This window comes from Nocardia jinanensis, from assembly GCF_014645735.1.
In the GTDB taxonomy this organism is placed as follows: domain Bacteria; phylum Actinomycetota; class Actinomycetes; order Mycobacteriales; family Mycobacteriaceae; genus Nocardia; species Nocardia jinanensis.
Genome location: NZ_BMMH01000001.1, coordinates 518,045 through 575,715, shown reverse-complemented (window position 1 = coordinate 575,715; position 57,671 = coordinate 518,045). Strand labels below are relative to the sequence as shown.

Annotated in this window: 52 protein-coding genes (1 of these 52 cut by a window edge); 40 read left to right on the top strand and 12 right to left on the bottom strand. The window is 68.0% G+C overall.

Annotated features, from left to right (window positions below; translation table 11 throughout):
• A protein-coding gene (locus tag IEY68_RS02620; protein WP_062995884.1) for an alpha/beta fold hydrolase crosses the window boundary here: on the top strand, positions 1–875 show its 3' portion. 4 nt of this gene lie to the left of the window's left edge; the window shows 875 of its 879 coding nt (coding positions 5–879); the start codon falls outside the window, past its left edge; the stop codon is at positions 873–875.
• A 100-nt stretch (positions 876–975) separates the two neighbouring features.
• Here the strand turns inward: IEY68_RS02620 and IEY68_RS02615 are convergent, their stop codons facing one another.
• On the bottom strand, positions 976–1,146 hold the full coding sequence (locus tag IEY68_RS02615; RefSeq protein WP_189093982.1) for a hypothetical protein: 171 nt from the start codon (positions 1,144–1,146) through the stop codon (positions 976–978).
• A gap of 111 nt (positions 1,147–1,257) precedes the next feature.
• Here IEY68_RS02615 and pyrR point away from each other — a divergent pair, with 111 nt between their 5' ends.
• The 19 genes from pyrR to IEY68_RS02520 all read left to right on the top strand — a co-directional run bounded on the left by pyrR (position 1,258) and on the right by IEY68_RS02520 (position 23,566).
• Positions 1,258–1,896, top strand: coding sequence for a bifunctional pyr operon transcriptional regulator/uracil phosphoribosyltransferase PyrR (gene pyrR / locus IEY68_RS02610; protein WP_062995882.1), 639 nt, complete (start codon positions 1,258–1,260; stop codon positions 1,894–1,896).
• Positions 1,893–2,849 (top strand): aspartate carbamoyltransferase catalytic subunit, encoded by a 957-nt coding sequence (locus IEY68_RS02605; protein WP_062995880.1) that lies wholly within the window; start codon positions 1,893–1,895, stop codon positions 2,847–2,849. Before pyrR ends, IEY68_RS02605 begins: the two co-directional genes overlap by 4 nt.
• Entirely contained in the window at positions 2,846–4,165 is a 1,320-nt protein-coding gene (locus IEY68_RS02600) for a dihydroorotase (RefSeq protein ID WP_062995878.1), read from the top strand. Before IEY68_RS02605 ends, IEY68_RS02600 begins: the two co-directional genes overlap by 4 nt.
• Positions 4,165–4,662: a PH-like domain-containing protein gene (locus IEY68_RS02595; protein ID WP_062995876.1), complete on the top strand. Its 498-nt coding sequence runs from the start codon at positions 4,165–4,167 to the stop codon at positions 4,660–4,662. Before IEY68_RS02600 ends, IEY68_RS02595 begins: the two co-directional genes overlap by 1 nt.
• Positions 4,659–5,777, top strand: a complete 1,119-nt coding sequence (gene carA / locus IEY68_RS02590) for a glutamine-hydrolyzing carbamoyl-phosphate synthase small subunit (protein ID WP_062995874.1) — start codon at positions 4,659–4,661, stop codon at positions 5,775–5,777. The genes IEY68_RS02595 and carA overlap by 4 nt, the downstream gene beginning before the upstream one ends.
• Positions 5,777–9,133, top strand: coding sequence for a carbamoyl-phosphate synthase large subunit (gene carB, locus IEY68_RS02585; protein WP_062995873.1), 3,357 nt, complete (start codon positions 5,777–5,779; stop codon positions 9,131–9,133). The genes carA and carB overlap by 1 nt, the downstream gene beginning before the upstream one ends.
• Positions 9,134–9,142: 9 nt before the next feature.
• A complete protein-coding gene (gene pyrF / locus IEY68_RS02580) occupies positions 9,143–9,967 on the top strand; it encodes an orotidine-5'-phosphate decarboxylase (RefSeq protein ID WP_062995871.1) in 825 nt (274 codons plus the stop codon).
• A gap of 872 nt (positions 9,968–10,839) precedes the next feature.
• Positions 10,840–11,160 carry an integration host factor, actinobacterial type gene (gene mihF, locus IEY68_RS02575; protein WP_039825551.1) on the top strand — a complete coding sequence of 107 codons (321 nt, stop codon included), beginning with the start codon at positions 10,840–10,842 and terminating at the stop codon, positions 11,158–11,160.
• 20 nt (positions 11,161–11,180) lie between these two features.
• Positions 11,181–11,753, top strand: a complete 573-nt coding sequence (gene gmk / locus IEY68_RS02570) for a guanylate kinase (RefSeq protein ID WP_062995908.1) — start codon at positions 11,181–11,183, stop codon at positions 11,751–11,753.
• Positions 11,754–11,815: 62 nt separating this feature from the next.
• A complete protein-coding gene (gene rpoZ / locus IEY68_RS02565) occupies positions 11,816–12,094 on the top strand; it encodes a DNA-directed RNA polymerase subunit omega (RefSeq protein WP_062995869.1) in 279 nt (92 codons plus the stop codon).
• A 42-nt stretch (positions 12,095–12,136) separates the two neighbouring features.
• Positions 12,137–13,357, top strand: a complete 1,221-nt coding sequence (gene coaBC / locus IEY68_RS02560) for a bifunctional phosphopantothenoylcysteine decarboxylase/phosphopantothenate--cysteine ligase CoaBC (RefSeq protein WP_062995868.1) — start codon at positions 12,137–12,139, stop codon at positions 13,355–13,357.
• A gap of 302 nt (positions 13,358–13,659) precedes the next feature.
• On the top strand, positions 13,660–14,871 hold the full coding sequence (gene metK / locus IEY68_RS02555; RefSeq protein WP_189093981.1) for a methionine adenosyltransferase: 1,212 nt from the start codon (positions 13,660–13,662) through the stop codon (positions 14,869–14,871).
• 173 nt (positions 14,872–15,044) lie between these two features.
• Positions 15,045–17,327 (top strand): primosomal protein N', encoded by a 2,283-nt coding sequence (locus tag IEY68_RS02550; protein ID WP_229718602.1) that lies wholly within the window; start codon positions 15,045–15,047, stop codon positions 17,325–17,327.
• 197 nt (positions 17,328–17,524) lie between these two features.
• Entirely contained in the window at positions 17,525–18,166 is a 642-nt protein-coding gene (locus tag IEY68_RS02545; RefSeq protein WP_062995864.1) for a PadR family transcriptional regulator, read from the top strand.
• Positions 18,167–18,228: 62 nt separating this feature from the next.
• Positions 18,229–19,254 carry an esterase/lipase family protein gene (locus tag IEY68_RS02540; RefSeq protein WP_444543812.1) on the top strand — a complete coding sequence of 342 codons (1,026 nt, stop codon included), beginning with the start codon at positions 18,229–18,231 and terminating at the stop codon, positions 19,252–19,254.
• A 481-nt stretch (positions 19,255–19,735) separates the two neighbouring features.
• Positions 19,736–20,278, top strand: a complete 543-nt coding sequence (gene def / locus IEY68_RS02535) for a peptide deformylase (RefSeq protein ID WP_062995852.1) — start codon at positions 19,736–19,738, stop codon at positions 20,276–20,278.
• Positions 20,278–21,198, top strand: a complete 921-nt coding sequence (gene fmt, locus IEY68_RS02530) for a methionyl-tRNA formyltransferase (RefSeq protein ID WP_062995850.1) — start codon at positions 20,278–20,280, stop codon at positions 21,196–21,198. Before def ends, fmt begins: the two co-directional genes overlap by 1 nt.
• Before the next feature lie 638 nt (positions 21,199–21,836).
• Positions 21,837–23,141 (top strand): RsmB/NOP family class I SAM-dependent RNA methyltransferase, encoded by a 1,305-nt coding sequence (locus tag IEY68_RS02525; RefSeq protein ID WP_062995860.1) that lies wholly within the window; start codon positions 21,837–21,839, stop codon positions 23,139–23,141.
• Positions 23,142–23,209: 68 nt separating this feature from the next.
• Positions 23,210–23,566, top strand: a complete 357-nt coding sequence (locus tag IEY68_RS02520; RefSeq protein WP_062995848.1) for an MmcQ/YjbR family DNA-binding protein — start codon at positions 23,210–23,212, stop codon at positions 23,564–23,566.
• Between the two features lie 184 nt (positions 23,567–23,750).
• On the opposite strand, the gene IEY68_RS02515 is transcribed toward IEY68_RS02520, so the two are convergent.
• From IEY68_RS02515 to IEY68_RS02505, 3 genes are read right to left on the bottom strand one after another with little or no spacing between them, the layout of a single operon-like run.
• The gene (locus tag IEY68_RS02515) at positions 23,751–24,263 is read right to left on the bottom strand and encodes a carboxymuconolactone decarboxylase family protein (RefSeq protein ID WP_062995846.1); all 513 of its coding nucleotides are present in this window, start codon (positions 24,261–24,263) and stop codon (positions 23,751–23,753) included.
• A gap of 50 nt (positions 24,264–24,313) precedes the next feature.
• The gene (locus IEY68_RS02510) at positions 24,314–24,760 is read right to left on the bottom strand and encodes a DoxX family protein (RefSeq protein ID WP_062995844.1); all 447 of its coding nucleotides are present in this window, start codon (positions 24,758–24,760) and stop codon (positions 24,314–24,316) included.
• A 45-nt stretch (positions 24,761–24,805) separates the two neighbouring features.
• Entirely contained in the window at positions 24,806–25,978 is a 1,173-nt protein-coding gene (locus tag IEY68_RS02505; protein WP_062995841.1) for a serine hydrolase domain-containing protein, read from the bottom strand.
• 292 nt (positions 25,979–26,270) lie between these two features.
• On the opposite strand from IEY68_RS02505, the gene IEY68_RS02500 reads away from it, so the two are divergent.
• Positions 26,271–27,152, top strand: a complete 882-nt coding sequence (locus tag IEY68_RS02500; protein ID WP_062995839.1) for a sigma-70 family RNA polymerase sigma factor — start codon at positions 26,271–26,273, stop codon at positions 27,150–27,152.
• A gap of 178 nt (positions 27,153–27,330) precedes the next feature.
• Here the strand turns inward: IEY68_RS02500 and IEY68_RS02495 are convergent, their stop codons facing one another.
• Complete coding sequence (locus tag IEY68_RS02495) at positions 27,331–27,882, bottom strand: cysteine hydrolase family protein (RefSeq protein ID WP_062995857.1); 552 nt, start codon at positions 27,880–27,882, stop codon at positions 27,331–27,333.
• A gap of 173 nt (positions 27,883–28,055) precedes the next feature.
• Here IEY68_RS02495 and IEY68_RS02490 point away from each other — a divergent pair, with 173 nt between their 5' ends.
• Positions 28,056–28,700: a GNAT family N-acetyltransferase gene (locus IEY68_RS02490; RefSeq protein ID WP_062995837.1), complete on the top strand. Its 645-nt coding sequence runs from the start codon at positions 28,056–28,058 to the stop codon at positions 28,698–28,700.
• 297 nt (positions 28,701–28,997) lie between these two features.
• On the opposite strand, the gene IEY68_RS02485 is transcribed toward IEY68_RS02490, so the two are convergent.
• From IEY68_RS02485 to IEY68_RS02475, 3 genes are all read right to left on the bottom strand, one after another.
• The gene (locus IEY68_RS02485) at positions 28,998–31,148 is read right to left on the bottom strand and encodes a molybdopterin oxidoreductase family protein (RefSeq protein ID WP_062995835.1); all 2,151 of its coding nucleotides are present in this window, start codon (positions 31,146–31,148) and stop codon (positions 28,998–29,000) included.
• 197 nt (positions 31,149–31,345) lie between these two features.
• Positions 31,346–32,119 carry a SigB/SigF/SigG family RNA polymerase sigma factor gene (locus tag IEY68_RS02480; protein WP_062995855.1) on the bottom strand — a complete coding sequence of 258 codons (774 nt, stop codon included), beginning with the start codon at positions 32,117–32,119 and terminating at the stop codon, positions 31,346–31,348.
• A 146-nt stretch (positions 32,120–32,265) separates the two neighbouring features.
• Positions 32,266–32,688, bottom strand: coding sequence for an ATP-binding protein (locus IEY68_RS02475; protein ID WP_062995833.1), 423 nt, complete (start codon positions 32,686–32,688; stop codon positions 32,266–32,268).
• A 481-nt stretch (positions 32,689–33,169) separates the two neighbouring features.
• Here IEY68_RS02475 and rpe point away from each other — a divergent pair, with 481 nt between their 5' ends.
• On the top strand, positions 33,170–33,841 hold the full coding sequence (gene rpe, locus IEY68_RS02470) for a ribulose-phosphate 3-epimerase (RefSeq protein ID WP_062995831.1): 672 nt from the start codon (positions 33,170–33,172) through the stop codon (positions 33,839–33,841).
• Between the two features lie 32 nt (positions 33,842–33,873).
• On the opposite strand, the gene IEY68_RS02465 is transcribed toward rpe, so the two are convergent.
• The gene (locus IEY68_RS02465) at positions 33,874–34,335 is read right to left on the bottom strand and encodes a hypothetical protein (protein WP_062995801.1); all 462 of its coding nucleotides are present in this window, start codon (positions 34,333–34,335) and stop codon (positions 33,874–33,876) included.
• A 666-nt stretch (positions 34,336–35,001) separates the two neighbouring features.
• Here IEY68_RS02465 and IEY68_RS02460 point away from each other — a divergent pair.
• From IEY68_RS02460 to IEY68_RS02445, 4 genes are all read left to right on the top strand, one after another.
• The gene (locus tag IEY68_RS02460; protein WP_062995799.1) at positions 35,002–35,622 is read left to right on the top strand and encodes a riboflavin synthase; all 621 of its coding nucleotides are present in this window, start codon (positions 35,002–35,004) and stop codon (positions 35,620–35,622) included.
• A gap of 77 nt (positions 35,623–35,699) precedes the next feature.
• The gene (locus IEY68_RS02455) at positions 35,700–36,944 is read left to right on the top strand and encodes a bifunctional 3,4-dihydroxy-2-butanone-4-phosphate synthase/GTP cyclohydrolase II (protein WP_062995796.1); all 1,245 of its coding nucleotides are present in this window, start codon (positions 35,700–35,702) and stop codon (positions 36,942–36,944) included.
• Between the two features lie 28 nt (positions 36,945–36,972).
• The gene (gene ribH, locus IEY68_RS02450; protein WP_062995794.1) at positions 36,973–37,452 is read left to right on the top strand and encodes a 6,7-dimethyl-8-ribityllumazine synthase; all 480 of its coding nucleotides are present in this window, start codon (positions 36,973–36,975) and stop codon (positions 37,450–37,452) included.
• A 51-nt stretch (positions 37,453–37,503) separates the two neighbouring features.
• Positions 37,504–37,956, top strand: a complete 453-nt coding sequence (locus IEY68_RS02445) for a PH domain-containing protein (RefSeq protein WP_062995829.1) — start codon at positions 37,504–37,506, stop codon at positions 37,954–37,956.
• Positions 37,957–38,040: 84 nt separating this feature from the next.
• Here the strand turns inward: IEY68_RS02445 and IEY68_RS02440 are convergent, their stop codons facing one another.
• Positions 38,041–39,993, bottom strand: a complete 1,953-nt coding sequence (locus IEY68_RS02440) for a gamma-glutamyltransferase family protein (protein ID WP_062995792.1) — start codon at positions 39,991–39,993, stop codon at positions 38,041–38,043.
• Positions 39,994–40,229: 236 nt separating this feature from the next.
• Here IEY68_RS02440 and uvrC point away from each other — a divergent pair, with 236 nt between their 5' ends.
• From uvrC to IEY68_RS02395, 9 genes are all read left to right on the top strand, one after another.
• Positions 40,230–42,290, top strand: coding sequence for an excinuclease ABC subunit UvrC (gene uvrC / locus IEY68_RS02435; RefSeq protein ID WP_062995826.1), 2,061 nt, complete (start codon positions 40,230–40,232; stop codon positions 42,288–42,290).
• A 222-nt stretch (positions 42,291–42,512) separates the two neighbouring features.
• Positions 42,513–43,388 carry an RNase adapter RapZ gene (rapZ, locus tag IEY68_RS02430; RefSeq protein ID WP_062995824.1) on the top strand — a complete coding sequence of 292 codons (876 nt, stop codon included), beginning with the start codon at positions 42,513–42,515 and terminating at the stop codon, positions 43,386–43,388.
• Positions 43,388–44,449, top strand: coding sequence for a gluconeogenesis factor YvcK family protein (locus IEY68_RS02425; RefSeq protein ID WP_062995821.1), 1,062 nt, complete (start codon positions 43,388–43,390; stop codon positions 44,447–44,449). The genes rapZ and IEY68_RS02425 overlap by 1 nt, the downstream gene beginning before the upstream one ends.
• Positions 44,446–45,423, top strand: coding sequence for a DNA-binding protein WhiA (whiA, locus tag IEY68_RS02420; RefSeq protein WP_189093978.1), 978 nt, complete (start codon positions 44,446–44,448; stop codon positions 45,421–45,423). Before IEY68_RS02425 ends, whiA begins: the two co-directional genes overlap by 4 nt.
• 360 nt (positions 45,424–45,783) lie before the next feature.
• Positions 45,784–46,803: a type I glyceraldehyde-3-phosphate dehydrogenase gene (gap, locus tag IEY68_RS02415; protein ID WP_062995788.1), complete on the top strand. Its 1,020-nt coding sequence runs from the start codon at positions 45,784–45,786 to the stop codon at positions 46,801–46,803.
• Between the two features lie 8 nt (positions 46,804–46,811).
• Entirely contained in the window at positions 46,812–48,035 is a 1,224-nt protein-coding gene (locus IEY68_RS02410; protein ID WP_062995786.1) for a phosphoglycerate kinase, read from the top strand.
• Positions 48,036–48,821: a triose-phosphate isomerase gene (tpiA, locus tag IEY68_RS02405; protein ID WP_062995784.1), complete on the top strand. Its 786-nt coding sequence runs from the start codon at positions 48,036–48,038 to the stop codon at positions 48,819–48,821.
• 601 nt (positions 48,822–49,422) lie between these two features.
• Positions 49,423–50,715, top strand: coding sequence for a hypothetical protein (locus IEY68_RS02400; protein WP_189093977.1), 1,293 nt, complete (start codon positions 49,423–49,425; stop codon positions 50,713–50,715).
• Positions 50,716–50,784: 69 nt separating this feature from the next.
• On the top strand, positions 50,785–51,063 hold the full coding sequence (locus IEY68_RS02395) for a hypothetical protein (protein ID WP_062995778.1): 279 nt from the start codon (positions 50,785–50,787) through the stop codon (positions 51,061–51,063).
• Positions 51,064–51,154: 91 nt separating this feature from the next.
• On the opposite strand, the gene IEY68_RS02390 is transcribed toward IEY68_RS02395, so the two are convergent.
• Positions 51,155–51,949, bottom strand: a complete 795-nt coding sequence (locus IEY68_RS02390) for an META domain-containing protein (protein WP_062995776.1) — start codon at positions 51,947–51,949, stop codon at positions 51,155–51,157.
• Between the two features lie 145 nt (positions 51,950–52,094).
• Between IEY68_RS02390 and IEY68_RS02385 the strand changes: the two genes are divergently transcribed.
• The 3 genes from IEY68_RS02385 to secG all read left to right on the top strand — a co-directional run bounded on the left by IEY68_RS02385 (position 52,095) and on the right by secG (position 55,483).
• The gene (locus IEY68_RS02385; RefSeq protein WP_189093976.1) at positions 52,095–53,444 is read left to right on the top strand and encodes an MFS transporter; all 1,350 of its coding nucleotides are present in this window, start codon (positions 52,095–52,097) and stop codon (positions 53,442–53,444) included.
• Between the two features lie 151 nt (positions 53,445–53,595).
• A complete protein-coding gene (locus IEY68_RS02380) occupies positions 53,596–55,203 on the top strand; it encodes an MFS transporter (RefSeq protein WP_189093975.1) in 1,608 nt (535 codons plus the stop codon).
• Between the two features lie 46 nt (positions 55,204–55,249).
• Positions 55,250–55,483, top strand: coding sequence for a preprotein translocase subunit SecG (gene secG, locus IEY68_RS02375; protein ID WP_062995774.1), 234 nt, complete (start codon positions 55,250–55,252; stop codon positions 55,481–55,483).
• Between the two features lie 10 nt (positions 55,484–55,493).
• On the opposite strand, the gene IEY68_RS02370 is transcribed toward secG, so the two are convergent.
• On the bottom strand, positions 55,494–56,342 hold the full coding sequence (locus tag IEY68_RS02370) for an SDR family NAD(P)-dependent oxidoreductase (protein ID WP_062995772.1): 849 nt from the start codon (positions 56,340–56,342) through the stop codon (positions 55,494–55,496).
• A gap of 54 nt (positions 56,343–56,396) precedes the next feature.
• On the opposite strand from IEY68_RS02370, the gene IEY68_RS02365 reads away from it, so the two are divergent.
• Positions 56,397–57,368 carry an alpha/beta fold hydrolase gene (locus IEY68_RS02365; protein WP_229718566.1) on the top strand — a complete coding sequence of 324 codons (972 nt, stop codon included), beginning with the start codon at positions 56,397–56,399 and terminating at the stop codon, positions 57,366–57,368.
• The last annotated feature ends 303 nt before the right edge of the window (positions 57,369–57,671 follow it).

The window sequence follows — 57,671 nt, the reverse complement described above, 5'->3', positions numbered from 1 at the left end:
GTGATGTGAAGATCTGGAGTGAAGAATTCGGCGCAGTTGCCGATGTACCGATTCTGTTGATCATGGGGTCGATGTCGCAGGGCATCCTGTGGCCGGACGAGTTCGTCGGCCGCCTCGTCGCGGGCGGCCGGCGGGTGATCCGGTACGACCATCGCGACACCGGTCTGTCGGGCACCGTCGACTTCGCGGCGACTCCGTACACGTGGGAAGACATCAAGAACGACGTGTACCGGGTGCTGGACGCCCACGGCCTGGAGAGCGCGCATCTGGTCGGCCATTCGGCGGGCGGGCTGCTCGCCCAGTTCGTCGCGGTGGAGCGGCCGGAGCGTGTGCGCTCGCTGACCGTTATCGGCTCCTCACCGCTCGGCGGCGGGGAAGGCCGGGTGCTCATGCAGGCCCTGATGGGGCAGCCGCAGCTCGACGGCGACCTGCCCGGGCCGGCTCCGGAGTTCGTATCCTTCTACCGCGAGCTGATGGCCGCCGCGCCGCCGGAGAACCGGCAGGCCCGGATCGAGGGGATGCTCGCCGAACAGCGCGTACTGCACGGCACCGGGCTGCCGTTCGACGAGGACGCGGCGCGCCGCCTACAGGAGCGGATCCACGATCGGGCCCGGGACCTGACGGCGGTGGCCAACCACCGGCTGGCCGCGGCGGCCGCGCCGGACTTCGAGCCGGTGGGGGCGTTGCACCGGGTACGGGCTTCCACGCTGGTCGTCGAGGGCAGTCACGAGCCGGTCAAGCCTGGGCACGGGGCGATCATCGCCGAGCGGATTCCGGGGGCACGGCTGAGGATCGTGCCGGGGATGGGTCATACACTGCCGCCGCAGGTCCACGAGGAGCTGGCCGCCGCCGTTCTCGGGCATACGGCCGGGTGACATCCGGTCCGATCGAATTCATCGGTCGGCGGAATGCGGCACCGTCCGGCCGGGCCGAGTCCGGCCCCGACGCCGCCGCCGGGTGGTCGCGGCCCGGTTCTCAGGCCGCGTGTGGGGTCCGGCGGGCCAGCTCGGCGAGTAGTTCGACCGTGCGGTCCTGTTCGGCGGGTGTCCTGTAGGGCGCCGCCATGAATTCGGTGACCCCCGCTTCGGGCCAGCCGAGACGGCGCTCACACCCTCGGCCGGTGGGACCGCCCGTAACCGGGCTCACATACCGACCCCCGTCCTCACCTGGTGAAAGGGCTCTTTCGGCGGCTGATAGGCTGCTCGGCGTAAGACATCCTTTAACGGACCGTCCAGTGAGGCGGGGAAGGAGGTCGGTATGGCCGTGCCCGAAGAACGGACACCCGGCGCTGCCGAGGCGACACCGCCCCCCGAGCGGCATATGCCGGAATGGGTGGCGACGGGGCGCGAACTACTGTCCGCCTCCGATGTCGGCCGCACCATCGCGCGGATCGCGCACCAGATCATCGAACGCACCGCCCTCGATTCGGGTGACCCCGGCACGCCCCGGGTGGTCCTGATCGGCATTCCGACCCGCGGCACCACGCTCGCGCATCGGCTCACCGACAAGATCGAGGAGTTCTCCGGCGTCCGGCCCGCGCTCGGTTCGCTCGACATCACGCTCTACCGCGACGATCTGCGCAGCAAACCGCATCGTCCGCTGGAACGCACCTCGGTGCCGGAGGGTGGGGTCGAGGATGCGCTGGTCGTACTCGTCGACGATGTGCTCTTCTCCGGCCGCACCGTGCGCTCCGCCCTCGACGCCCTGCGGGATCTGGGCCGCCCGCGCGCCGTCCAGCTCGCGGTCCTGGTCGATCGCGGCCACCGCGAATTGCCGATCCGCGCCGATTTCGTCGGTAAGAACGTGCCCACCTCCCGCACCGAGGACGTCTCGGTGCTGCTGACCGAACACGACGGCCGCGACGGTGTCTTCCTGCACCAGGGGGAGGGACAGTGAGACATCTGCTGACCGTGACCGATCTGGATCACGACACCGCCACCGGACTGCTCGACGAGGCCGAACGTTTCGAACAGGCGCTGCTGGGCCGCGAGGTGCACAAACTTCCCACTCTGCGCGGCCGCACCGTGATGACCGTGTTCTTCGAGAACTCGACCCGCACCCGGGTCTCCTTCGAGGTCGCGGGCAAATGGATGAGCGCCGATGTGATCAATGTGAGCGCGAGCAGCTCCTCGGTCGCCAAAGGGGAGTCGCTGCGCGATACCGCGCTCACGCTGCACGCCGCCGGGGCCGACGCGCTCATCGTCCGGCATCCCGCCTCGGGCGCGGCCCATCAGATCACCCGCTGGTTCGAGGACTGGTCGCGGCGGACGGGTAGCGCGGTGCCCGCGGTGATCAACGCCGGGGACGGCACACATCAGCACCCCACCCAGGCGCTGCTGGACGCGCTGACTCTGCGGCAGCGGCTCGGCGATATCGCCGGGAAGCGGGTCGTGATCGTCGGCGATATCCTGCACAGCCGGGTGGCCCGGTCCAACGCTTTCCTGCTGTCCACACTCGGCGCCGAGGTGGTGCTCGTGGCACCGCGCACGCTGCTGCCGGTAGGGGTCGAGGACTGGCCGGTGCGGGTCTCGGTGGATCTGGACTCCGAACTGCCCGGCGCCGACGCCGTACTCATGCTGCGGGTTCAAGCGGAACGGATGAACGGCGGATTCTTCCCGTCGGCCCGGGAGTACTCGATCCGCTACGGCCTCTCGGAACGACGGCTGGCGCTGCTCGACGAACACGCGGTGGTACTGCACCCGGGCCCGATGCTGCGCGGTATGGAAATCGCGTCGTCGGTGGCCGATTCACCCCGCGCCGCCGTATTGCAACAGGTGACGAACGGAGTTCATATGCGTATGGCGGTGCTGTTCCGCCTGCTGGTCGGTGTGCAGGAGGCCGCGGCGTGAGCGACGTGCTGATCACCGGGGTGCGACCCTACGGCGAGGGCGATCCGGTGGATGTGCTGATCGTCGGCGGCGTGATCCGGCGGATCGGAAGCGACCTGCAGGCCGAGGGCGCCGAAATCGTGGACGGAAACGGCCAGGTGTTGCTGCCCGGGTTCGTGGATCTGCACACCCATCTGCGCGAACCCGGTCGCGAGGATACCGAGACCATCGAATCCGGGTCCGCCGCCGCCGCGCTCGGCGGCTATACCGCGGTATTCGCCATGGCCAACACCTCGCCGGTCGCTGATACCCATGTGGTCACCGACCATGTGTGGCGGCGCGGCCAGGAGGTCGGTCTGGTCGATGTGTACCCGGTGGGCGCGGTGACCGTGGGACTGGCTGGTGCTCAGCTCGCCGAGATGGGCACCATGGCCACCGCCGCCGGTGCGGTGCGGATGTTCTCCGATGACGGGCACTGTGTGGACGACCCGCTGATCATGCGCCGGGCACTGGAGTACGCCCGCTCACTCGGTGTGCTCATCGCGCAGCATGCCGAGGAGCCCCGGCTCACCTCGGGTGCGGTGGCGCACGAGGGGCCGACCGCGGCCCGGCTGGGTTTGGCGGGCTGGCCGCGAGCGGCGGAAGAATCCATCGTGGCCCGCGACGCGCTGCTGGCCCGGGACGCGGGCGCACGGGTCCACATCTGCCACGCTTCCACAGCCGGCACCGTCGAATTGGTGAAATGGGCGAAAGCGCAAGGTATTTCGATCACCGCGGAGGTCACACCCCATCATCTGCTGTTGACCGACGCCCGCCTCGAAACCTATGACGCGGCGAACAAGGTGAATCCGCCGCTGCGTGAGGGTTCTGATACAGAGGCGCTGCGGCAGGCGCTGGCCGAGGGAATCGTGGACTGTGTCGCCACCGATCACGCGCCCCACGCCGAACAGGACAAATGCTGCGAATTCGCGGCGGCCCGGCCCGGCATGCTGGGCTTGGAAACCGCGTTGTCCGTCGTGGTGGAAACCATGGTGCGGCCCGGTCTGCTGGACTGGCGCGGTGTGGCCCGGGTGATGAGCGAACGGCCCGCCGATATCGTCGGGCTCGACGACCAGGGCCGTCCGATCGCCGAGGGCGAACCGGCCAATCTGGTGCTCGTCGACCCGGAGGCCACCTGGACGGTGGCGGGCGATGAGCTCGCGAGTATCGCGAGCAACACCCCGTACGAGGAGATGACGCTGCCTGGACGGGTGACCACCACATTGCTGCGCGGCCGGATCACCGCCCGCGACGGTGTGGCCGCCGCACCCGTCGGCGTACGAGCAGGAGAGCGCTGATGGAACGGACGCTGTGGGTTGTCGGTTGCGTACTGCTGTGGGCGCTGTTCGTCTACCTGATGTACCGGGGCTGGCGTAATCGGGCAGCGCGGCAGGCCGAACGCATCGGTGACCTGCCGCCGGTACCGAACGAGACCGGGGCACGGGTGCTGGAACCGACCACCGGCCTCTACCTCGGCAGCACCATCGCGCCGAGCTGGCAGGACCGGATCACGGTCGGGGATCTGGGCTTCCGCGCGACCGCGGAACTCACCCGGTTCGAACACGGGATCCTGCTGGAACGACAGGGCGCGTCCGCGATCTGGATTCCGGCGGAATCCGTCTCCGTGATCCGGACCGAACGCGGGCACGCGGGCAAGGTGATGAGCGAGGGCGGAGTGCTGGTGATCCGCTGGACGCTGCCGACCGGAACCGAGATCGACACCGGGTTCCGCGGCGACGACAAAACGGTGTATCCGGCCTGGGCGCGGGCAACGACGGGAGATGACGAGAAATGACGAAGACAACGGCCGCAGCCCTGGTTCTGGAGGACGGACGGGTGTTCCGCGGCAACGCCTACGGCGCGGTGGGCCAGACCCTCGGCGAAGCGGTGTTCTGCACCGCCATGACCGGGTACCAGGAAACGCTGACCGACCCGAGTTATCACCGCCAGATCGTGGTGGCCACCGCCCCGCAGATCGGTAATACCGGCTGGAACGACGAGGACGACGAATCGCAGCGCATCTGGGTCGCGGGTTACGCGGTCCGTGATCCCGCGCGCCGCGCCTCGAACTGGCGGGCCACCGGCACCCTGCCGGGGCAGCTGGAACAGCAGAACATCGTCGGGATCGCCGGAATCGACACCCGTGCGGTGGTCCGGCATCTGCGCAGCCGCGGCTCGATGAAGGCCGGGATCTTCTCCGGACCGGCACTCGCGGATACCGAGGATCTGGTCGGCCGGGTGACCGGCCAGCAGTCCATGCTGGGCGCCGATCTCGCCGGTGAGGTGAGCACCGAGCAGGTGTACACGATCGAACCGGCGGGCACCCCGCGATTCACGGTGGTCGCCGTCGATCTGGGCATCAAATCCAATACCCCGCGCATGTTCGCCGAGCGCGGTATGCGGGTGCACGTGGTGCCCTCGTCGGTGAGCCTGGATCAGATCCTGGAACTGAAACCGGACGGCGCGTTCCTGTCCAACGGCCCGGGCGACCCGGCCACCGCGGATACCGCGGTCGCGCTGACCCAGGGTCTGCTCGACAAGGGCCTGCCGCTGTTCGGTATCTGCTTCGGTAACCAGATCCTGGGCCGCGCTCTCGGCCGCGGCACCTACAAGATGAAGTTCGGGCACCGGGGTATCAACATCCCGGTCGTCGAACACGGGACCGGCCGCATCTCCATCACCGCGCAGAACCACGGGTTCGCGCTGGAAGGTGAGAAGGGCGAGCAGTTCGACACCCCGTTCGGCAAAGCCGAAGTCAGCCACGTGTGCGCCAATGACGGCGTCGTGGAGGGGGTGCGCCTGATCGACGGCCGCGCCTTCTCCGTGCAATACCACCCGGAAGCGGCCGCCGGACCCCATGACGCCGCGTACTTGTTCGACCGGTTCGCCGGTCTGATGAAGGGAGCCTGATGCCACGCCGCACCGACCTCGAACATATTCTGGTCATCGGTTCGGGCCCGATCGTCATCGGTCAGGCGTGCGAGTTCGACTACTCGGGCACTCAGGCCTGCCGGGTACTGCGGTCGGAGGGACTGCGGGTCTCACTGGTCAACTCCAATCCGGCGACCATCATGACCGATCCGGAATACGCCGATTCCACCTACGTGGAGCCGATCACCCCGGAATTCGTCGAGAAGGTCATCGAGAAGGAACGTCCCGACGCGCTGCTGGCCACCCTCGGCGGCCAGACCGCGCTGAACACCGCGGTCGCACTGCACGAGCGCGGCGTGCTCGAGAAATACGGAGTCGAGCTGATCGGCGCCGATTTCGAGGCCATCCAGCGCGGCGAGGACCGGCAGAAGTTCAAGGACATCGTGGCGAGAGTCGGCGGCGAGAGCGCTCGCTCCCGGGTCTGCTACACCATGGACGATGTCCGCGATACCGTGAGCGAGCTGGGTTTCCCGGTCGTCGTGCGGCCCTCGTTCACCATGGGCGGGCTCGGGTCGGGTATGGCCTACGACGATACGGATCTGGATCGGATCGCCGGCGGCGGTCTGGCCGCCTCGCCCACGGCCAACGTACTGATCGAGGAATCCATCCTCGGCTGGAAGGAATACGAGCTCGAGCTGATGCGCGACGGGCGCGACAATGTCGTGATCGTCTGCTCGATCGAGAACGTGGACCCGATGGGTGTGCACACCGGCGACTCCATGACCGTCGCCCCCGCGCTGACCCTCACCGACCGCGAATACCAGAAGATGCGCGATCTCGGTATCGCGATCCTGCGTGAGGTCGGGGTGGATACCGGTGGCTGCAATATCCAGTTCGCGGTGGATCCCGCCGACGGCCGGCTCATCGTCATCGAGATGAACCCGCGGGTCTCGCGGTCTTCGGCGCTGGCGTCCAAGGCCACCGGTTTCCCGATCGCCAAGATCGCGGCCAAACTGGCCATCGGCTACACCCTCGACGAGATCGTCAACGACATCACCAAGGAAACCCCGGCCTGTTTCGAACCCACCCTCGACTATGTGGTGGTGAAGGCGCCGCGGTTCGCGTTCGAGAAGTTCCCGGGCGCCGATCCCACGCTGACCACCACCATGAAATCGGTGGGCGAGGCCATGTCACTGGGCCGTAATTTCTCCGAGGCCCTCGGCAAGGTGCTGCGTTCACTGGAAACCAAAGCCGCTGGGTTCTGGACCGTGGTGGACGGGAAATGGGCGCCGGCTTCCGCTGATCAGGCCGATATCGACGCCGCGATCGCGGAAATCCTCGCGGATCTGCGGATTCCGACCGAGGGTCGTATCTACCAGGTGGAACGGGCCCTGCGGTTCGGGGCGAGCATCGAAGACGTCGCCGCCGCGTCCGGGATCGACCCGTGGTTCGTCGCCGAGGTCGCCGGGCTGGTGGAACTGCGTGACGAGCTGCTCGAGACCCCCGTCCTGGACGAATCGCTGCTGCGCCGGGCGAAGTACCACGGGCTCTCGGACCGCCAGATCGCCGCGCTGCGGCCGGAACTGGCCGGCGAGAACGGTGTGCGTTCCCTGCGGCACCGCCTCGGTGTGCGGCCCGTGTTCAAGACGGTCGATACCTGCGCCGCCGAATTCGAGGCCAGGACCCCGTATCACTATTCGGCCTACGAACTCGATCCCGCGGCCGAATCGGAGGTCGCCCCGCAGCCCGATCGCGACAAGGTGATCATCCTGGGTTCCGGGCCCAACCGCATCGGCCAGGGCATCGAATTCGACTACTCGTGTGTGCACGCCGCGCAGACATTGTCGGCCGCCGGATTCGAGACGGTCATGGTCAACTGCAACCCGGAAACGGTGTCCACCGACTACGACACCGCCGACCGCCTCTACTTCGAGCCGCTCACTTTCGAGGACGTGCTCGAGGTGTACCACGCCGAAACCGAATCCGGCACGGTCGCCGGAGTGATCGTGCAGCTCGGCGGGCAGACCCCGCTCGGTCTCGCGGAGCGGCTCACCGCCGCCGGAGTCCCGGTGGTCGGCACCAGTGCCGCTGCCATCGACCTTGCCGAGGACCGCGGCGAATTCGGTGACGTCCTGGTCGCCGCCGGGCTGCCCGCGCCCAAGTACGGCACTGCCACCACCTTCGAACAGGCCCGCAAGATCGCGGCCGATATCGGTTACCCGGTGCTGGTGCGCCCGTCCTACGTACTGGGTGGTCGCGGTATGGAGATCGTCTACGACGAACAGTCCCTCGAGGGATACATCTCCCGTGCCACCGAACTCAGCCCCGAACATCCGGTGCTGGTGGACCGCTTCTTGGAAGACGCCATCGAAATCGACGTCGACGCGCTCTGCGACGGCGACGAGGTGTTCCTCGGCGGTGTTATGGAGCATATCGAGGAAGCCGGTATCCACTCGGGCGACTCGGCGTGCGCGTTGCCACCGATCACGCTGGGCCGCAGCGATATCGAGGCGGTACGCCGCTCCACCATCGCGCTGGCGAAGGGTATCGGCGTCAAGGGTCTGCTGAACGTGCAGTACGCGTTGAAGGACGACATCCTCTACGTCCTCGAGGCCAATCCGCGCGCCAGCCGCACCGTACCGTTCGTCTCCAAGGCCACCGCCGTACCGCTGGCCAAGGCGGCCGCCCGGATCATGCTCGGTACCACCATCGCCGAACTGCGTGCCGAAGGCATGCTGCCCGAGGGCGACGGCGGGCATGTCCCGCTGGACGCACCGGTGGCGGTCAAGGAAGCGGTACTGCCGTTCCACCGCTTCCGCAGCGCCGACGGCAGCCAGGTGGATTCACTGCTCTCGCCGGAGATGAAATCCACCGGTGAGGTCATGGGCATCGATGCCGATTTCGGCACCGCGTTCGCCAAGAGCCAGTCGGCGGCCTATGGTTCGCTGCCCACCGAGGGCACTGTATTCGTCTCCATCGCCAACCGCGATAAACGCGCCATGGTGTTCCCGGTGAAACGCTTGCACGACCTCGGCTTCCGTATCCTTGCCACCGCCGGTACCGCGGAAATGCTGCGCCGCAACGGGATCCCCTGTGAACAGGTGCGCAAACATTCCGACCCGGTCTCCTCGTCCGGTGGCAGCGCACCCCCCGAGCCGTCCATCGTGGACCAGATCCGCGACGGCGAGGTCGATATGGTCTTCAACACCCCTTACGGCAACTCTGGTCCCCGTATCGACGGCTACGAGATCCGCAGCGCCGCGGTCGGGGTGAACATCCCCTGTATCACCACGGTCCAGGGCGCCGCGGCGGCCGTACAGGGCATCGAGGCCAGTATCAACGGCGGCCTCGGCGTGCGCTCCCTGCAGGAACTGCATTCGGCGCTGCGCGGCTGAGGGGCGGAGATGACGACCACCACCTTCGGCGAGCGGCTGGCCGCAGCCGAGAGCATCCACGGGCCGATCTGCGTCGGGATCGACCCGCACCCCGCCCTGCTCGACGCCTGGGGCCTGTCCGACGATGCCGACGGTCTCGAGGCCTTCGCCGAAACGTGCGTCGAAGCCTTCGACGGAATGGTGGCGGTGGTCAAACCACAGGTCGCCTTCTTCGAGGCCTACGGGTCGGCCGGGATCGGGGTGCTCGAACGCACCATCGAGGTGCTGCGCGCCTCCGGCACGTTGGTCCTCGCCGACGCCAAACGTGGTGATATCGGCTCCACGATGGAGGCCTACGCCCGTACGTGGCTCGCCGACGGTCCCCTGGGCGCGGACGCGGTCACTGTCTCGCCCTACCTGGGTTTCGGCTCCCTGCGCCCCGCTCTGGAACTGGCGCACGCCAATCATCGCGGTGTCTTCGTCCTGTCCGCCACCTCCAATCCGGAAGCTGCCCAGGTCCAGCAGGCAACGGTGGGCGGGCGCACGATCGCGCAGAGTGTGGTCGACGACGCGGCCCAGCTCAACCCCGCCGGGCAACCAGGTTCGGTGGGTGTGGTGGTCGGAGCCACCCTCACCGAGATCCCGGACCTGACGATGCTCAACGGCCCGATCCTGCTGCCGGGGGTCGGGGTACAAGGTGGTACTGCGGAGAAGGTCCGGGCACTGCTCCCGGAACCGCTGTGGCCCGCGGCGGTACCGAATGTCTCCCGGGATGTACTCCGGGCGGGGCCCTCGGTGACGGCGCTCCGTGCCCGCCTGGCGGCCTTCCAGGACGAATTCGCCTTCCTTCGGTGAAGTGGGGCTGCTCAGGGGGCGATGAACGCGGCCCTGAGGCGGCTGGGGCGCCACTGGGTGGCGTCTGATGTGAGCTGTTGGGGATGTGGGCTTGCTCGCGGAGGTGCTGTGTTTTCGGCGCGCTGGCGCGCGGGGGTTGAGGCCCGGAGTCTCGCCGTTCAGGCCTCGAGACTCGCGCCTTCGGCGCATGCGCTTCGAGGCCTGAACGGCGAGACGGCCTCAACCCTTCGAGGTGTCTCGTAAGACTCGACTCATGCGGGTTGCGTCGGGATTCGAGGTCCGGGTCTATGCGGGGGCCATGGGGTATGGGTGGCCTTCGGGTCGGCCCGCAACTATAAGCCGACCGGCTGGTCGCTTTCGTCGGCTTCCTTTCGGCTCCTCGGCTCGGCGCCCTCGGCCGGGGGTGCTTCTGCTCCCGCGATCCTGTTCCGGCTTGCCGAAAGAAACCGAAAGTAACCGGACTATTCGGACGCTTATCCGCCCTTTCTCGGGCCACCGGAGAGACCCGATCCGGCTCGCCGAGCCCTCCTTCACTCGCTCAGCAGGTGCTCGAGCGAAAATTTCCCAGAAAATTCCTGGTAGGGCGGCTGGGAGGTAGCCAGCCGGTCGTCGGGGGGTGTGGTTATCGCGCCGCAACTCTGGTCACTGCTCGAAAACCCGCTGATGACAGGCTATTTCGTGATCCGGGGAGTGGGACCTGCGGTTACGGCAAGCAGGGATGCGGGCGGGTGGACAGGGGGGTGATACCGGGTCCGATTCATGCCCTGACCTGGGGGGTGGGTTCGCAATCCGGGGGCGTCGTGGGTACGGTCGCTGAGACTGCCGGGTAGTTCGGCAGTTGGTTATGAAATGAATGATGAGACGGAGGAACCGTGGCCCTTCCCCAGCTGACTGATGAGCAGCGTGCTGCTGCTCTGGAGAAGGCGGCTGCCGCTCGCCGTGAGCGGGCAGAGCTCAAGGATCGCCTCAAGCGCGGCGGCACCGATTTGAAAGAGGTCCTCGGTCAGGCCGAGACCAATGAGATCATCGGCAAGATGAAGGTGCGCGCACTGCTGGAAGCCCTGCCCAAAGTTGGCAAGGTGAAGGCCGAGGAGATCATGAACGAGCTCGAGATCGCGCCGACCCGACGGCTGCGTGGTCTCGGTGACCGGCAGCGCAAAGCGCTGCTCGCCAAATTCGATCTCGGCGCCTGACAACCTCGGTGATCGAGAACATGACGAAGGGTCGGCTGGTTGTACTGGTCGGCCCCTCGGCCGTGGGCAAGTCCACCGTGGTGCGATGTGTCCGCGAACGGCTGCCCGAACTGGTTTTCAGCGTCTCGGCGACGACACGGGACCCGCGTCCCGGTGAAGTCGACGGTCGCGACTATCGGTTCGTCAGCCGGGCCGAATTCGACTCGATGATCGAATCCGGCGATCTGCTCGAATGGGCGGATATCCACGGCGGGCTGCAGCGGTCGGGTACACCGGCCGCGCCGGTGCGCGCCGCATTGTCGCAGGGTCTGCCGGTACTCATCGAGGTCGACCTCGAAGGAGCGCGGTCGATCCGGCGGGCGATGCCGGAGGCCGTGCTGGTATTTCTCGCACCGCCCAGCTGGGAGGTGCTGGTGGAGCGGCTGCGCAGTCGCGGCACCGAATCGCCGGAGGTCATCGAACGCCGGCTGGAGACCGCACGGGTGGAATTGGCCGCACGTGACGAGTTCGACACTGTGATCGTGAACGACACCGTGACCAGCGCCTGTGCGCAGTTGGTATCGTTGTTCGTCAGCACGAATTCCAATTCGTAGCCCGCTGCGCGGCCGGAGAGCCGCCGTGTAGCCGAGCCACCGACCCCGCAGGAGCTTCCTCAGTGAGCAGTTCGGACACCGTAACGCCCGCCTACGACACCCCGATCGGCCTCACCAACCCGCCGATCGACGAGCTGCTCGACCGCACCTCGTCCAAGTACAGCCTGGTGATCTACGCGGCCAAACGCGCCCGTCAGATCAACGACTACTACAACCAGTTGGGTGACGGCATCCTCGAGTACGTCGGCCCGCTGGTGGAGCCGCTGCCGCAGGAGAAGCCGCTGTCGGTGGCGATGCGCGAGATCCACAGCGATCTGCTCGAGCACACCGAAGGCGAATGACCCGCTAGCCGGGCGTAAGGCCGATAGGGCAGGAGGCGCGCGATGGCGCGGGTAGTTGTCGGGGTGGGCGGCGGAATCGCCGCGTACAAGGCGTGCGCGTTGGTGCGGCGGTTCACCGAGACCGGCCATACCGTCCGGGTGATCCCCACCGACGCGGCACTGCAGTTCGTGGGTAAGGCGACCTTCGAGGCGCTGTCCGGTCATCCCGTGCACACCGGAGTCTTCTCCGATGTGCCGGAGGTGCCGCATGTGCGGCTGGGCCAGGAGGCGGAACTCGTCGTCATCGCCCCCGCCACCGCAGACCTCATGGCGCGGACGGCACACGGCCGCGCCGACGATCTGCTCACCGCGACCCTGCTCACGGCCCGATGTCCCGTGCTGTTCGCGCCCGCCATGCACACCGAGATGTGGGAGCATGCGGCCACCGTCGCGAATGTGGCGGCCCTGCGCGCGCACGGTGCCACCGTGATGGAACCCGCGTCCGGCCGGCTCACCGGTACCGATACCGGTCCGGGGCGACTGCCCGAACCCGAGGAGATCTTCGGTCTCGCGACCCTGCTGCTCGAACGCACCGACGCGGTGCCGCGGGATCTGGTGGGCAAGCGGGTGGTGATCACCGCGGGCGGCACCCGGGAACCGCTGGATCCGGTCCGCTTCCTCGGTAACCGCAGCTCCGGTAAGCAGGGGTACGCGCTCGCCAGGGTCGCCGCCCAGCGCGGTGCCCAGGTCACGCTCATCGCCGGGAACACCATCGAGATGGCGCCGCCGGCCGCGGTCGAGCTGGTCCACATCACCACCGCCGAGCAGCTCAAAACCGCCGTCGACAAGCACGCTGTCGGGGCGGACGCGGTGATCATGGCCGCCGCGGTCGCCGATTTCCGGCCCGCCACGGTGGCCGCTGCCAAGATCAAGAAGGGCAAGGCCGAACCCGATACCATCGCCCTGGCCAAGAACGAGGACATCCTCGCCGGTCTGGTCCAGGAGCGCCGGGAGGGCCGGCTGCCCGGAACGGCCATCGTCGGATTCGCGGCCGAGACCGGTGACGCGGACGGCGATGTGATCACCCACGCGCGGGCCAAACTGGCCCGTAAGGGCTGCGATCTGCTGGTGGTGAACGCGGTGGGCGACGGTAAGGCGTTCGAGGTCGACACCAACGACGGCTGGCTGCTGCGCGCGGACGGCAGCGAACAGGCGCTCGACCACGGATCGAAGGCGCTACTGGCAAGCCGCGTCCTGGACGCGCTGGGCCCCCTGCTGAGTTGAGGTCCCGGGCTCGTGCCCGCCGAACCGCTGTACTTCCGTATCCCGTACTGCCCGCTGGACGAATTCCACAACGAGCGGTCCCCGCCCGGCGCGCCAACGCGATACGATCCAGCCCGCTTCGGGCTCGGCGTGCCGCTGCGCAGGCACGACCGGGCACAGCTCGATCGGAAACCAGTCCGGATCGGTGTCCGAAACCCCAAACAGGGCGCCCGTTCTAATAGTCTGAGAGTCCAGGGTCGCGACCGCAGCCGTACGCTACGGTCCCTCCCGGACACGAGTAACCGTTGAGGAAGAGGGAAACTGTGCGCACGTCCGGTAGCCGGCTATTCACCAGTGAGTCCGTGACCGAGGGTCACCCGGACAAGATCTGTGACGCCATCAGCGATTCCATCCTCGACTCACTTCTGGCCCAGGACCCGCGCAGCCGGGTTGCCGTGGAAACCATGGTGACCACCGGTCAGGTTCATGTCGCGGGGGAGGTCACCACCGAGGCGTACGCGGATATCCCGCATATCGTCCGGGAAAAGATCCTCGAGATCGGATACGACTCCTCGGCAAAGGGATTCGACGGCAACTCCTGCGGTGTCAACATCGCGATCGGTGCGCAGTCGCCCGATATCGCACAGGGTGTCGACACTTCGCACGAAGCGCGGGTCGGCGGTTCCGACGACGAGATCGAGCAGCAGGGCGCCGGCGATCAGGGCCTGATGTTCGGTTACGCCAACACCGACACCCCCGAACTCATGCCACTGCCGATCGCGCTGGCCCACCGCCTGTCGCGCAAGCTCACCGAGGTGCGCAAAACCGGTGTGCTGCCGTATCTGCGACCCGACGGTAAAACCCAGGTCACCATCGAATACGACGGCGACAAGGCGGTGCGGCTGGATACCGTGGTCCTGTCCACCCAGCATGCCGCCGATATCGATCTGGACAACCTGCTGGCCCCCGATATCCGGGAGAAGGTCGTCGACGCCGTCCTGGCCGATATCGCGATCCCCGATCTGGATATCTCCGATATCCGCCTGCTGGTGAACCCGACCGGCAAGTTCGTGCTCGGCGGCCCGATGGGCGATGCCGGCCTGACCGGCCGCAAGATCATTGTCGACACCTACGGTGGGATGGCTCGCCACGGGGGCGGGGCGTTCTCCGGTAAAGACCCCTCGAAGGTCGACCGTTCGGCCGCCTACGCCATGCGCTGGGTCGCCAAGAATGTGGTTGCCGCCGGTCTCGCCGAGCGGGTAGAGGTACAGGTGGCCTACGCGATCGGCAAATCGGCGCCGGTCGGCCTGTTCGTGGAGACCTTCGGTACCGAGAAGGCCGATCCGGCCAAGATCTCGGCGGCGATCACCGAGGTGTTCGATCTGCGGCCGGGCGCGATCATCCGCGATCTGGACCTGCTGCGTCCGATCTACGCGCCGACCGCCGCCTACGGGCACTTCGGCCGCACCGATATCGACCTGCCCTGGGAGCGCACCGACCGCGCGGACAAGCTGCGCGCCGCCGCCGGGCTCTAGGTCCCACGTTCCGCGTGGATCGACCGCCGACCGACACCCCCGCCGACCTCGCGTCCGCGGGGGTGTCGGCCGAGTCGGGGCCGCCGCGCCGCCGAGGGGCCCACGCGAAGAAGTCCGCGGCATCGAAGAAATCCAGCACATCGGAGAAGCCCACGGCCGCGGAGCCCGAGCCGATCGAGCACCCGGTCGCCCGGGTGCTCCCGCTGCTCACCCCGGCCCACCTGGATCGCGATTTCGACTACCTGGTGCCGCCGGAGCTCGACGAGATCGCCCGGCCGGGTGTCCGGGTCCGGGTCCGGTTCGCGGGACGGCTGGTGGACGGTTACCTGCTGTCCCGGCTCGCGGAATCCGATCATCCGGGCAAACTCGTCCGGTTGGAACGGGTGGTATCCGCCGAGCAGGTGCTCACCCCGGAGATCTTGCGACTCGCGACAACGGTGGCGGCGCGATGCGCCGGAACCCGCGCCGATGTGCTGCGGCTGGCGGTTCCGCCGCGGCATGCCCGGGTGGAGAACGGGGGTCCGGCGAAGAAGTCCGCGGATAGTGACGGCGAGCCGGCCTCCCCGGCCGACGGGCGGGGGAGTATCGCTGCCGGATCGGGCAGGGCTGCCGATCGCGACACCCCGCGGATCGAGGACGGGACGGGCCGAACCGCGGCCGCGCCGGAGTATTCGGTGGAACCGGGCGGGGGCGGCGGTGCGGGCCCGGTGGATGCCGACGGTGATCCGGTGGAGCCGGGTGGGCTCGATGGTGTCGGGGCATCGGAAAACGACGATACCGAGCAGGGCGGATCGGAGTCTCCCGGCGAACTCGGGCCCACGGCGGTACCCGGCGGAGTCGACACTCTCGCGTGGCGCCGATACCGGCACGGGGATGCCTTTCTCACCGCGCTCGCGAGCCGCCGCGGCCCGCGGGCGGCCTGGCAGGCATTGCCGGGTGAGAACTGGGCGCGGCGATTGGCCGAACTCGCGGCTGTGGTGGCCGCAAGCGGTCGTAGCGCCATCCTGATGGTTCCCGATCAGCGCGATCTCGATCGCGTGCTGCGTGAATGCGTACTGCTGGTGGGTGATTCGGCCGTCGGACTGTCGGCCGGATTGGGCCCGGCGGCCCGATACCGGCGCTGGCTGGCCGTACTGCGCGGTACCGCGAGCGTGGTGGTGGGTACCCGCAGCGCGGTTTTCGCGCCGGCGGTGGATCTCGGGCTCGTCGCGATCTGGGACGACGGCGACGATACCTACGCCGAACCGCGCGCCCCGTATCCGCATGCGCGCGAGATCGCGATGCTCCGGGCCCATGACACCGGAGCGGCCTTCGTGGCAGCGGGGTTCGCCCGGACCGCCGAGATCCAGGCCGTCGTGGAATCCGGCTGGGCCCACGATCTGCTCGCCGACCGGGCGACCCTGCGGGCGGCCTCGCCGCGGATCGCTGCCCCGGGGGATACCGATGCCGCACTCGAGCGCGACCCGATGGCGCGCGCGATCCGCATCCCCGCTGCCGCGTTCGCCGCCGCCCGGCAGGCTCTCGCCGCCGGGGCAGGGGTACTGGTGCAGGTGCCGCGCCGCGGCTACGTTCCGGCGCTCGCCTGCACGAAATGTCGAACACCCGCGCGCTGCCGCCGGTGTGTGGGACCACTCTCGCTGCCAGGGTCGGATCGGTCCGCCGACTCCGGCGCCGCGCACAGCCCTGTCTGCCGTTGGTGCGGGCGTACCGAGGCGGCGTTCCGCTGTCCGGTCTGCGGCGGACGGGTGCTGCGTGCCGTGGTGATCGGTGCGGCACGGACTGCCGAGGAACTGGGCAGAGCTTTCCCCGGAGTGCCGATCCGCGGCTCCAGTGGCGCCGCCCTGCTGGATACCGTGCCACCGGGGCCTCAGGTGGTGGTGGCCACGGTCGGTGCCGAACCGTTGCTCGACGGTGGCTACGGCGTAGGTCTGCTGCTGGACGGCTGGGCGCTGCTCGGCCGCGCCGATCTGCGTGCCGCCGAGGACACGCTGCGGCGCTGGCTGAGCGCCGCCGCTCTGGTGCGGCCGGACGGTCAGGTGCTGGTGATGGCCGACCCGGCCGTGCCGACCGTGCAGGCGCTGCTGCGCTGGGATCCGGCCGGTCACGCGGCTACCGAATTGGCGCAGCGGACCGAGGTCGGATTTCCCCCGGCAGTGCGGATGGCGGCGGTCGACGGTACCCCGGACGGGATCGCCGGCCTACTGGCCGCCGCCGAACTCTCGGCGGAGGTGGAGGTACTGGGTCCGGTGCCGCTGCCCCCCGGCGCGCGACCGCCGTCGGGCGCCCGCAACGGTGGTGACGAGCCGGGAGCCGAGGTCGAACGGATTCTGCTGCGCGCGCCGCGGGCGCGCGGGGCGGCCCTGGCGCGGGCCCTCGCCGCCGCCCAGTCGATTCGCAGTAGCCAGCGGGCGGAATCGCCGCCGCGCGTCCAGATAGATCCGCTGGATATCGGCTGATCCACGCGGGGACCGCGGCGCCTCCTCCGGACCGATATCCCGCGATTCGAAGCGGATCGGGAATCGGGTCGTTGTTACCTCTTCTCGACACTGCTCGCACCCGACCGTGGAATTTTTCGAACCGAGGGTTGCATTGGATAGATTGCCGATATATCGTCGATGCTACACAAACCGATCGAGTAGCTCAGGAGGCTGCTATGGAGAACATCGAGAACGCAGAATTTCGGATGCGCCGCGGTCGCGGACCCCGGCCGGGCGGTTTCGGTCCGGGTGGGCCGCAGTTCCGCCACGGGGGCCCACCCGGATTCGGTCCCGGCTTCGGCGGGGGTTTCGGACCCGGTTTCGGCCCTGGTTTCGGGCGTGGCCGGGGTCGCGGTGGCCGCGGGCGGCGCGGTGACGTACGGGCGGCGATCCTGCTGCTGCTCACCGAGCGCCCCATGCACGGTTACGAGCTGATCCAGCAGATCCGGGAACGCAGCGACGACCTCTGGCGGCCGAGTCCCGGGTCCATCTATCCGGCGCTGTCCCAGCTGGAGGACGAAGGTCTCATCACCATCGAGAAGGTGGCGGGCCGCAAAACCGCCCAACTGACCGAGGCAGGTACCGCCCATATCACCGAGCACCGTGCGGAACTCGGTGATCCGTGGGCCGATGTCAAGGCGGGCGTCGGCGAGCAGACCAGCGATCTGCGTGCGCTGATCCCCCCGCTCATGGGTGCGGTCGCGCAGGTGGCCGCCGCGGGTACCCCGGAGCAGGCCGCCAAAGCGGCAGACGTACTCACCGATGCGCGGAAAGCGTTGTATCGCATCCTCGCCGGAGACGAAGAATCCGGAAAGTAACGGGGTGGTCAAAACCTCGGTCTCCGATACTCCCGGGAGTCGGCAGGGTAGAAGATTGTGTGGTGAAACAGTATCGATGGCCGAAGGGGTGGGACGGTTCACAATGCGGCAGGCTCGTCCTGCGAGCAGTGACCGTCGCCGTCGCGCTGGCTGGGTCGGTGTTGCTCGGAACTGTCGAGGGCACCGCCCAGCCACTCGGATACCTACCCCCGATGGTCCCCACCGACCCGGCTCCGCCGCAACCCGACCATCTGGGTGCGGTGCTCTATCTGAAATCCCATCCGAACGCGGTGCCCCGCGGCGTCAACGATTTCGGATGTGTTCCGGACGCGGCCCATCCGCGTCCGGTGATTCTCGCGCACGGCACCGACGCGAACGCCTACACCGATTGGTCGGTCATCGGACCGCAGCTCGTGGACGCGGGTTTCTGCGTATTCGGGCTGAACTACGGCGGTAGACCCGGCGCCGGAACCTATGGCACCGAGGACATGGTGCTCAGTTCTTATCAAATCGCCGAGTTCGTCGACGACGTCCGCGCCGCGACGGGCGCCGCGCAAGTCGACCTCGTGGGATTCTCCCAGGGCGCCAACGTGACCCGCTACTACATCAACAAACTCGGCGGCGCGCCGAAGGTCGGGAACTGGGTGGGCCTCGCCTCACCCACCTACGGCGGCATCATGTACGGACTGGTACCGCCGGCCCAGCAGATCCCGGGTGCGCTGGACCTGGCGGCGCAGGCGGTCTCGGTGGCGGCAGTCCAGCAGGCTCAGGGGTCGCCGTTCATGCTGGAACTCAACGCGGGCGGCGATACCGTGCCCGGGGTGCGGTACACCACGGTCGGCAGCCGGGCCGACGAGGTGATCCAGCCCTTCGAGAACATTGCCCTACGCGGGCCCGGTGCCGACAATATCGTCCTGCAGGACCGCTGCTCGGTCGACCTGACCGGCCACTTCCACATGGTCTACGACCCGTACGTGTACCAACTGTTACTGGAGGTCCTCGACCCGGCACACGCGCCCGAACCGGTCTGCGTGCCCGTCGCGCCGGGCACGGGGATCCCCCAGGTGATCATCGGCGGCAATATCTGATTGCGCTGTGTTTATTTGCGGCGCCTGCGGCGCCGCGGGGCGGGGCCCTATCAACCCCGGGTCTTCACTCCGGCGCTCAGTCGCTTCGCTCCTTCGCTCTGTCGCTCCAGAACCGGGGCGGGCCCCGCCCGCTGAGGTGGGCCATCCGGAGTGGACAGAGGGCGCTTGTGGAGGTGTGATCGGGCGGTCCGTGGGTTCACTGGCGCTGTGCGTGCCAGTGGACGCCGACCTGAGGGAAGGCATCCGTGCGGGTCGGTCGCCGGGCTCTGTCGCTCGAGAGCCGGGACGGCCCCGGCCGTGGACTGATCGGCGGAGGAGTGCGGTCGGCATCATCGGCCGAGTGGGCCCGGCCGGAATTGGCGCCGAGTTCGACGGTGATCGATGGGCTCCGGACGGTGGGTGGGTGAGGCTGTGAACGCGGCCGCACCGGGCTACCTAGAATGAGAGCTTTCCGCCCTGCCACATGTCTTCGGGAGCTACCGTGACCGTCCAGTCCGTCCGCCTCTTCGGCGATCCCATCCTGCGAGCCCGCGCGGCAGAGGTCACCGAGTTCGGGCCCGAACTGCGACAGCTGGTGACCGATCTGACCGACACCATGTACGACGACGGCGGTGTCGGGATGGCGGCCCCGCAGATCGGTGTCGGCCTGCGGGTCTTCGTCTACGACACCCACGACGCGCGCGGACATCTGATCAACCCGAGCTGGACCGCGCTGGACGAGGAGGAGCAGATCGGCCCCGAGGGCTGCCTGTCGATTCCGGGCGTCAATCACGACACGCGCCGGGCCCTGCGGGTGCGGGCGACCGGTGTGGACGTGGACGGTAACCCGGTCGAATTCGAGGCCGAGGGTCTGCTGGCACGGTGTGTTCAGCACGAAACCGATCATCTGGACGGCACTCTGTTCATCGATCGGCTCGATCCCCCCGACCGGAAGCAGGCCATGCGCACGATTCGCGAATCCGACTGGTTCATCGCCGGGCTGACGGTCCGGCCGAGCCGCGCACTCGCCGAGCGGGACCGCTGATGCGGATCGTGTTCGCCGGCACCCCCGAACCGGCGGTTCCGTCGCTGCGCCGGCTGCTCGCTTCCCGGCACGAGGTGGTCGCCGTGGTGACCCGACCCGATGCCGCCGCCGGCCGTGGCCGCAAACTGAAGCGCTCACCGGTCGGTCAGCTCGCCGACGAACACGGTATCCCGGTCCTCACACCCGGTAGACCCGGCGAACCGGGATTCGCCGAAGCGCTCACGGAACTCGCGCCCGACTGCTGCCCGGTGGTGGCCTATGGCGCGCTGCTGCCGACCCGGGTTCTCGAGATTCCGAAGCACGGCTGGATCAACCTGCATTTCTCGCTGCTGCCCGCCTGGCGCGGGGCGGCGCCGGTCCAGGCCGCGATCGCGGCCGGCGACGAGATCACCGGGGCGTCCACCTTCCTGATCGAGACAGGTCTGGACACCGGACCGGTCTACGGGGTGGTCACCGAGCGGATCGCGGTCACCGATACGGCCGCGGATCTGCTGGGCCGCTTGGCCGAAAGCGGTGCGGCGCTGCTGGAGCAGACTCTCGACGGTATCGAGGACGCGACGCTGCAGGCGGTTCCGCAACCGGCCGAGGGGGTCTCCTACGCGCCCAAGATCACCGTCGAGGCGGCGCAGGTGCGCTGGGACCAGCCCGCGCTGGCGGTCGGTCGCGCCATCCGCGCCGTCACCCCGTTTCCGGGGGCCTGGACCGTCGTGGCCGGGACCCGGCTGAAACTCGGGCCGGTGGAACTGGTCGAAGAGGTGCTGCCGGAACGGCAGATCGAGGTACGCAAGACCGGGGTCTTCATCGGGACCGCCACCACGGCAGTGCGGCTGGACCAGGTGCAGCCGCCGGGTAAACGGATGATGGCCGCCCTCGATTGGGCGCGCGGTGCCCGGCTGACGCCCGGTGCGGTGGTCGAATGAACGGCTCGAGCGGCGACCGACCCGGGGGATTCCGCCGTAACGGGGAACCCCGTGGATCGGAGTCCGAGGCATCGCGTGGCGAATCGCGGGAGCGTTCGCCGGGCTCCCGGCAGGACGGGCGTTCGGGGGATTCCCGGCGGGGCGACCGCCCGGGAGGTCCCCGGCGCGGCGATCGCGGCGCGGCACCGGGCCGCCCGGACCGTTCGGCCAGGGGATCCCGGGACAACTCGGGAGGGGAACGGCAGCGTCGGGACGGGCCCGATAGCGGTGCCGCCGGTGGCGATCCCGGGCCGCAGCGCAACCGCGGTACCGGGTCCGGTCACGATGCGGGTGGGGCCGCCCGTCCCGGGCGGGACGCGGGTGAAACCCGCGGTCGGCGCGGCGACGGTCCGGGCGACCGGGGTACCCGGAGGAAGGCCGATGCCGACGGCCGGGATACGGGTCGGCGTCGCAGCGGCGACGGCCGGGACGACCGTCGCGGTGAACGCACGGGTCCGGCGCCGGTGGCGAAGGGCCGCGGCAGCGGCAAGCGGGCCGACGGGCCCGGAGCGGGCCGGGAGCGGTCCGGGCGGGGGAGCGGTTCCGCGCGTACGAGCCGGCCGGTACGCACACCGGCGGATCCGGCGCGCACCGTCGCGCTGGAGACCCTCCGCGCCGTACGCGACCGCGATGCCTATGCCAACCTGGTCCTGCCCGGACTGCTGCGCGAGTACCGCGTGGAGGGGCGCGACGCAGCCCTGGCCACCGAACTCGGTTACGGCGCCTGCCGGGCACTGGGTGTGCTCGACGCGGTGATCGCCGACTGCGCCGGACGCGCGATCGACGAGATCGACGGCTCGTTGCTGGATATTCTGCGACTCGGCACGTACCAACTGCTGCGCACCCGGGTCGAACCGCATGCCGCCGTGCACACCTCGGTCGAATTCGCGCGGATCGAATCGGGTTCGGGTCGAGCCGGATTCGTCAACGCGGTATTGCGCCGGGTCACCGAGCGGAGTCCGCGGGAATGGATCGAACGGCTCGCCCCGGGCGACCCCATCGGCCGGCTCGCCTTCGAACACGCCCACCCGGTGTGGATCGCCCAGGCGTTCGCCGACGCGCTGGGCGCCGATGCCGGTGAACTATCCGATCTGCTCGCCGCCGACGATGCCCGCCCGCTCGTGCATCTGGTGGCCCGCCCCGGTGATATCACCGGAGAGGAACTCGCCCTGGTCACCGGCGGGGAAGAAGGCCGCTGGTCGCCGTACGCGGTGTACCTGGACGGCGGTGATCCCGGCGCGCTGGAACCGGTGCGGGAGGGGATGGCCGCGGTCCAGGACGAAGGCAGCCAGCTCGTCGCCCTCGCGCTCACCCGGGCGGCTCTGCACGGTGACGACGGCGGCCGTTGGCTGGACCTCTGTGCGGGGCCGGGCGGTAAGACCGTGCTGCTCGGGGCGCTCGCCGATATCGACGGTTACCGGGTGGACGCGGTGGAACCGGCCCGGCACCGGGCCGAACTCGTCCGCACCGCGACCAAGGGGTTGCCGGTGCAGGTGCATATCGTCGACGGCCGCGACAGCGGCCTGGCCCCCGGCTATGACCGCATCCTGGTCGATGCTCCGTGCACCGGTCTCGGGGCGCTGCGCCGCCGCCCGGAGGCCCGCTGGCGACGTACCCCCGCAGATATCGCCGATCTGGTCACCCTGCAGCGTGAACTGCTGGCCGCGGCCTGGGATTTGCTGCGGCCCGGCGGTGTCGTGGTGTATTCGACGTGCTCGCCACATCTGCCGGAAACTGTTGCTGTGGTGGCGGATACGGTACGCCGCACCGGCGCCGAACAGCTGGACACCCGGCCGCTGCTCCCCGGCGTCACCGGCCTCGGAGCAGGGCCCGCGGTGCAGCTGTGGCCGCATCGGCACGGAACCGACGCGATGTTCGCGGCCGCCCTGCGCAAACCCGTGTAGTCGCCCGGCGCGGGCGATCGGCGACGAATTTCCAAGCCTGCCGCGCCCGCGCGCGGCACACTTGGCGCATGGGTACCACCTGGGCGCACGTGGTACGGCAGGCCGCGGAACTGCCGGAGGTCGCCGAGTCGACCTCCTACCGCACCCCCGCGCTCAAAGCGGCCGGTAAGAGTTTCGCGCGGTTGCGCACCGAGGCCGAGGGCGGTCTGGCGCTGCGCTGCGAGAGGGTGGAGAAGGAGGCGCTGCTGGCCTCCGGCGACCCGGCTTTCTACACCACCCCGCACTACGACGGCTACCCCTACATTCTCATCGATCTCGACCGCGTCGATCCGGAGCAGCTCCGGGAACTCCTGGACGCTGCTTGGTGGCTGGTCGCCCCAGCGAGACTGCGCCGGGCCCGGGAGCGCGCCGACGACAACGAGTAGGCGGTCGAGGCAGGGCGCCGCGCCCGTCGATGGTGAGATCATCGCGCAGCATTCGGTCGTTCGAGCTGCCGCCGCGCGGCACGGTGACAATGACCGTCGGTGCGGTTCTCGCGTGGGCACGGCGGCGGCAAAGCTGCAGGGCCGGGGCATATCGCCCGGCCCCGCAGCCGATGGTGCCGAATCATCAGGCCGATCGAGGTGTCCACTGTTCGGCGGGCGAGCGGCCGGGCAGCGGCTTGCCGATGAGCGCCAGTGGCACGAAGAAGTTCACCTGGCCGATGACCATCGCCAGCGTGGCCAGGGCAGTGTCGTCGTAGTGTTCGGACACGCGGGTGTAGAGCTGCTCGGGCACCCGCTCACCGTGCGACGCCGGTTGCAGGACCGCCTCGACCAGGTCCAGTGCGGTCCGTTCGGCGTCGGTGAAATACGGGGCGTCGCGCCAGGTCGCCACCGCGACGATGCGTTCCTCGGATTCACCGGCAGTGCGCAGGTTGCCCGCATGCAGAACAGCCAGGTAGGTGCTACCGACGATCTGGCCGGCGCGCAACTGGACCAAGCCGATCGTGGTGCGCGGGATCGCTCCGTTGCCGGTGGCCTCGAACAGCGCCGCACCGATTGCGCCGAGTGCGGGGACGAGCTGCTGCGGGTTCGGGAGCCGGGAGCCGCTGTGCTGCTGTGTGGTGGTTTTCGCGTTCATGGTTGTGGGTTTCCCTCTCTTGTGATGAATCTTGTGGCGGGGCGATCGGGTCAGGGGTGCTGGGGGAGCCGGCGGGTGCCCCCCAGTGCGCGCGGCACGGTGGTGGTGGAGCCGCCTCGGGGCAGCCGGGCGCGGGCGGCGAAGGTCGCGGCGGTGAAGAACAGCGGCGCGGCCCACTTGTCGGGGCCGTCACCGGCGGCCATATGCGATACGGCGGCGCCGCCGTAGACGAAGACCAGCCCGGCGTAGGCCCATTCCTTCGTCCGGGGGTGGCCGGGGGTGAGGATCGCGACGAGCGCGGCGGTTTTGGCGCCGCCGAGGATGGTGGCGAAGTACATGGGGTAGCCGAGGTGGTCGAATGATTCGCGCACATAGGAGATCCGGGCGAGGTCCCAGTAGGCGCCGACCGCGGTCTCGGCCAGCACTGCGGCCACGGGTACCCAGCGCGCGAGGCTCAGGCCGCGGGAACGGATTATCGAGGTGGTGCGAGTGGACATGATCGCGGTGCTCCTGGAGGTGAAGAGGCTGGTCCGGGCGGGAAGTCAGGCGGCCGAGGCGAAATCGGTGGCGGTCGCGGCACGGTGAACGACGGCGGCGAGCCGTGCGTTCTCGGGGGCATCGAACGCGAAGGCGGCGCGGCGGCGGGTGTAGCCGTAGCTCAGACCGCTGTGCGGATCGGCGAATCCGTCCGAGCCCGCGGAGCCGGTGTGTCCGAAGGCGTATGCGCCGAGGAACGGATACAGAAGGCTTTTCGCTTCGAAACCCAATGCGTAGGGTGCGCGATCTCCGCGCACCAGATCCGCGCCGCTGGAATGAATCGCGGAGATGGTGGCGATGGTTTCCAGGGACAGCAGCGGATCCCGGCCGTCGATGCCGGTGGTGGCCGCCGCATACATCGCTGCCAGGCCGTGCGCGCTTCCTACGCCGCCCACGGAGCCCGGACCGAGTCGGCGCAGCGTCGTATCGTTGGGCAGTGCCATGACGTCGGCGGCGGTGAAACCGCGTGCGTTGAGGTTGTAGGAGATGCCCGCGATACCGTGCGGGTTGGGTGAGTTCGCCACGAAAGCCGCTTCCATCTCCGGGCTCGCGCGCCACGGCAGGATCGGCAGGTACCGGTGATCGAGTTCGGCGGGCAGACCGAGGTACACGTCCAGTCCGTGGGGTGCGCGGATGCGCTGCTCGAACAGCTGCTGCACGGTACTGCCGGTGACCGCTGCCACCACCGCACCGACGATGGCATAGGTGACGAAACCGCCGTAGCCGTGCACCGCGCCCGGTGCGAAGAAGGGGCGCTGCCCCACCAGTCGTTCGGCGACGACCTGCTCGTCGGCGAGTTCGGCGACGGTGAATCCGCCGTCGGCCCCGATGATCCCGGATCGGTGCACGAGTACATCCCGCACGGTGATGTGCTCCTTACCCGCTGTGGCGAACCGCGGCCAGTAGCGGGCGACCGGCTGGTCGACGTCGAGGGCGCCGTCCTGGATCAGCAGCGCCACCACCAGGCCGGCAGCGCCCTTGCTCGTCGAATGGAGACCGGTCAGCGTGGTGCCCGAAACCTGCCGCCCGGCCCACAGGTCCACCACTTTCCGGCCGCGGACGAAAGCGGCCAGTTGCGCGCCCGATTCCCCGTCCTCCTCGGCGACGACGGCGGCGAATTCGGCGCGCACCTGTTCGAACCCTTCGGCGACAGTGCCGTGTATCTCGATCGTGTTCACAGTGATGCTTCCCTTCGACAGCAGGTCCGCGCGGCCTCGCCCGGTCGAGAGCCGACCAGCCGCGGCGGCCGTCGCGGTTCGTGTTCTGCTGACCTGACGTACGGCGTGAACAGAACGTGACCGCAGCACGGAAATTTGCTGGTCCCGGCGCCAGGAGAGCCTTCGGGACCGAGTCCGGACGCGGGTCGGCCACCCGATCCCCGCCGGTGTGCGCCGAACCCGCGAATGAATACGGTCACGTTTCCCGCCGCCGATTCGTCATCGATAGGGGACGACATCGAGGAGGACTCCCGTGCACGATGAGCACTTGCCGGCCGACCGGTTCGAAGAGCACCGCACCCACTTGCGGGCGGTCGCCTACCGGATGCTCGGGTCGCTCAACGACGCCGACGACGCGGTACAGGAGGCCTGGCTGCGGCTGTCCCGCACCGACACCACCGACGTCGGCAACCTCGGCGGCTGGCTCACCACCGTCGTCGGACGGGTCTGCCTGGACATGCTGCGCATCCGCAGAACCCGCCACGAAGAACCCCTGGACGCCGAGCATCTGCCCGATCCGGTGATCACCAGCGAAACCACACCAGACCCGGAACACGAAGCGCTGCTCGCCGACTCGGTCGGGTTGGCGCTACTGGTCGTGCTGGAATCGCTGAGCCCGGCCGAACGACTCGCCTTCGTCCTGCACGATATGTTCGCCATGCCATACGAGCAGATCGCGCCCATTGTCGGCCGTACTCCGCAGACCGCCAAGAAACTGGCCAGCCGAGCGCGGCGCCGAGTCCAGGGCGCGACCCCGGCCGCTGCTCCCGACCTACCGCGTCAACGCCGTGTCGTCGCCGCATTCCTCACCGCCGCACGCGGCGGCGACTTCGACGAACTACTACGCATGCTCGACCCCGATGTGGTGTTGCGCACCGATGGGGGCGAGGTGATGCGCGTGATCCGCGGGGCCACCGCCGTCGCCGGTCGAGCCGAAACCTTCCAGCGCATGGCCACTCTCTGTACCGTGCACCCCGCCGTCGTCAACGGCGGCCCAGGACTGGTCAACACCCTCGACGGCAACCTGTTCTCCATCATCGGCTTCACTGTCGCCGACGGCCGCATCACCGCCATCGACATTCTCTCCGACCACGACCGGCTCACACACCTCGACCTCACCGCCGTCCTCGGATGAAGCGAGCGCACACCGGTCGACCACTTCGACGCCGGACCACCCCTACCGTCCCCGGCCTCCGGGCCGGTCACCGAATGATCCAACAGCGGTGTTACGCAGTGATCCAGGGACTGCGGACGGATGCCTCAGGCCGACAGACGCCGGCTCTGGCGCGCGGGTTCGTCTCCGCGAACCCGCGCTAAGTGATCAGATTGAGGATTTCGTCGGCTGTAACAACCTGTCCGAGTACTGGAAACACCCGGGTCAGCGACCTTTCGTGACCGGTGGGGTCGGGGTCCGATACGGCGTCGGCGGCCACGACCACATCGAAGCCCAGATCGTAGGCGCTGCGTGCGGTCGATTCGACACCGAAGGTGGTCGCCAACCCCGCCACGACGACCGTGGTGATCCCGGCGGCGCGCAACCGCTGTTCGAGGTCGGTGCCGCTGAACCCGCTCCAGGCCCGTCGGCGCAGGACCGACTCGTTCCCGGAGGGTGCGGCTTCCGGAGGAATACGGATCTGATCCTCGCTCCAGCTCTGTCCCGTCTCCGCATGCTGGGTCCGACCGTCCGGAGTGCCGGTCGTGACCAGGTGCACAACAGTGTGGCCTGCCTTGCGGAATCCGGTGAGCAGCGCGGAAACACGGTCGAGCAGCTGATCCCCGGGGACCGATCGCGCATTGGGCAACGTTCCCGATTGCACGTCGACGACGACGAGAGCGGTCGTCGCGGCGAGTTCTGTGATCGGCATGAAGCCCATCCTGCCCGAGCTCGGTACGGACCGCTCGGCCGATGTGCTCGTCTCGTTCGCCGGAAGACGTGCTTCGCCGGAAGACGTGCGGGCGGCGTGGGCGTCCTCCGGGGAGAGTCGCCGGCGGATATGGTCGAACCCGTACAGGTGCGTGACAGGCGGAGTGGACAGAGATGGTCGAGACGATGGTCGTGGTCGTGCGGGGAGACGAGCTCGGCGAGGACTACCGCCGCCGCGTCACCGAGGTCTATGTGCGCGGCTTCGCGGAAGACTTCGTCGCGTTCTCGCGCGACACCGGCAAGCTGGCCGACGCGTTCGAACATATGCTGCTGCTCGAACGGTTCTATATCGCGCTCGTGGACGGAGAGCCCGCCGGTCTCGCCTCGCTCACCGAGGGTGACCAGACACTGTTCGCGCCGCGATGGCGCGAGATCCGGCGCCACCTCGGACCGGCCCGCGGGCTGCTCGGCTATGTGGTGATCCGGAGATGGTTCATGCGCGCCTACGACGGCGCCCGGCCCGGCCTCGCCGAGATCGGGTTCGTCGCCACCGAGCCGGCCTATCAGGGTCACGGCGTCGCGACCGCGTTGCTGCGTCACCTGCTGGCGCACCCCGGATATCGCGAGTATGTGCTCGAAGACATCAAGGACACCAACGCACCTGCTCTCAGCGTTTACACCAAGCTCGGTTTCACGGTGTACAAGCGCCGGAAGGCGCGCTTCGCCCGACGTGCCGGATTCTCCGAGCTCCTGTCGATGAAGCTCGTGCAGGATATCGCGCCTGGGCCCGACGCCGCGCGATCACCCGGAGAGGTCTGATCGGTCCCCGAAGCGTGCTGTCGTAAAGACCGCACCCCGGCCGCGCAACCACTCGGGCGACCTCACCCATATCCGGAGCCGGACCTACGTCTATGCCGCCGGATGGCAAACGCATTCACCGTTCACCGGCGTTCACGCGCGACTGAGCCGAGACCCCGGATGGACCACGTACGCGCTGGACGGCGGGCACAACCTCATGCGGGACAACCCCGAGGACCTGCTGAAGATCCTGCTCGATACGGTCGAGACAGACTGATGTGCGCCACCGGAGGCGTGATGCGGTAGCCGGATCTCCTCCTACACAGCGTGAACCTTTACCCAGGTGCTGTTCACAGCGGCGTTGCCGGAGATGCGGTCCACTTGTTCCGGATCGTGCAGCAGGTTGACATTCGCGCCCGGTACCGCGGCCGCGACGGTCCAGCCCACACCCGGTTCTCCGTGACCCCAGCCGTGCGGGATGGCGACCGTACCCGGCCGGATCTCGTCGCTGATCTCCACCGGGACCACGATGGAACCGATGGGTGAGCTCACCGTGACCCGCCCGCCGTCGGCCAGTCCGCGGGCGTCCGCGTCCTGCGGGTGCATGAGCGCGGTACAGCGGTCGCGACCCTTCACCATCGAGGGCACGTTGTGCAGCCAGGAATTGTTGCTGCGCAGGTGGCGGCGGCCGATGAGCCGCAGATCGAAACCCTGGTCGCGGTCGGCGCCGCCGGCGTGTGCCTCGTCGAGTAGCCGGCGTGCTTCGATGACGAACTGCCGCGGTGCCAGCTGGACCAAGCGATCGGCGGTGGCGATGAGGGAGTGCAGGCGCGGCTGCAGCGGGCCGAGGTCGATACCGCCCCGCGCTTCCCGCACCTTCTTCAGGGTGACGCCCTGACGTCCCCGGCGCAGTACGCCGTGTGGTCCGACCGCCATACCGAGTGCCGCCGCTCGCAACGGGCTGAACCGGGCGAATACCGCGTTGAGAGCACGGCCGCTGAGCGAACGCAGTGGGAGCGGCAGGATCTCGGTGGTCAACCGCGCCATGATCTCCCAGTCCTCGAGCCCGTCGTTCTCCGGTGCCACGGCCCGCGTATTGAAGCGAACGTTGTTGTGCACGCTGAACATCGTGAGCAGGATGTCGAGGTCCTCGCGTTCGAGCGGCGAGAGCGGTGGCAAGATGATGTCGGCGTGCCGGGTGGTCTCGGTGATGTACATGTCCACGGCCACATAGAAATCCAGCGACCCCAGCGCCTTGTCGAGCTGTCCGCGCTGCGGGGTGGACAGGACCGGGTTGCCGGCGTAGGTGATCATGGCGCGGATCTTGTCCGGACCCTCGTCGAGGATTTCCGAGGCCAGCGCCGCGACCGGCAGTTCGAACCGGAACGATTTGTACTTCCCGGAGCGGTCGGTCCAGGCGCCGTAGTACGGCGGCATCCGGCGCGCCAGCGGCAGCAGATCCACCGCCGGGGTGGCATACATCTGACCGCCCGGATGGTCCAGATTCCCGGTGATCGCGTTGATGGTGTTGACCAGCCAGTGGGTAACGGTGCCGGTCAGCGTCTGGCATACGCCGATCCGGGCGTACATCACCGCCGATTTCGCGGCCGCGTGCTCGCGGGCCAGGCGCCGGATCGTCTCGGCGTCCACGCCGGCGTAGGGGGCGGCGTCCTCGGGAGTGAAGCCGGTGACCAGCTCCCGCAACTCGTCCAGACCCGTGCACTGGGTACGGACCGCGGTCCGGTCGCACAGATCCTCGGTGATCAGCACGTGCAGCACGGCCAGCAGGAGGTACGGGTCCCCACCGGGCAGGACGGATACGTGTTCGTCGGCCAAGCGGGCGGTCTCGGTGCGCCGGGGGTCGATCACGACGACCTTGCCGCCGCGGGCGCGCACCTCCTTGATCCGGTTACGGGCGCCGGGCATGGTGGTGACCGATCCATTGGACACCGCGGGATTGGCACCGATGATCACCATCCGGTGGGTGCGGTCGATATCGGCGATGGGCATCAGGAAGTTCGACCCGTACATCTGCCAGGCCACGAATTCCTGCGGGAACTGGTCGATCGAGGAGGCAGTGTAGAAGTTGCGCGTCATGAGCGCCGTGCGCAGTGCGAAGGCGTACATGATCGCCGAATTGTGCGCGGCCGGGTTACCCAGGTACATACCCACCGAATGCGGTCCGTGGTCGCGGCGGACCCGCCGCAGGCGGGTGCCGATCTCGCGGAACGCCTCGTCCCAGCCGATGGGCTCGAATGTGTCGCCGACCCGGCGCATCGGGGTGCGCAGCCGGTCCGGATCTTCGTGCAGCCCCGCCATGGCGGTGGCCTTGGGGCAGATATAACCCTTGGACAGCACATCGTCGGGATTACCTTCGATCTTGGCGACTTTCGTGTCCTCGACGGTCACCAGGATGCCGCAGTGGGCCTCGCACAGAGTGCATTGCCGGGCGATGGTTTCAGCGGTCATAACTCACATCACCTTCCGCCGCGTCGTCGTCGACGCGCGATCCGCAGGAGCGCCGGATTACGGGCTGATCCGGCTGATCGATTGCTCGGGTGAGAAAAGCGGGATCTCGGAGGGTGGCTGATTGAGATGAATTCCCGCTCATACTCTCATAGCCGAGAGTAGACCGACCGGCGATGTGGGCACAACAGTCGCGCGAGCTATTCCCGCGACGATTGTTCGCGCAAGCGTGCCAGGGTCTTGGCGAGAATGCGCGAGACGTGCATCTGCGAAATACCCATCTGCTGCGCGATCTGCGTCTGGGTCATGGATTCGAAGAACCGCATGGTCAGAATGCGGCGCTCCCGCTCGGGCAACCCGGCCAGCAGCGGCCGGATGGCCACATATTCCTCGACACGGTCGAACTGCGCTTCTTCCTCGCCGAGGGTGTCCAGCAGCGAGGCATCGGTATCGCGGCCCACCGACGCCGCGTCGATCGATGTCGGCTGGTAGGCGTTACCGGCGATCACGGCCTGGGTCACCTCGTCCGGATCGACATCCAGTTCGGCGGCGATCTCCTTGGCCGTCGGCGAGCGACCCAGCGATTGCGAGAGCGAATCCACCGCCGCGCCGATCCGCAGATGGGTCTCCTTGACCCGGCGCGGCACCCGCATCGCCCAGGTGTTGTCGCGGAAGTACCGGCGGACCTCGCCCATGATGGTGGGCACCGCGAACGACAGGAAGTTCGAGCCGCGCGAGATATCGAAACGATCCACCGCGTGCACCAGGCCGACCCGGGCGACCTGGGTGAGATCGTCGAACGGTTCGCCGCGGCCGCTGAACTTGCGGGCGATATGGTCGGCCAGCGGAATGCAGCGCGCGATCAGTTCATTGCGCAGCGCCGCCTGCTCCGTCGAATCCGGTGCGGTCCCGGCCAGCCGGACGAACAGATCGGCGACATCGTCGTACCCACCCGCCGAGGACGAATTCTCCAGTTCGGCCCGGGTTTCGGTATCGGCTTCGGCGTCGGCCTCGGCGGTATCGGCTTCGGTTGTCTCGGCCGCGGCGGTGCCGGCCCCGTCCGCCGGACCTTTTTCGTGCTCGTCCGCGGGAGTTTCGAGCGGCTTCTCCTGCTCGGTCACTACGCTTTCCCCCGGACCCGACGGAATTCGACCGCTGTCGGATATCCGGAGACCTGCTGATCGAAGGAGTCCTGCCGGGCGTCCACCGAATCGGTCAACGTGCGCAGCACATGCCAGCCGAAACTCCGCGCGTCGGGCAGCCCCTCGCGCGCCGCCACCCCGGCGACCAGCACTCGCAGTTCGGTGTCACCGATGCTGAACACACATTGCAGGCTCGTATCGGGCGCCGCCAGGCCGATGAGCGTCGAGCATGCCTCGTCCACCGCCAGCCGGATATCGGCGACCTCGTCCAAGGTGAAATCACTGAGCAGGACCAGAGTCTCGGCGAGACCGCGCACGATCGGCAACTGTGTCACCGATGCCGCCACCCGAATCTCCACCGGGGCACCGTGGAGCCCTTGTTCCGCCGAAGTATTGATCACGCTGCCGAGTGTATGGGCGTGCTGCCGTGTAGAGGGGGGCGGGGCACGCTGCGCCGCCCCCGGCCATCCCACCCACCTCCGGTCAGCGCCGCGCCCACCCGCAGCCCGCACCGGCGTTCCCTGCTCACTCGGAGCGCTGCCGCCGACGGACAGTCGCGCGGCGGGCCGGATCACCGTCAGCAGTTCGACCGGACGACGAGGTACGGGGCCTGGCGCCGGGTCGCGCGGCAGCGGAGACATGCTGGCCCACCTCAGTAGGCGGGGCCCGCCCCGGTTCTGGAGCGACGTAGCGAAGGAGCGCAGCGACTGAGCGAAGGAGTGAAGAACCGGGGTTAACAGGGCCCCGCCAGCGGCGCCGCAGGCGCCGCAAATAAACACAGCCCGGGTTAACGGGGCCCCGCCCCCTGGGGCCGAAGGCGGCGAAAATACACTGCGCGCTGTGACTGCGTCCGAGCCCACGTTCACCCGTCCCGCGGCCCCGATGATCGCTCCGTCCATTCTGTCCGCGGATTTCGCCCGGCTGGGCGAAGAAGCCGCTGCGGTATCGACCGCCGATTGGCTGCACGTGGATGTCATGGACGCGCATTTCGTCCCGAACCTGACCCTGGGCCTGCCGGTGGTGCAGAGTCTGCTGAAGGCCACCGATATTCCGCTGGACTGCCATCTGATGATCGAGGATCCGGGCCGGTGGGCGCCCCCGTACGCGGAGGCGGGCGCCTACAACGTGACTTTTCACGCCGAGGCGACCGAGGATCCGGTGGCCGTGGCCCGCGATATCCGGGCTGCCGGGGCCAAAGCGGGGCTGTCGGTGAAGCCGAACACTCCGATCGAGCCGTACCTGGAGATCCTGCGTGATTTCGACACCCTGCTGGTGATGAGCGTCGAACCCGGGTTCGGTGGGCAGTCGTTCATCCCGCAGGTGCTGGAGAAGGCCAGGATCGTGCGACGCCTGGTCGACGCGGGGGAATTGCGGCTGGTGGTGGAGATCGACGGCGGGATCAACGCCGACACCATCGAGCAGGCCGCGGCGGCGGGTATCGACTGCTTCGTGGCGGGCTCGGCGGTGTACAACACCGAGGATCCCGGCGTCACCGTGGAGAAACTGCGGCGGCAGGCCGAGGCCGGCCGGGCGGCGCGTCACTTCGCCCACTGAGGTCCCGATGCCGCCGATCGGCGGCCGTACGGCTAGCGGAGGTCGCGGGCGCTCGCCCGGGCAGCGTCGATCACCGCGTGCTGCGGCGGACGGGTGCCGAGCGCGTCCGGTCCCGCGATCCACAGCCGGTATCCGCTGGCCTCGTCTTCGGCGGAGGGCAGCACGATCTGGCTGCCGGTACCGGCGACGGTGGTGTAGAGGCGGAAGAGTTCGGCGGCCGCGGTGGCGGTGAATTCGTCGTGCCGGGTGGGGCCGGTGAGGAAGGTCCAGCGCCGCGCCCGGGGATGGGCGAAGACCGGCCCGGCGATTCCCGCCGCCCGTAGCCGTGCCAGTACCGGTTCGCCGAGCTCGGTCGGCATGGTGACCGCGCCGTAGGTGGCGCCCACATGCAGCAGGATACGTTCCGACGCCGGATCGACCACCGCGGGGAGTAGATCCTTCTCCCGGTACCGCCGGCAGTGTCGTTCCAGGGCGGTTTCGGTGAAAGCGGTCATAGCGGTTCGGCTTCCTCGAGTGGTGGCGTGCCTGGCTGGGGCGATGGCATCCGCCGGGGCGGATATCGGACGGATCCGGCCGGTGTCGCCACCGCGGGGATCCGATGCCCGGACAACACTGTCGCTGGGCCGACAGACGCTGGATCACCGCAGTGGGGCGGGGTGTACCCGGCCCGGGTTGTCGGCGGGCGGATCCAGTTGTCGGGATGTTGGCTTGTGGCGCACGGTGTTCCGCGGCGGTGGCCGTCCTCGTACGAATACTGCGCCCGGCCGCACCGCGGGATGGTCGAGGCGGGTGAACCGGTCACCTCACAATATTGCGTCAGCTGTTGTGAGCGTGCAAATCGAGAAACATTTCGGGTTTCGATGCGGTCTCGTTCGGGCAAAGCGGCGGTGGGTGGGTCCGGTCCGGACCGTATTGCGGCCCGTCGGAAGTAGTATGGGCGGTTGCCGGGGAAATGTGACCGTGGTCTCCGAACAGTAAAATTTCCGAATTTCCACTATCGGATCCACCGCCCGTGGATCGGAGTGTCCGGTGGGTGGCCGACGTCATGGCCGGGCTCGAGGCCGGGCCACTAGTCTGGTTGTGGACGGCGAACTGGGAATACTCGGTACCACTCCCGCCGTTCCGTATGCGGAACACCGACGCCGAAAACGGGAGAAGAAATGTTCACGGGCATCGTCGAGGAACTGGGCGAAATCGTCGCCCGCGAACAACTGACCGACGCGGCGCGGCTGACGATCCGCGGGAAGCTGGTCACCTCCGATGCCGGGCACGGTGATTCGATCGCCGTCAACGGTGTCTGTCTGACCGTCGTCGATGTAGCCGACGAGGCGTTCACCGTCGATGTGATGGGTGAAACGCTGCGGCGGTCGAGTATCGGTGGTCTCGAACCCGGCTCACGGGTCAATCTGGAGCGCGCGGCGGCGGTGAACAGCCGCCTCGGTGGCCATATCGTGCAGGGCCATGTGGACGGTACCGGCACGATCCTGGCCCGAACACCGGAGGACAACTGGGAAGTGGTCCGGGTATCGCTGCCCGATGCGATCGCCAAGTACGTGGTGGAGAAGGGCTCCATCACGGTGAACGGCATCTCGCTCACCGTCTCCGGTCTCGGCCGGACCGATACCCCGGCCGCCGACGGCACCCGGGACTGGTTCGAGGTCTCGCTGATCCCGACCACACTGAGCCTCACCGATCTGGGCGCGTCCACGCCCGGCGCGATCGTGAACCTCGAGGTCGATGTGATCGCCAAGTACGTCGAACGCCTCCAGCAGCGCGGCTGACGACTCCGGCCGTGCCCGGACCGGCCGAACAGACCCAGTAGTGTGATCGGGACCTATCGAGATGGAGCAGTGCAGACGTGACCAGGTTCGACAGCATCGAGCGCGCGGTCGCCGATATCGCGGCCGGTAAACCGGTCGTCGTGGTCGACGACGAGGACCGGGAGAACGAGGGCGACCTCATCTTCGCCGCGGAGAAGGCCACCCCGGAACTCGTGGCGTTCATGATCCGCTACACCTCGGGCTACATCTGCGTTCCGCTCACCGGTGACGACTGCGATCGACTGGGCCTGCCTCCGATGTACGCGGTGAACCAGGACAAGCACGGCACCGCCTACACCGTGTCGGTGGATGCGAAAGAAGGCGTGACCACCGGTATCTCCGGCGCCGATCGGGCGACCACCATCCGGCTGCTGGCCGACGGCGATGCCAAACCGAACGATCTCACCCGTCCCGGTCATGTGGTGCCACTGCGCGCCAAGGACGGCGGTGTACTGCGCCGGCCCGGTCACACCGAGGCTGCTGTGGATCTGGCGCGGATGGCCGGGCTGCGACCGGCCGGGGTGATCTGCGAGATCGTCAGCCAGAAGGAAGACGGGCATATGGCCCGCACCGACGAACTGCGGGTCTTCGCCGACGAACACGAACTGGCGCTGATCTCGATCGCCGAGATGATCTCCTGGCGGCGTAAACACGAGAAGCATGTCGTGCGGGTCGCGCAGGCGCGTATCCCCACCGTGCACGGCGAGTTCACCGCCGTCGGCTACCAGAGCATCTATGACGATGTCGAACATGTCGCGCTGGTTCGCGGGGATGTCGGCAACGGCGAGGACGTCCTGGTCCGGGTGCATTCGGAATGCCTGACCGGTGATGTGTTCGGGTCGCTGCGCTGCGATTGCGGACCGCAGCTGGACGCCGCCCTGGAGATGGTGGCCGCCGAGGGCCGCGGCGTGGTGCTGTACATGCGCGGGCACGAGGGCCGCGGTATCGGCCTCATGCACAAGCTCCAGGCCTATCAACTGCAGGACTCCGGGCACGACACCGTCGATGCCAATATCGAACTCGGCCTGCCGGCCGATGCCCGCGACTACGGGACCGGGGCGCAGATCCTGGTCGACCTGGGCCTGCGCTCGATGCGGCTGCTGACCAACAATCCGGCCAAACGGGTCGGACTCGACGGTTACGGGCTGCGGATCACCGAGCGGGTGCCCATGCCGGTGCGGGCCAATGCCGAGAACCTGCGTTATCTGCGCACCAAACGCGACCGGATGGGTCACGACCTGGTGGGTCTCGACGATCTGGACCTAGGGGAGACGGCACAGTGACGACAGCCGGATCGGAAGGCGGAAAACGATGAGCGGCACCGGGGTACCGAGCTTCGCGCTCGCCGACGCCAAGGATCTGCGGCTGGCGATCGTGGCTTCGCGCTGGCATACCGAGATCTGCGACACTCTCGTCGCCAATGCCGAAAAGGTCGCCGCCGAGGCCGGGGTGCGCCACACCACCGTCGCGCGCTGCGCCGGGGCGATGGAGCTACCGGTTCTGGCCCAGGAGCTGGCCCGCACCCACGACGCGGTGGTCGCGCTGGGCGTGGTCATCCGGGGGGACACCCCGCATTTCGACTACGTCTGCGATTCGGTGACCGCCGGCCTGACCCGGGTCTCCCTGGATGAGAGCACTCCGGTCGCCAACGGTGTGCTCACCACGAACAACGAAGCTCAAGCCCTCGCCCGGGCCGGACTGCCGGATTCGGCGGAGAACAAGGGCGAACAGGCGGCCGCTGCCGCGCTGGACGCCGCCCTCACCCTCCGCGGCCTTCGTACGGCAGGCTGAGCCGTGCCCGTGGCGCGGATCTGGCGACGGGGTGAAGCCTCGGGCGGTGGCGTGGGGACCTCCGCCGAATGGGAGCTGGAGGTACGTCCGCGTAAATCGCGGCGTACGGCGGTGATCGTCGCGGTGGTCCTGCTGGTGGCGTTCGTACTGTTCGGGATCTTCCTGCGAGTCGGCTACACCGGGGTGAACTTCCGGGTGGTGGACCAGTTCGCGATGGCGGCCATCGGTGTCTTCGGTGCCGCGGCCACCCTGCTGCTCACCCGGCCCCGCGTACGCGCCGGCCGGCGCGGCGTGGTGGTCCGTAATGTGCTCGGGGACAACGAATTCGAATGGAAGCATATTCGCGGTGTCTCGTTCCCCGACCGCAAGGCGTGGGCGCGGCTGGAACTGGTGAACGACGATTACGTGCCGATGCTGGCCGTGCGGTCCAACGACGGTGAGCATGCCGCGGCGGCCCTGGACCGACTCCGCGAACTGGGCGCGAAATACGGCGCGTCCGACTGAGCGTCGCATGTCGCCGAGCGTGGCCGGGCACGGGGTCCTCGGGCGGCGGATCACCCGGCGGGGGTGATCCGCCGGCCCGCCGGTTCAGCGGGTATCGCCGAGTACCTCGCCTTCGCGGCGGGGGTCCGCCCCGCCTACCCAGCCGATGTCACCGTCGCGTCCGAGCACGCTGAGCCCGCTGGTCTGCGGGGCCACCGATACCTGATGGCCGCGTTCACGCAACCGGGTGACCAGCGGATCGTGGGCGCCGTCGTCGCTCGGGTCGATCGCCGGATGCTCGCCGCCGACATTGGTGACGGGTGTGTTCGCCGCGCCGAACGCCACCGCGGATACCGCCTGCTGCGGATCCAGGCCCCAGTCCAGCATGCCGACGAGGGTCTTCACCACGAACTGGATGATGACCGAACCGCCGGGAGAGCCGACCACATGGGTGAGCGCGCCCCGCTCGGAACCGTCTCCGCCTTCGAACACCAGCGTCGGGCTCATGGAACTGCGCGGGCGTTTACCCGGTTCAATCCGGTTGGCGACCGGTTTGCCGTCGGCGCCGAGCGGGTCGGTCGCGAAATCGGTCAGCTGGTTGTTCAGCAGGAATCCGTCGACCATGTGGAAGGAGCCGAAGGCCGATTCCACGGTCGTGGTCATGGCCGCGGCGTTGCCGTAGGAGTCGACCACCGAGATGTGGCTGGTGCCGTGCTCGGGCTGCTGGGGGCCGATACCCACCGGCGCCGCCCCGAAATCACCGGGTTGCGCGGTGCCCATCGTCTTGCGCGGGTCGATGAGCTCGGCCCGCTTGTCCAGGTACTCCGGGTTCACCAGCGTTTCCGGTGAATTACCGGGCAGTGGAACATAATCCGGATCGGCGACGAATTTGTCGCGGTCGGCGTAGGCGAGTCGTTCGGCTTCGGCGATGAGATGTACCGCCTCGGCCCGCGGGACGCCGCCGTTACGATCCAGCCGCTCCGGTGGCATGGCGGGAAGGTCGAAATTCGCCAGGATGCCGAGCGTGGCCGCCACCGTGATACCGCCGGAGGACGGTCCCGGCATCCCGCAGACCTCGTGCTCGCGGTAGCCGGTGCACAGCGGGGTGCGTTTCACCGCCCGGTAGGAGTCGAGGTCGGCGGCTTCCATGAGGCTCGGCGTACGCCCGCCGGCGGGTGAACCGGCGGCCTCGACGATGTCCTGGGCGATCGTTCCGGTATAGAACCCGTCCGCGCCTTCGGTGGCCACGGTGTTCAAGGTCTTCGACAAGGCCGGATTGGTGAGGACGGTACCCGCCGCCCGGGGGGAGCCGTCCTGGTTCAGGAAGTACTCGGCCGCGGCCGGATCGCGGGCCAGTTCGGCCGCGGAATCCGCGATCTGGCCGGCCAGTCGTGGACTGATCTCGAAACCCTGGTCCGCCATCGAGACGGCGGGGTCGAACAGTTCTCGCCACGGGATGTGGCCGTGCTCGGAATGGGCCAGCTCGAGCATGCGGACCACCCCGGGCACGCCGACGGAGCGCCCGCTGGCCCGGGTATCCGGTTTCGGTTCGGTGCGGTCGGTATCGCTGATCCAGCGCAGATAGTTCTCGGTGGCCTGGGCCGGCGCGGTCTCCCGGCCGTCGTAGGCGTCCAGGGTCTCGTGTTCGGCGTCGTAGTAGAGCAGGAAAGCGCCACCGCCGAGCCCGGAGGCCTGCGGTTCGGTGAGACCCAGCACGGTCTGCGCGGTGATCAGCGCGTCCGCCGCGGTACCGCCGGCCCGCAGCACTTCGCAGGCGGCGCGGGTGGCGTGGGAGTTCGCGGTGGATACGGCGTAGCCGGTGGTGCGGACCGCGGTCATCTCACTGCGGTAACCCGACGCGATCTCCGGGTTCGTCGCGAGATCGCGGGAGGTGGGGGCGGCCGAGCCCGCCGACGGTGCGGCGGTCACCGGGGTGCCGTTCGGCACCGGGGTGCACGGGCCGGCGGACCCGGTATCGTCGGAACATCCGCTGAGCGAGCCTGCCAGGAGCAGCGCCGTCACTGTCAGCGCGTACCGAATCCGTTGTATCGGGCGCATATTCGAACCTTAGCGGTAGGTGGCGACAGTCGCGGCCGAACTCGCCCCGGTCAGGGGAAGGCGGCGGAACCGTGGGGCCGCGGGTGTGGGCGCAGGACCGTACTGCGGGCCGCGTCCGGGACATCTGGTCCGGCGCGAGCCACCAGCTCTCCGGTGACGAACCGGCGCCCCTGCCGATCACCGGATCCCGCCGACCGGCGGCCGAGTGTGTCCGAGCCCGCTACTACGCTGGATACGTGGCAGATCCCGCGACGTACCGGCCGCAGCCCGGCTCGATTCCGCTAGAACCCGGTGTCTACAAGTTCCGGGACTCCTATGGCCGGGTCATCTATGTCGGCAAGGCGAAAAGTCTGCGTAATCGGCTCAACTCGTACTTCGCCGATATCGCCGCACTGCATCCGCGAACCCGTCAGATGGTCACCACCGCCGCGAGCGTCGAATGGACCGTGGTGTCCACCGAGGTGGAAGCGCTACAGCTCGAATACAACTGGATCAAGGAATTCGATCCGCGGTTCAACGTCCGCTACCGCGACGACAAGTCCTATCCGGTGCTGGCGGTCACCCTGAACGAGGAGTATCCGCGGCTGTTCGTCTACCGGGGTGCGCGGAAGAAGGGGGTCCGTTATTTCGGCCCCTACGCCCACGCCTGGGCGATCCGGGAAACCCTCGACCTGCTGCTGCGGGTTTTCCCCGCCCGCACCTGCTCGGCCGGGGTGTTCAAACGGCACAGCCAGATGGGCCGGCCGTGTCTGCTCGGCTATATCGACAAATGTTCGGCTCCGTGTGTGGGGCGGGTCTCCGCCGCCGAGCATCGGCAGATCGTCGACGATTTCTGCGATTTCCTCGCCGGTCGCACCGACCGGATGGTCAAGGATCTGGAACGCCGGATGCAGACCGCCGCCGAGGACCTCGATTTCGAGACCGCGGCCCGGCTGCGTGACGATGTGCAGGCGCTGCGCCGGGCGCTGGAGAAACAGGCCGTGGTCCTGGGCGACGGCACCGACGCCGATGTGATCGCCTTCGCCGGTGACGACCTCGAGGTCGCCGTACAGGTCTTTCATGTGCGCGACGGCCGGGTGCGCGGCCAGCGCGGCTGGGTGGTGGACAAATCCGGTGACGCCGCCGATAACCCCGAACACGGTGGTGAGCTGGCCGCGCTGGTGGAACAATTCCTCACCCAGTTCTACGGGGAGCAGGCCGCGGTGGCCGAGCAGACCGCCGGTGAGCAGCCTGCGGCGGTGGTACCGCGGGAGGTGCTCGTCCCCGAACTACCGGCCGATGCCGACGAGGTACAGCGCTGGTTGTCGACGCTGCGGGGTGCGGCGGTGCGGTTGCGGGTCCCGCAGCGGGGCGATAAGAAGGCCCTCGCCGAAACCGTGGCACGGAACGCCGAGGAAGCGCTGGTCCAGCACAAACTCCGCCGCGCCGGCGATCTGACCTCGCGGTCGGTGGCACTCCAGGACATCCAGGACGCCCTCGACCTCGATACCGCCCCGCTGCGTATCGAATGCGTGGACATCAGCCATGTGCAGGGCACCGATGTGGTGGCCTCGCTGGTGGTCTTCGAAGACGGGCTGCCCAAGAAATCCGATTACCGCCACTACGCGATCCGGGAGGCCGCCGGGGAGGGGCGCTCCGACGATGTCGCCAGTATCGCCGAGGTGACCAGGCGCCGGTTCGCCCGGCTGCGCCGTGAGCGTGACGCCACGGAAGCGGCCGATCTCGCCGGGGCGGCACCGGTGGAGGAGTTCGGTACGGCCGCGACGGGCGACGGCGTGATTCCCGAGGGTGTGGCGGCCGCGGCGGAGATCGTGACCCGGCCCGGTATCGATCCGAAGACCGGCCGGCCGCGCAAGTTCGCCTACCCGCCCAATCTCTACGTCGTCGACGGCGGCGCGCCGCAGGTCGCGGCCGCGGCGGGGGTGCTCGAGGAATTCGGCATCACCGATATCGCCGTCGTGGGCCTGGCCAAACGCCTGGAGGAGGTCTGGGTCCCCGGCGAGCCCGATCCGGTGGTGCTGCCACGCACCAGCGAGGCCCTCTACCTGCTGCAGCGGGTACGTGACGAAGCGCACCGCTTCGCCATCACCTTCCATCGCAGCAAACGGTCCCGGCGGATGACGGCCTCCGCACTGGACGCGGTACGCGGCCTCGGTGAGACCCGGCGGACCGCGCTGGTGACCCATTTCGGCTCGGTCGCGCGGCTGAAGGAGGCCACCGTCGAAGAGATCATCGAGGTCCCCGGGATCGGCCGCGCCACCGCCGAGGCGGTACTCGCGGCACTACACGCGCGATAGCGTCCGGCGCGGCGCCCGCCGCAACTGCGCGGCGACCGGCGCCGGTCACGTACGTTTGTTCCTGCGTCCCGCGGCAGTGATCGGGGCGCGACCTACAGCAAGGTGACCGAAACGCATTCCCGAACAAGATCCGGGTGGTACATGACTCGCGTCGAATCGAACAACAGTACGAAAGCGGTGCCGGGTGCCGAATCCGGCTCGGGCACCCCGGTCGAAGTCGTGATGGTGACCGGCCTGTCCGGTGCGGGGCGGGGAACGGCCGCGCGGGTACTCGAGGATCTGGGCTGGTACGTCACCGACAACCTGCCGCCGGAACTGATCGCCCGCATGGTGGAACTGGGTTCCTCCGCCGATCCGCCCATCCGGCGGCTGGCGATCGTGATGGATGTGCGCAGCCGGTTCTTCACCGGCGATATGCCGGCCGTCATCGAACAACTGCGGGCTCGGGGGGTCCCCACCCGGATCCTGTTCCTCGAGGCCTCCGACGATGTGCTGATCCGCCGGTTCGGTTTCGCCCGCCGCCGCCATCCGCTGCAGAACGACAGCGCCGACGGGACATTGTCCGCGGGAATCGCCGCCGAACGGGTGCGGCTGGCGGGTATGAAGGCCGCCGCGGATGTGGTCATCGACACCACCGAACTGTCCATCCACCAATTGCACCGGAAATTGGAGGAGGTCTACGGCGGCGGCACGCCGGCGGCGCTGCAGTTGACCGTTCAATCGTTCGGATTCAAGTACGGTGTCCCGCTGGACGCGGACATGGTGCTGGATGTCCGTTTCCTGCCCAACCCGCACTGGGTACCCGAACTTCGGCAGCACAGCGGTCAGGAAACGGTGGTCAGCGACTATGTGCTGTCGCGCCCGGGCGCCGACGACTACCTGCGGACCTGTGACCATCTGATCGAGCTGACCACCCAGGGTTATCGCCAAGAGGGGAAGCGTTACATGACGGTCGCAGTGGGCTGCACCGGCGGCAGACATCGCAGCGTCGCGATCGCCGAGGCCCTCGGCAAGATCACCGGAAGCCGGATCGACGAGGGCGCGGACGGGCCGGTGGACGCGGTACGGGTCCTGCACCGGGATCTGGGGCGCGAGTGATCAACTCGGAGACCGAACCCGCCGACCCATCCGATCCCGCGGTCGTCGCGCTCGGCGGCGGCCACGGGCTGTACGCGACCCTGTCCGCGGTCCGGCGGATCACCCGCCGGATCAGTGCGGTGGTGACGGTCGCCGACGACGGCGGCTCCTCCGGGCGGTTGCGCGCCGAACTGGGTGTACCGCCGCCCGGTGATCTCCGGATGGCGCTCGCGGCGCTCGCCGCCGACGCGAACGGTGTGCTCACCCGGACCGTGCAACACCGGTTCGGCGGTACCGGAGCCCTGGCCGGGCATTCCGTGGGCAACCTGCTGCTGGCCGGTCTCACCGAGGTGCTCGGCGACCCGGTGGCCGCGCTCGACCAGGTGGGTGAACTGCTCGGCGTCAGTGGCCGAGTGCTGCCCATGTCGAATATCCCCCTGGATATCGAAGCCGACGTATCCGGGCTGGAAGCCGATCCACGGGTGAGCCGCTGTATCCGCGGCCAGGTCGCGGTCGCCACGACACCGGGGAAGGTCCGGCGGGTGCGGCTGCTGCCCGCCGATCCACCGTCGTGCGCCGAAGCCACCGCCGCCATCGAACGGGCGGACGCGGTGATCCTCGGGCCGGGGTCCTGGTTCACCAGCGTCATACCGCATTTGCTGGTACCGGGGTTGCGGGACGCACTGGTGCACACCCGGGCGCGTAAGGTACTGATCCTGAACCTCGCCGCGCAGCCCGGTGAGACCGCGGGGTTCTCCGCCGAACGGCATCTACATGTATTGTCCCAGCACGCACCGGATTTCGCGGTTGACGAGGTACTGGTCGACTCCGGGTGTGTGCCGGAAGGGCGGGAGCGTGAGCATGTGGCCAGAGCTGCCGGTCAATTACGGGCGCGAGTAATCTTTTCCGATGTCGCCGACGCGGGAACCGACCGGCACGACTCCGGAAAGCTCGCCGCCGCACTGGATCAACTGATCCACGAGCCTCGGCCACACTTGCCGGGGCTTCGAGTCGAGGGACGGCACATGGGTCAGGATGTGCGGTCCGGGTTGGGTGGAAAGGAGCACGTCTCGTGGCGATGACAGCCGAAGTGAAAGACGAGCTGAGCCGGCTCGCCGTAACACAGGTGAGTGCGCGCAAAGCCGAACTGTCCGCCCTGCTGCGTTTCGCCGGCGGCCTCCATATCGTCGGCGGGCGGGTGATAGTCGAAGCCGAAGTCGATATGGGTTCCATCGCCCGGCGGCTACGGCGGGAGATCTTCGAACTCTACGGATACGGGTCGGATGTGCATGTGCTCAGCGCCGGTGGCCTGCGCAAATCCTCCCGCTACGTGGTCCGCGTCGCGAAAGAGGGCGAAGCCCTGGCGCGGCAGACCGGTCTGCTGGATGTGCGCGGCCGTCCGGTGCGGGGACTACCGGCACAGGTGGTCGGTGGCAGTGTCGCCGACGCGGAATCCGCGTGGCGCGGTGCCTTCCTGGCCCACGGATCCCTCACCGAACCCGGCCGCTCCTCGGCCCTGGAGGTGAGCTGCCCCGGACCCGAAGCCGCCTTGGCGCTGGTCGGCGCCGCACGGCGGCTCGGTATCTCCGCCAAGGCTCGCGAGGTGCGCGGCACCGACCGGGTCGTGGTCCGCGACGGCGAGGCCATCGGAGCCCTCCTCACCCGTATGGGCGCCCAGGACACCCGGCTCACCTGGGAAGAACGACGGATGCGACGGGAAGTCCGCGCCACCGCCAATAGGCTCGCGAACTTCGACGATGCCAACCTGCGCCGTTCGGCCCGCGCCGCGGTCGCCGCGGCGGCTCGGGTGGAGCGGGCACTGGAACTGCTGGGCGAGGACGTACCGGACCATCTGGCCGCGGCGGGGAAGCTGCGGGTGGAGCACCGGCAGGCGTCGCTCGAGGAGCTCGGGCAGCTCGCGGATCCGCCGATGACCAAGGACGCGGTGGCGGGCCGGATCCGGCGGCTGCTGTCCATGGCGGACCGGCGGGCCAAGGAACTGGGGGTGCCGGATACGGAGTCGGCGGTAACAGCGGAGCTGCTCGACGACGCGTGAGTCGGGACGGCGGATGGTGGCGGCCGATGAGGCGTTGGGCCCGCTCGGGCGCCGAAACCTGCGGTGGTCTGCTTTGCGTGCGGGCCATATGCCGACCCGGACCTCGAATGCCGACGCAACGCGCATGCGTCGAGTTTTACGAGACACCTCCAAGGGTTGAGGCCCGTCCCGCCGTTCATGCCTCGAAGCGCATGCGCGAAGCGCGAGTCTCGAGGCCTGAACGGCGGGACCGAGGGGGCCTCGACCCCGCGACGCCGCAGGCGGCGCCAAAAAACACAGCACTTGTCGGGGCGCTCCCGGCCGGGCACTAGGGTGATCAGACATCGGAACGAATCCGTTTGAAAGCTGAGGAGCGATATCGTGACTGTCCGGGTAGGCATCAACGGCTTCGGTCGTATCGGCCGTAACTTCTTCAGGGCGGTCGAGGCGCAGAAGGCGCTCGGCACCACCGACATCGAGATCGTCGCGGTCAACGACCTCACCGACAACGCGACCCTCGCCACACTGCTGAAGTACGACTCGATCCTGGGCCGGCTGCCCCAGGATGTGTCGCTCGACGGTGAGGACACCATCGTGGTGGGCGACCAGCGCATCAAGGCGCTGGCCATCAAGGAGGGCCCGGCGGCGCTGCCGTGGGGTGACCTGGGCGTGGATGTGGTGGTCGAGTCCACCGGTATCTTCACCGATGCCACCAAGGCGAAGGGGCATCTGGCCGCCGGCGCGAAGAAGGTCATCATCTCGGCCCCGGCCAAGGGCGAGGACATCACCATCGTGATGGGTGTCAACGACGACAAGTACGACGGCAGCCAGAACATCATCTCCAACGCGTCCTGCACCACCAACTGCCTGGGCCCGCTGGCGAAGGTGCTGCACGACGAGTTCGGCATCGTCAAGGGTCTGATGACCACCATCCATGCCTACACACAGGATCAGAACCTGCAGGACGGGCCGCACAAGGATCTGCGTCGTGCCCGCGCCGCCGCGGTGAACATCGTGCCCACGAGCACCGGTGCGGCCAAGGCCATCGGCCTGGTGCTGCCGGACCTCAACGGCAAGCTCGACGGTTACTCCCTGCGGGTGCCGATTCCCACCGGCTCGATCACCGACCTGACCGCTGATCTCGCCAAGAAGGCCACCGTCGAGGAGATCAACGCCGCGTTCAAGGCGGCCGCCGAGGGACCGCTGAAAGGCATCCTGAAGTACAGTGTCGACCCGATCGTGTCCAGCGATATCGTCACCGACCCGCACTCGTCGATCTTCGACGCGCCGCTCACCAAGGTCATCGATGACCAGGTGAAGGTCTACTCCTGGTACGACAACGAGTGGGGTTACTCCAACCGCCTCGCCGACCTCATCGGCCTCGTCGGCAAGTCCCTCTGAGGAACGGCGTGACTGTCAAAACTCTGGAAGATCTCCTTGCCGAGGGCGTCGAGGGACGCGGTGTGCTGGTGCGCTCCGACCTGAACGTTCCGCTGGACAACGGGCAGATCACCGATCCGGGCCGGATCGTGGCGTCGGTGCCGACCATCCGGGCGCTGGTCGAGGCCGGTGCGAAAGTGGTCGTCACCGCGCATCTCGGTCGTCCGAAGGGCGCTCAAGATCCGGGGCTGTCGCTGGCTCCGGTGGCCACCCGGCTCGCCGCCGAACTGGGCCGCAATGTGCAGCTCGCCGGTGATGTGGTGGGCCAGGACGCGCTGGCGCGGTCCGAGGGCCTGACCGACGGTGATGTGCTGCTGCTGGAGAACATCCGCTTCGATCCGCGGGAGACCAGCAAGGACGACGCCGAACGCGCGAAGCTGGCCGCCGCCCTGGTGGAGCTGGTGGGTGACGACGGCGCGTTCGTCTCCGACGGTTTCGGTGTGGTGCACCGCAAGCAGGCGTCGGTGTACGACGTGGCGAAGCTGCTTCCGCACTACGCGGGCACACTCGTCGCGGCGGAAGCCGATGTGCTGGCCCGGCTGACCGAATCCACCGACCGCCCGTACGCGGTGGTGCTCGGCGGGTCCAAGGTGTCGGACAAACTGGCGGTGATCGAGGCGCTGGCTCCCAAGGTCGACACCCTGGTCATCGGTGGCGGTATGTGCTTCACCTTCCTTGCCGCCCAGGGTCTTTCGGTCGGGTCCTCGCTGTTGCAGGAGGAGATGATCGAGACCTGCAAGAGCCTGCTGGATCGCTATGCCGATGTCATTCATCTGCCGCGCGATATCGTCGTCGCCGATTCCTTCTCCGCCGACGCGGAATCGAAGGTGGTACCGGCGCACGAGATCCCGGACGGCTGGCTGGGGCTGGACATCGGTCCCGAATCGGCGCAGCGTTTCTCGGTGCTGCTCACCGAGGCGCGCACCGTGTTCTGGAACGGCCCGATGGGCGTGTTCGAGTTCGACAAGTTCGCGGCCGGGACCCGCGGGATCGCCGAGGCCATTGCCAAGGCCACCGGTAAGGGCGCTTTCACCGTGGTCGGCGGTGGCGATTCCGCCGCGGCCGTGCGGGCGCTCGGTATCCCGGACGGCGATTTCTCGCATATCTCCACCGGCGGCGGTGCCTCGCTGGAGTACCTGGAAGGCAAGACACTGCCCGGTATCAGTGTGCTCGAAGAGTCGGAGGGTGCGTAGATGGCCCGGAAACCGCTGATCGCGGGCAACTGGAAGATGAACCTCAATCACCTCGAGGCCATCGCTCTGGTGCAGAAGATCGCGTTCGCGCTGCCCGACAAGTACTTCGACAAGGTCGATGTCACGGTGCTCCCGCCGTTCGTCGATATCCGCAGCGTGCAGACGCTGGTCGAGGGTGACAAACTGCGTGTCACCTACGGTGCGCAGGATGTGTCGGTGCACGAATCGGGCGCCTACACCGGTGAGATCAGCGCGGCGATGCTGGCGAAGCTGGGTTGCGCGTTCGCGGTGGTCGGGCATTCCGAGCGCCGCCAGTACCACAACGAGGACGACGCCACGGTGCTGGCGAAGGCCAAGCAGGCGCTGAAGCACGGCGTCACGCCGATCGTCTGCATCGGTGAGGGACTGAACGTGCGTGACGCGGGCACTCATGTCGAATACAACCTCGAACAGTTGCGGGGTTCGCTGAAGGGTCTGTCCGCCGAGGAGATCGCGAAGGTGGTGATCGCCTACGAACCCGTCTGGGCGATCGGTACCGGCAAGGTCGCGACCCCCGCCGACGCGCAGGAAGTCTGCGGCGCGATCCGCGGCGAACTGGTGCAGCTGGCAAGTGCGCAGGTGGCCGATACCGTCCGAGTGCTCTACGGCGGTTCGGTCAACGCGAAGAATGTCGGTGAGCTGACCGGGCAGACCGATATCGACGGGGCCCTGGTGGGCGGGGCGTCGCTCAAGGGCGACGAATTCGCCACGTTGTCCGCCATCGCGGCGGGCGGGCCGTTGCCCTGATCGAACGATATGCGCTGAGGCCCGCCGGTTTCCGACCGGCGGGCCTCGTCGTTTCCGGCTCGGTGAACCCGGGCTCGGTCGAGATCGCGCCATGCCGGACGAGACACCGATATCAGCTGCAAGTCCTTCCGGTGCGGGGAACGAATACGGCGTCGGTGGGTGAGGCCCCGATAAGAATCTCCGAACCTGCCTCCCCATAAGGTTTTCGGGGTTGGCGGCGGAGCGGGCTCGGGTAGTGCCGAGGCAGCAGTGTGGTGTACTCCTTTCGGGTGCGGTATGGACTACTCGGCAACGTTCAGTGCTCAACATATGCGCGATGTGTACGGAGGCGTCGGGCCGGGGCGGATGGTACACCCCGAACTCGAATCGGTCGACTGGTGCACGATGGTACGTGCGAACGCAGCGCGCAGTGTGCGAGGTTTCCGACCAGGCTGTGGCGGTATCGAGCCGATGGCGGTCCGCCGCGCGGCGGCGAGCGGGCCGGTGATTCGGGGATGAGATCCGCGGCCCGGCCCGGTCTGTGCGTTGGTCGTGGCGCCAGGTGATGAGGGGGGTGCCCGGTGACTTGCCGGATGAGTGGCTCCGGCGGATGCGGGACGGCATGGTCGAACTGCTCAGCCTGCGGACGGCGCCTCAACTGTTCGACACGTTGGGCGACCTGGCAGGTGGGGTTCGCGCGGCCCGCGGGAGCTCGGGTAGCGCCGAAGAGTACGGCCGCCGGCTTGTCGAACAAAGTCTGAGAAGGGCTGACGGAGCCGGGCGCGAGCCGAGCGGGTCGAACGGTATGTCGGCTTCCCCGTTCGGTTCTCGTCGCACGGCTGACAGTTCCGGTCCTCCGGAGGCTCAGCGCCGTTATCCCGTGGACGACTACATCGTGATGTGGGAACGCCGCCACGGCCGGGAGATGACCGCCGACGAACGGAAAGTGCTGGGCCAGGGGTGTATCGGCGTAACCAAGATTCGTCTCGGCCTGATGAAGCTCGATGCGGGACCGCCTACGAACCTGGCTTTCGCTGATCCGGATTCGCACCGTGCGATTCAGTCTGTAGAGAATATTCTGGCACCCGGGGAGATCGCGAACGCAAGGGTGAATGGCTGGCGGAAACGGCTCGGCAGAGCAGAGAGCCTGGTGGCGGAACACGGTACGGACTGGCCCTACAAAAGCAGAGAAGGAGCCGTGATAACCGGCCCCGAGTATATCGGGAATATCAAGAAAAATTTGGATATAGCGCGAGCGCAAGCGAGGGAAATATGGTCGAATATCGCCAAGGGTGACCTCGGGGATGTGCGGGAAAGTCGACGTGAGGCGAGGATAGAAAGTAATCAGCGCGCCTTCGGTAGAGTTTCGAATTATGTACAGAGATTCGAGGCGATTCTGGCCACCGGACCGGCGGATGTCGGCGACTTCATGCGTCTGGTGAAAGCGGACCCGGAGCTTTCCCGGTTACGAGACATCGATCAGCACTTGCCGTCCGGCAATCCCACAGAATGGAAGACGGAAATATTTTCGAAGCAGTTCTGGTCCGGTCAAGAAATAGTACGAGACAGAAAAGGTAACCCTGTGGTCAAGGCGGGAGTAACCGGTGTCAGGGCCACACAAACCCCCGATCCCACTCTCTTCGAGCCGAACCCTGCAACGGGTCAGGTGGACATGTCGGGAGACTACAACTGCGGCAAGCCCGGATATGGAAACTTCGATTACGCGCTGTACGATGAACCGACCGGTAGCTGGTGGAATGCCAATCATGGAGATTGGAGAATTTATCCGGAATTCGGGAACCCCTCCACTGCTCCGATGGAGGTGCATCAGAACACTCCGGAAAAGTTTTTCGCCGGCCGCCCCGATTTCGACAGCGCGGTGATCTGTATTGCCTTTACCAAAGTGGTTCAGTGACCGGAGGCGGTGGCGGAACCTGCATCTTCCGCTGGGCGGCTGTGGTTCGGCCCTGGTTAGGATGTGAGCATGGACCTCGCCGACTACGTCGACGACACAGCGACCCTGTTCGGGATCGCCGAGAACGCCGCCCACGGCGCGGCCCTTCGTTGCGGCGCCGATACCCATGTATATATCGACGGTGTCTCCGAATGGGACGACGGTGAACAGTACGCCGCCTTCGAGGTGACCGGAACCCTCGTCGAGGAAGGCGGTGATGTCGATCTGCAGACGGGTGAGGGCGCTGTCGTGCACGGTATCGGCAGGCGCTATGTAATGAAGAACGCTACGTGGGAGCGCATCTCGTAATCGCTCGCGGCGAGTATCCACGATCGGCGGGCGTGTGCACCACGCAGATCGGTAGTTCCAGCTCGCCCTGCCCGGTCACCGCTGTGGAGGGCTACCCGGCGCGCAGAGTCAGACCGTGGCCGTCCGGGTTGCGCAGGGTGAGGGTGTCGGCGTCGACAGTGGCCCGGGCCGTACCATCCAAGACGGCCAGTATCGCCTGTTCGACCTCCATGATCTCGGGTGTGCACATCATTCGCGTGGTAGCCGCGCTGAACGCGATATCGGTACCCGGCGCGGTATCGGTTACCACGGCCCGTCCGGTGATGCGATTGCATCCCGCGAAGCCGGTGAGCGAATCGTCGGCGCCGATGGTCAGGGTCGGCCGCACCTGGTCTACGGTCTGCGAGGAGATTCGGGCGTCCGGGGTGAGCAGAGAGGTCACCACCCATTCGGTGCCGCGGATCGGGCGGTCCGGTTGCAGCACCTTTTTGTCGGTGAGGACGACGGTGGTGCCCTTTCCGGTCAGCGTCAGCCGATCCTGATCGAGCTGCCAGGTCGGGTCCGCGCGCAGCAGGTCGTCGACCCAGGCATCGGAGCCGGCCCGGTCGCCCGGACATCCGACCAGCGTGCTCGCGAGATCGGAGACGTGCAGGAGGTGGTCGCGTAGATCCACCGCACCGCTGTGGGCATTGCACCCGGCCTCCGCCGAGATCCGGTCGTCGGCGAAGGTGAGGGTGAGCGGACCGCCGCCTGGAATGGGTGCGCCGGTGACCTCGGTGGATATATAGGTGTGGCCCATGGGAGTGGGTTCGGGTGCGGTCAGCGCCTGCTCGTTGTCCGAACACGCTGTCGCGGCGAGTACGAGTAGTGACAGTGCCGCACCGATTCGGAGCGCTGGTCCCGGCATGACGGCGATGCTACCCGGCGCTCGGCCCGATCCCGTGCGGCGAAACCGGCCCGCTGCTCGAATCTCGCTGATTACAACGCTTCCTGCCAGGGCCGTTGTCCTCATATCCTCGCTCGGCGATCGACGCGGTAGCGAAGGGAACACGATGTCACTACTGGGAACGGGGCCGGCGCCCACCCGCACGGACGATCGCGCCGCGACGGCCGACGGTGGGCTCAGCGCCGCCGACACTCGCAAGGCGGTCGCGGCGAGCCTGATCGGTACCACCGTCGAGTGGTACGACTTCTTCCTCTACGCCACCGCGGCGAGCCTGGTCTTCGACAAACTCTTCTTCCCGAACAACAGCGCGTTCGTCGGAACCATGCTGTCGTTCGCGACCTTCGCTGTCGGTTTCCTGATGCGGCCGATCGGCGGTCTCGTCTTCGGGCATATCGGCGACCGGATCGGTCGGAAACGAACGCTGGCACTGACAATGGCGATCATGGGTGGTTCTACCGCCCTGATGGGTGTGCTGCCCACCGCCGCCGCGATCGGTGTCGCGGCACCGATCCTGCTCCTGCTGCTGCGGATGCTGCAGGGTTTCGCGCTCGGCGGTGAATGGGCCGGTGCGGTGCTATTGGCCGTCGAGCACAGTCCACGCAAGAAAGTCGGATTGTTCGGCAGCTATCCGCAGGTAGGGCTGGCTCTCGGTCTCGCGCTGGGCACCGGCGTATTCGCGCTGCTGCGGACGACGCTGAGCGAATCGGCGTTCCTCGACTACGGATGGCGGATCGCGTTCGGCGCCAGCCTGGTGCTGGTGGTGATCGGGTTGGTGGTACGCCTCACGATCGACGAGACGCCCGCGTTCCGGGAGGTGGACCGGCTCAACCGGATATCGAAAGTGCCCGTGGTCGAGTTGTTCCGCAACGCCCGCGCCCGGCGTAACACTGCGCTCGGTCTGCTCTCGCGCTGGGGTGAGGGCACGGCGTTCAACACCTGGGGTGTTTTCGCGATCACGTTCGCCACCGGGCAGCTCGGTTTCGAACAGGTCCCGGTGCTGGTGGCGGTCACCGTCGCCGCGCTGGTGATGGCGGCGCTCATCCCGGTCTCCGGCCTGCTCGCCGATCGGTTCGGGCCGCGCCGGGTCTACATCGCCGGCATCGCGGCATACGGAGTGCTGGTGTATCCAGTGTTCGCGCTTTTCGGAACCGGGAACATCGTGGTGTTCACCCTCGCGATCATCGCGGTGTTCGGGGTGGCGCACGCGCTGTTCTACGGGGCGCAGGGCACGTTGTACGCGGGGCTGTTCCCGGCCGAGGTCCGATACACCGGTCTGTCGTTCGTCTATCAGTTCTCCGGGATCTACGCCTCGGGCCTCACGCCGATGATCGTCACCGCCCTGATCGCGGTGGGTGGTTCGACACCGTGGCTGGCCTGCGGGTACCTCGTGGCCACCGCGGTGGTCAGCGTGATCGCGACGCTGTTCATCAGCGAAGACGACCGGCTCACCGCCTGATCGTGGGGCACCCCGGATCACTGCCGCGCAGCGCACCGGGACGGCGGGTCCGCTCGCATCATCCCCGAGACGCGGCGGACCGGGCTCGTGGCCTGCCCGGAATCGGTCACGGGCTCCTCCTCGCCCGGCGGACCGGTCAGAGCGCGACGCTATGCTCTCCCGAGTGACCTCAGCCGCATCGAAACCTGTTTCCACTTGGGCGCCGTTGCGGTTGCGGGTCTATCGCGCGCTGTGGATCGCGCAGCTGGTCTCCAATCTGGGCACCTGGATGCAGATGGTCGGGGCGCAATGGGTGCTGGTCGACGGACCCAATGCCGCCGCGCTGGTCTCCTTTGTACAGACCGCGACGACACTGCCGGTGATGATTCTGGCCATCCCATCCGGTGTGCTGGCCGATCTGCTCGATCGCCGGCGCCTGTTGCTGGGTGCCCAATCCACGATGGCGGTGCTGGCGATCACCCTGGCGGTGTCCACTGCCACCGGGCACACCACACCTTCGGTACTGCTCACCCTGCTGTTCCTGCTCGGCTGCGGTCAGGCGGTGGTCGGACCGGCCTGGCAGGCCATCCAACCCGAGCTGGTGCCCCGCGACCAGATTCCCTCGGCCGCCGCGCTCGGCAGTATGAACATGAATATCGGCCGGGCGGTGGGACCGGCCATCGCCGGTGTGCTCGTCGCGCTGTCCGGTCCGGCGCTGGTGTTCGCGCTGAACGCCGTCTCGTTCGCCGCCATCGTCGGGGCGCTGCTGTTCTGGCAGCGGCCGCGGGTGACCAGGGAACTGCCCAGTGAACGCCCGCTCGCGGCGTTGCAGGCGGGAACCCGTTTCATCAAATCCGCGCCCGCGATCCGTCGTGTGCTGCTGCGTACAGCCTTGTTCGTGGCGCCCGCCAGCGCGCTGTGGGCATTGCTGCCGGTGATCGCCCGCAACCAGTTGGGGCTGGGTTCGTCCGGTTACGGCCTCATGCTCGGCGCGCTCGGCGTGGGTGCGGTGCTCGGCGCGCTGGGCCTGGCCCGGGTGCGGGCACTGCTCACCCCCACCCAGCAGGTCGCCGTCGCCGCGGTGGTATTCGGTATCGCCTGCTGCGGCACCGCGCTGCTCCGAGTGGAGGCGCTCGTCCTGCTCCTGCTGGTCTTCGCGGGTGCGTCGTGGCTGTTGACCCTGTCCACCATGAACGCGACCATGCAGTTGCTGCTGCCCGGCTGGGTGCGGGCCCGGGGATTGTCGGTGTACCTGCTGGTGTTCATGGCCGGACAGGCGATCGGGTCGGTGGTGTGGGGCTTGGTCGCGGGCGCCTACAGCGCGGTCACCGCACTCCTGGTGGCGGCGGCAGGCCTGGGCCTGTGCGCGCTCAGTACCCTCTGGCTGCCGCTGCGGCAGTTCGCGCCCGGCTTCGATCTGACACCGCACGCGTACTGGCCGGAACCGCAGGTGGTCGTGGAACCCGACCCCGACGACGGCCCGGTGCTGGTGCTGAAGGACTACGACGTGCCCGCGGACAAGGTGCCGGAGTTCCTGTCGGCGATGAGCTTCGTGGGCCGGTCACGGCAGCGGACCGGTGCGATGGAATGGCGGGTGTACCGCGACGTGGGCAGTACCGAGCGCTATGTGGAGGCGTTCGTGGTGCGCTCCTGGTCCGAGCATATGCAGCAGCACAAGGTGCGGTTGACCGCCCAGGATCTGATGCGCGAACGGGCGGTATCGGAATTCGCGCACGATGAGACACTCACCCATCTGGTGTCGGTGAAACCACAGGCATAGGACTGCGAATGGGCTTTGCCCGGTACCACCCTCTAGACTGTCCGGCATGCGGATGTTCCTGGATATCCTCCTGATCGTCACCAGCCTGCTGCTGGTGCTGCTCGTGCTGCTGCACCGGGCCAAGGGCGGAGGTCTGTCCAGCCTGTTCGGTGGTGGGATGCAGTCGAGCCTGTCGGGGTCGACGGTTGCCGAGAAGAACCTCAACCGCATCACCATCTTCACCGGCCTGGTCTGGTTCATCGCGATCCTGGGGATCGGGCTGGAGATCAAATTCGCCTGACCCGCCGTGGTCAGTCGTGGCGGGGAATTCTTCCGTCCACATCGGTGAATCCGTAGTCGCCGGCCAGATCGGCGACCTTCCAGGCCTGCCCGGACCGTTTCCTGCGTTCGGGGTCGGCCGCGAGCGCCACCACCGCGCGACCCGCGAACCGGGGGCTCTCCGCCTGATTCAGGTCGAAACTGCCCTCTCCGGGAAGAGTCACGACCCGGTTGCCGTCCGCGTCGGCGGGCACCATCTGCAGTAGTTCGGTGTCGACGATGCCCGGCCAGATGGAGACCACGGTCACCTCGGTATCGGCCAGGTCGTGCGCGAAATCCGCGGTCATCCGGTCGAGCGCGGTCTTGGCGATCCCGTACACCGCGTTGTGCATATACCGCTGAGAACCGGGCGAGGAGACGTTGACGATCAGCCCGTCGCCTTTGAGCAGCAGCGGCGCGGCGCGCACGGCGGCCGCGTAGTGCGAGCGGACACCGATCTCGAAGGTTTCGTCCCACGCCTCGGGCGGCACCTCCCAGAACTTGCGGCCGAGCCAGCGGGCCGCGGCGGGGGAGTTGTAGACATTGTTCACCAGGATGTCGAGCCGGTCTCGCTCGGCGCCGATCTGTTCGAAGAGCGCCGTGGTGGCGTCATCGTCGCGGTGATCGCAGACGACCGGTACGCCGGTGCCGCCGAGTTCGTCGATCCGCGCGGCCGTTTCGGCCACGGTGCCCGGGAGCCGGCTCGGCTTCTCCGACCTTCCGGTGACGTAGACGGTCGCGCCGGCGGCGCCCAGTTCCAGGGCGATACCTTTGCCGATCCCGCGACTCGCGCCGGTGACCACCGCTATCCGGTTTTTCAGGGGGTGTGGTATTCCGCTCACAGTCCCGGGACGTTACCTTGAAACTGTAACGCGTTCTAGTATTCGGGAGGTGCGGTGGAGCCGACACACCGGTTCGTCGACACCGGCGGCGTGCGGATGCACGTAGCCGAACAGGGCCGGGGCCACCCGGTGATCTTCTGCCACGGATTCCCGCACACCTGGTACGTCTGGCATCGCCAGCTCGCCGCGGCCGGAGCCGCCGGGTATCGGGCGATCGCGCCCGATCTGCGCGGCGCCGGACGTACCGGGGCGCCGGAGTCGATCGACGACTACACCAACGAGGCCGTGGTGGGCGATCTGCTCGCGCTGCTCGACGATATCGATGCCGACCAGGCGGTTTTCGTGGGTGTCGATTTCGGTGCGGCCCTGCTGTGGGAGCTCGCCCTGCGCGCGCCGGAGCGGGTGCGCGGGCTGGTGATCCTGAACAATCCCTTCGCGCCGCGCGCCCCGAAACCGCCCGGGTACTACTGGGGGAAGATGGCCGAGCGACATTTTCTGCACCTGCAGTACTTCCAGGAACCCGGCGTGGCCGACGCACATCTGGCCGAACGGCCGCGGGAGTTCCTCTCCCGCGTCTACTACGCGTTGAGCGGGGATTTCCACTACCTCGACGTGTGGAAGAACCCACCGGGGACCCGGTACATCGATGCCCTCCCCGTAGCGCCGGACCTCCCCTGGCCCTGGCTCTCGCAGGACGAATTCGACACGCTGGCCGCTGATTTCGAGAGCGTCGGCTTCACCGGCGGCCTGAACTGGTACCGGGCGATCGACCGCAACTGGGAACTGACGGCCCACTACGCCGAGGCAGTACCCACGGTGCCGGTGTATTTCGTCTACGGCGAGAACGATCCCGATATGGAAGGGTTCAGCGGTCGTGATCCGCTCGATACGATGCGCGCGCTGCTACCGGATCTGCGTGCCGTACAGCGGGTGCCGGGCGCCGGTCACCTGGTCCAGCTGGAGGCGACGGAGGCCGTGAACGGTTTCCTGCTGGGCGCGCTCGGCGAGCTCACCACCGGGAAGTAGCCCCCCGGGGAATCGACCGGGTAATTTCGGTGCGCGGGGTGTCGGCCCCGCGCACCGAATCCGGGGGTATGACGTGATGTCCGAACTTCTGCGTGTTTCGTGGCGGGTGCCCTGCGCACTATCGTGCCGGGTTTATGTGAGCACCTCGGATAGGGAGCGGATTCGCTGACGGTCGCATCCGGGCGTTCGCTCGGGCCATCAGTCGTCGAGTGCCTCGGTGGTCGATCGAGTGCCTGGTCGGCGTCCTGTACCTCGGTGCGTTGAGGCACTCGTTCCGGCCCCCTGTGATCGACGGAGCCGGGA

Coding starts and splice junctions, on each gene's coding strand:
- pyrR (WP_062995882.1), top strand. CDS start 1,258: ATGGCCGTGCCCGAAGAACGGACACCCGGCGCTGCCGAGGCGACACCG.
- IEY68_RS02595 (WP_062995876.1), top strand. CDS start 4,165: ATGGAACGGACGCTGTGGGTTGTCGGTTGCGTACTGCTGTGGGCGCTG.
- carA (WP_062995874.1), top strand. CDS start 4,659: ATGACGAAGACAACGGCCGCAGCCCTGGTTCTGGAGGACGGACGGGTG.
- carB (WP_062995873.1), top strand. CDS start 5,777: ATGCCACGCCGCACCGACCTCGAACATATTCTGGTCATCGGTTCGGGC.
- pyrF (WP_062995871.1), top strand. CDS start 9,143: ATGACGACCACCACCTTCGGCGAGCGGCTGGCCGCAGCCGAGAGCATC.
- gmk (WP_062995908.1), top strand. CDS start 11,181: ATGACGAAGGGTCGGCTGGTTGTACTGGTCGGCCCCTCGGCCGTGGGC.
- coaBC (WP_062995868.1), top strand. CDS start 12,137: ATGGCGCGGGTAGTTGTCGGGGTGGGCGGCGGAATCGCCGCGTACAAG.
- IEY68_RS02545 (WP_062995864.1), top strand. CDS start 17,525: ATGGAGAACATCGAGAACGCAGAATTTCGGATGCGCCGCGGTCGCGGA.
- fmt (WP_062995850.1), top strand. CDS start 20,278: ATGCGGATCGTGTTCGCCGGCACCCCCGAACCGGCGGTTCCGTCGCTG.
- IEY68_RS02520 (WP_062995848.1), top strand. CDS start 23,210: ATGGGTACCACCTGGGCGCACGTGGTACGGCAGGCCGCGGAACTGCCG.
- IEY68_RS02515 (WP_062995846.1), bottom strand. CDS start 24,263: ATGAACGCGAAAACCACCACACAGCAGCACAGCGGCTCCCGGCTCCCG.
- IEY68_RS02510 (WP_062995844.1), bottom strand. CDS start 24,760: ATGTCCACTCGCACCACCTCGATAATCCGTTCCCGCGGCCTGAGCCTC.
- IEY68_RS02495 (WP_062995857.1), bottom strand. CDS start 27,882: ATGCCGATCACAGAACTCGCCGCGACGACCGCTCTCGTCGTCGTCGAC.
- IEY68_RS02490 (WP_062995837.1), top strand. CDS start 28,056: ATGGTCGAGACGATGGTCGTGGTCGTGCGGGGAGACGAGCTCGGCGAG.
- IEY68_RS02485 (WP_062995835.1), bottom strand. CDS start 31,148: ATGACCGCTGAAACCATCGCCCGGCAATGCACTCTGTGCGAGGCCCAC.
- rpe (WP_062995831.1), top strand. CDS start 33,170: ATGATCGCTCCGTCCATTCTGTCCGCGGATTTCGCCCGGCTGGGCGAA.
- IEY68_RS02465 (WP_062995801.1), bottom strand. CDS start 34,335: ATGACCGCTTTCACCGAAACCGCCCTGGAACGACACTGCCGGCGGTAC.
- IEY68_RS02460 (WP_062995799.1), top strand. CDS start 35,002: ATGTTCACGGGCATCGTCGAGGAACTGGGCGAAATCGTCGCCCGCGAA.
- ribH (WP_062995794.1), top strand. CDS start 36,973: ATGAGCGGCACCGGGGTACCGAGCTTCGCGCTCGCCGACGCCAAGGAT.
- IEY68_RS02440 (WP_062995792.1), bottom strand. CDS start 39,993: ATGCGCCCGATACAACGGATTCGGTACGCGCTGACAGTGACGGCGCTG.
- rapZ (WP_062995824.1), top strand. CDS start 42,513: ATGGTGACCGGCCTGTCCGGTGCGGGGCGGGGAACGGCCGCGCGGGTA.
- whiA (WP_189093978.1), top strand. CDS start 44,446: ATGACAGCCGAAGTGAAAGACGAGCTGAGCCGGCTCGCCGTAACACAG.
- tpiA (WP_062995784.1), top strand. CDS start 48,036: ATGGCCCGGAAACCGCTGATCGCGGGCAACTGGAAGATGAACCTCAAT.
- IEY68_RS02400 (WP_189093977.1), top strand. CDS start 49,423: ATGGTCGAACTGCTCAGCCTGCGGACGGCGCCTCAACTGTTCGACACG.
- IEY68_RS02395 (WP_062995778.1), top strand. CDS start 50,785: ATGGACCTCGCCGACTACGTCGACGACACAGCGACCCTGTTCGGGATC.
- IEY68_RS02390 (WP_062995776.1), bottom strand. CDS start 51,949: ATGCCGGGACCAGCGCTCCGAATCGGTGCGGCACTGTCACTACTCGTA.
- IEY68_RS02385 (WP_189093976.1), top strand. CDS start 52,095: ATGTCACTACTGGGAACGGGGCCGGCGCCCACCCGCACGGACGATCGC.
- IEY68_RS02380 (WP_189093975.1), top strand. CDS start 53,596: ATGCTCTCCCGAGTGACCTCAGCCGCATCGAAACCTGTTTCCACTTGG.
- secG (WP_062995774.1), top strand. CDS start 55,250: ATGCGGATGTTCCTGGATATCCTCCTGATCGTCACCAGCCTGCTGCTG.